At 43.5% G+C, this 57,671-nt stretch carries 47 protein-coding genes, 2 tRNA genes and 3 rRNA genes (2 of these 52 cut by a window edge); 15 read left to right on the forward strand and 37 right to left on the reverse strand.

All coding sequences use genetic code 11. The features are described from left to right. Positions 1 to 430: the 5' portion of an ATP-dependent Clp endopeptidase proteolytic subunit ClpP gene (gene clpP, locus BVU_RS02275; protein WP_005840217.1), read on the reverse strand. 242 nt of this gene lie to the left of the window's left edge; only the first 430 of its 672 coding nucleotides appear in the window; it begins with the start codon at positions 428 to 430; the stop codon falls past the left edge of the window. Between the two features lie 180 nt (positions 431 to 610). Further along, positions 611 to 1,966: a trigger factor gene (gene tig / locus BVU_RS02280; RefSeq protein ID WP_005840219.1), complete on the reverse strand. Its 1,356-nt coding sequence runs from the start codon at positions 1,964 to 1,966 to the stop codon at positions 611 to 613. A gap of 381 nt (positions 1,967 to 2,347) precedes the next feature. Between tig and BVU_RS02285 the strand changes: the two genes are divergently transcribed. After that, entirely contained in the window at positions 2,348 to 2,593 is a 246-nt protein-coding gene (locus BVU_RS02285) for an RNA recognition motif domain-containing protein (protein WP_005840220.1), read from the forward strand. A 76-nt stretch (positions 2,594 to 2,669) separates the two neighbouring features. Here BVU_RS02285 and lptB read toward each other — a convergent pair whose 3' ends face one another. Next, positions 2,670 to 3,491 (reverse strand): LPS export ABC transporter ATP-binding protein, encoded by an 822-nt coding sequence (lptB, locus tag BVU_RS02290; RefSeq protein ID WP_005852797.1) that lies wholly within the window; start codon positions 3,489 to 3,491, stop codon positions 2,670 to 2,672. 128 nt (positions 3,492 to 3,619) lie between these two features. On the opposite strand from lptB, the gene BVU_RS02295 reads away from it, so the two are divergent. After that, positions 3,620 to 4,363, forward strand: a complete 744-nt coding sequence (locus BVU_RS02295; RefSeq protein ID WP_032935144.1) for an MlaE family ABC transporter permease — start codon at positions 3,620 to 3,622, stop codon at positions 4,361 to 4,363. Beyond that, entirely contained in the window at positions 4,360 to 5,124 is a 765-nt protein-coding gene (locus tag BVU_RS02300; protein ID WP_005840227.1) for an ABC transporter ATP-binding protein, read from the forward strand. Before BVU_RS02295 ends, BVU_RS02300 begins: the two co-directional genes overlap by 4 nt. A 78-nt stretch (positions 5,125 to 5,202) precedes the next feature. On the opposite strand, the gene der is transcribed toward BVU_RS02300, so the two are convergent. The 10 genes from der to BVU_RS02350 form a co-directional block, all read right to left on the reverse strand. Beyond that, positions 5,203 to 6,516 carry a ribosome biogenesis GTPase Der gene (gene der / locus BVU_RS02305; RefSeq protein WP_005840228.1) on the reverse strand — a complete coding sequence of 438 codons (1,314 nt, stop codon included), beginning with the start codon at positions 6,514 to 6,516 and terminating at the stop codon, positions 5,203 to 5,205. A 33-nt stretch (positions 6,517 to 6,549) separates the two neighbouring features. Continuing rightward, the gene (gene era / locus BVU_RS02310) at positions 6,550 to 7,431 is read right to left on the reverse strand and encodes a GTPase Era (protein ID WP_005840230.1); all 882 of its coding nucleotides are present in this window, start codon (positions 7,429 to 7,431) and stop codon (positions 6,550 to 6,552) included. A gap of 82 nt (positions 7,432 to 7,513) precedes the next feature. Then, a complete protein-coding gene (locus BVU_RS02315) occupies positions 7,514 to 8,518 on the reverse strand; it encodes a beta-ketoacyl-ACP synthase III (RefSeq protein ID WP_008655190.1) in 1,005 nt (334 codons plus the stop codon). A gap of 104 nt (positions 8,519 to 8,622) precedes the next feature. Continuing rightward, positions 8,623 to 8,808 carry a 50S ribosomal protein L32 gene (gene rpmF / locus BVU_RS21200; RefSeq protein ID WP_002562387.1) on the reverse strand — a complete coding sequence of 62 codons (186 nt, stop codon included), beginning with the start codon at positions 8,806 to 8,808 and terminating at the stop codon, positions 8,623 to 8,625. An 11-nt stretch (positions 8,809 to 8,819) separates the two neighbouring features. Next, positions 8,820 to 9,353, reverse strand: coding sequence for a YceD family protein (locus BVU_RS02320; protein ID WP_080510721.1), 534 nt, complete (start codon positions 9,351 to 9,353; stop codon positions 8,820 to 8,822). A 575-nt stretch (positions 9,354 to 9,928) separates the two neighbouring features. Then, positions 9,929 to 10,039: ribosomal RNA gene (gene rrf / locus BVU_RS02330) — 5S ribosomal RNA — on the reverse strand. A gap of 78 nt (positions 10,040 to 10,117) precedes the next feature. Continuing rightward, positions 10,118 to 13,006: ribosomal RNA gene (locus BVU_RS02335) — 23S ribosomal RNA — on the reverse strand. A 129-nt stretch (positions 13,007 to 13,135) separates the two neighbouring features. Next, a tRNA-Ala gene (locus BVU_RS02340) sits at positions 13,136 to 13,209 on the reverse strand. 17 nt (positions 13,210 to 13,226) lie between these two features. Next, positions 13,227 to 13,300, reverse strand: a tRNA-Ile gene (locus BVU_RS02345). A 134-nt stretch (positions 13,301 to 13,434) separates the two neighbouring features. Continuing rightward, positions 13,435 to 14,962, reverse strand: a 16S ribosomal RNA gene (locus BVU_RS02350). The 16S, 23S and 5S rRNA genes sit together here with 2 tRNA genes alongside, the layout of an rRNA operon. Positions 14,963 to 16,170: 1,208 nt before the next feature. On the opposite strand from BVU_RS02350, the gene BVU_RS02355 reads away from it, so the two are divergent. From BVU_RS02355 to dnaG, 5 genes are all read left to right on the forward strand, one after another. Beyond that, the gene (locus BVU_RS02355; protein WP_005840821.1) at positions 16,171 to 16,419 is read left to right on the forward strand and encodes a 2TM domain-containing protein; all 249 of its coding nucleotides are present in this window, start codon (positions 16,171 to 16,173) and stop codon (positions 16,417 to 16,419) included. A 29-nt stretch (positions 16,420 to 16,448) separates the two neighbouring features. Next, complete coding sequence (locus tag BVU_RS02360; protein WP_005840819.1) at positions 16,449 to 17,036, forward strand: hypothetical protein; 588 nt, start codon at positions 16,449 to 16,451, stop codon at positions 17,034 to 17,036. A 10-nt stretch (positions 17,037 to 17,046) separates the two neighbouring features. Beyond that, a complete protein-coding gene (locus BVU_RS02365) occupies positions 17,047 to 17,337 on the forward strand; it encodes a winged helix-turn-helix domain-containing protein (RefSeq protein ID WP_005840816.1) in 291 nt (96 codons plus the stop codon). A 243-nt stretch (positions 17,338 to 17,580) separates the two neighbouring features. Continuing rightward, positions 17,581 to 18,582 (forward strand): malate dehydrogenase, encoded by a 1,002-nt coding sequence (locus BVU_RS02370; RefSeq protein WP_005840814.1) that lies wholly within the window; start codon positions 17,581 to 17,583, stop codon positions 18,580 to 18,582. Positions 18,583 to 18,659: 77 nt separating this feature from the next. Beyond that, positions 18,660 to 20,735 carry a DNA primase gene (gene dnaG / locus BVU_RS02375; RefSeq protein ID WP_005840811.1) on the forward strand — a complete coding sequence of 692 codons (2,076 nt, stop codon included), beginning with the start codon at positions 18,660 to 18,662 and terminating at the stop codon, positions 20,733 to 20,735. A 12-nt stretch (positions 20,736 to 20,747) separates the two neighbouring features. Here dnaG and folE read toward each other — a convergent pair whose 3' ends face one another. The 14 genes from folE to BVU_RS02445 form a co-directional block, all read right to left on the reverse strand. Then, positions 20,748 to 21,341: a GTP cyclohydrolase I FolE gene (gene folE, locus BVU_RS02380; RefSeq protein WP_005840808.1), complete on the reverse strand. Its 594-nt coding sequence runs from the start codon at positions 21,339 to 21,341 to the stop codon at positions 20,748 to 20,750. Between the two features lie 4 nt (positions 21,342 to 21,345). Next, complete coding sequence (locus tag BVU_RS02385) at positions 21,346 to 21,804, reverse strand: SPOR domain-containing protein (protein WP_005840806.1); 459 nt, start codon at positions 21,802 to 21,804, stop codon at positions 21,346 to 21,348. Between the two features lie 105 nt (positions 21,805 to 21,909). Further along, entirely contained in the window at positions 21,910 to 22,665 is a 756-nt protein-coding gene (gene tpiA, locus BVU_RS22640; protein ID WP_005840803.1) for a triose-phosphate isomerase, read from the reverse strand. Between the two features lie 30 nt (positions 22,666 to 22,695). Beyond that, entirely contained in the window at positions 22,696 to 23,997 is a 1,302-nt protein-coding gene (locus BVU_RS22645; protein WP_011964759.1) for a BT_3928 family protein, read from the reverse strand. Further along, positions 23,987 to 24,529 (reverse strand): DUF1599 domain-containing protein, encoded by a 543-nt coding sequence (locus tag BVU_RS02400; RefSeq protein ID WP_005840798.1) that lies wholly within the window; start codon positions 24,527 to 24,529, stop codon positions 23,987 to 23,989. The genes BVU_RS22645 and BVU_RS02400 overlap by 11 nt, the downstream gene beginning before the upstream one ends. A gap of 113 nt (positions 24,530 to 24,642) precedes the next feature. Continuing rightward, entirely contained in the window at positions 24,643 to 25,533 is an 891-nt protein-coding gene (locus BVU_RS02405) for a M23 family metallopeptidase (protein ID WP_005840796.1), read from the reverse strand. 22 nt (positions 25,534 to 25,555) lie between these two features. Beyond that, complete coding sequence (gene ndk / locus BVU_RS02410) at positions 25,556 to 26,020, reverse strand: nucleoside-diphosphate kinase (RefSeq protein ID WP_005840793.1); 465 nt, start codon at positions 26,018 to 26,020, stop codon at positions 25,556 to 25,558. Positions 26,021 to 26,240: 220 nt separating this feature from the next. After that, a complete protein-coding gene (gene recG, locus BVU_RS02415; protein WP_005840791.1) occupies positions 26,241 to 28,337 on the reverse strand; it encodes an ATP-dependent DNA helicase RecG in 2,097 nt (698 codons plus the stop codon). A 1-nt stretch (position 28,338) separates the two neighbouring features. Continuing rightward, positions 28,339 to 28,998: a 2-C-methyl-D-erythritol 4-phosphate cytidylyltransferase gene (locus tag BVU_RS02420; RefSeq protein ID WP_005840789.1), complete on the reverse strand. Its 660-nt coding sequence runs from the start codon at positions 28,996 to 28,998 to the stop codon at positions 28,339 to 28,341. Next, a complete protein-coding gene (locus tag BVU_RS02425) occupies positions 28,995 to 29,546 on the reverse strand; it encodes a DJ-1 family glyoxalase III (RefSeq protein ID WP_005840787.1) in 552 nt (183 codons plus the stop codon). The genes BVU_RS02420 and BVU_RS02425 overlap by 4 nt, the downstream gene beginning before the upstream one ends. Before the next feature lie 3 nt (positions 29,547 to 29,549). Continuing rightward, on the reverse strand, positions 29,550 to 30,443 hold the full coding sequence (locus BVU_RS02430; RefSeq protein WP_005840785.1) for a TonB family protein: 894 nt from the start codon (positions 30,441 to 30,443) through the stop codon (positions 29,550 to 29,552). A 9-nt stretch (positions 30,444 to 30,452) separates the two neighbouring features. Beyond that, positions 30,453 to 30,872, reverse strand: a complete 420-nt coding sequence (locus BVU_RS02435) for an ExbD/TolR family protein (RefSeq protein ID WP_008781468.1) — start codon at positions 30,870 to 30,872, stop codon at positions 30,453 to 30,455. Between the two features lie 6 nt (positions 30,873 to 30,878). After that, positions 30,879 to 31,595, reverse strand: a complete 717-nt coding sequence (locus BVU_RS02440; protein ID WP_005840779.1) for a MotA/TolQ/ExbB proton channel family protein — start codon at positions 31,593 to 31,595, stop codon at positions 30,879 to 30,881. Further along, positions 31,592 to 32,308, reverse strand: a complete 717-nt coding sequence (locus BVU_RS02445; protein ID WP_005840777.1) for a pyridoxine 5'-phosphate synthase — start codon at positions 32,306 to 32,308, stop codon at positions 31,592 to 31,594. The genes BVU_RS02440 and BVU_RS02445 overlap by 4 nt, the downstream gene beginning before the upstream one ends. A gap of 118 nt (positions 32,309 to 32,426) precedes the next feature. Here BVU_RS02445 and BVU_RS02450 point away from each other — a divergent pair, with 118 nt between their 5' ends. Together BVU_RS02450 and BVU_RS02455 are read left to right on the forward strand one after the other, a co-directional pair. After that, the gene (locus BVU_RS02450; protein ID WP_005840775.1) at positions 32,427 to 33,299 is read left to right on the forward strand and encodes an NAD kinase; all 873 of its coding nucleotides are present in this window, start codon (positions 32,427 to 32,429) and stop codon (positions 33,297 to 33,299) included. A gap of 171 nt (positions 33,300 to 33,470) precedes the next feature. Next, positions 33,471 to 34,781: an acyloxyacyl hydrolase gene (locus BVU_RS02455; protein ID WP_005840773.1), complete on the forward strand. Its 1,311-nt coding sequence runs from the start codon at positions 33,471 to 33,473 to the stop codon at positions 34,779 to 34,781. 255 nt (positions 34,782 to 35,036) lie between these two features. On the opposite strand, the gene BVU_RS22350 is transcribed toward BVU_RS02455, so the two are convergent. After that, on the reverse strand, positions 35,037 to 35,387 hold the full coding sequence (locus tag BVU_RS22350) for a hypothetical protein (RefSeq protein ID WP_011964761.1): 351 nt from the start codon (positions 35,385 to 35,387) through the stop codon (positions 35,037 to 35,039). 35 nt (positions 35,388 to 35,422) lie between these two features. Here BVU_RS22350 and BVU_RS02465 point away from each other — a divergent pair, with 35 nt between their 5' ends. The 3 genes from BVU_RS02465 to tnpC all read left to right on the forward strand — a co-directional run bounded on the left by BVU_RS02465 (position 35,423) and on the right by tnpC (position 37,817). Further along, complete coding sequence (locus BVU_RS02465) at positions 35,423 to 35,827, forward strand: hypothetical protein (RefSeq protein WP_011964762.1); 405 nt, start codon at positions 35,423 to 35,425, stop codon at positions 35,825 to 35,827. Continuing rightward, positions 35,815 to 36,165 (forward strand): IS66 family insertion sequence element accessory protein TnpB, encoded by a 351-nt coding sequence (tnpB, locus tag BVU_RS02470; RefSeq protein WP_011964763.1) that lies wholly within the window; start codon positions 35,815 to 35,817, stop codon positions 36,163 to 36,165. Before BVU_RS02465 ends, tnpB begins: the two co-directional genes overlap by 13 nt. 86 nt (positions 36,166 to 36,251) lie before the next feature. Continuing rightward, a complete protein-coding gene (tnpC, locus tag BVU_RS02475; RefSeq protein ID WP_011964764.1) occupies positions 36,252 to 37,817 on the forward strand; it encodes an IS66 family transposase in 1,566 nt (521 codons plus the stop codon). Between the two features lie 464 nt (positions 37,818 to 38,281). Here the strand turns inward: tnpC and BVU_RS02485 are convergent, their stop codons facing one another. From BVU_RS02485 to BVU_RS02495, 3 genes are read right to left on the reverse strand one after another with little or no spacing between them, the layout of a single operon-like run. After that, positions 38,282 to 38,734: a hypothetical protein gene (locus tag BVU_RS02485; RefSeq protein ID WP_005840770.1), complete on the reverse strand. Its 453-nt coding sequence runs from the start codon at positions 38,732 to 38,734 to the stop codon at positions 38,282 to 38,284. Between the two features lie 48 nt (positions 38,735 to 38,782). Continuing rightward, positions 38,783 to 41,866, reverse strand: coding sequence for an AAA family ATPase (locus BVU_RS02490; protein ID WP_011964766.1), 3,084 nt, complete (start codon positions 41,864 to 41,866; stop codon positions 38,783 to 38,785). After that, positions 41,863 to 43,065 carry an exonuclease SbcCD subunit D gene (locus tag BVU_RS02495; RefSeq protein ID WP_011964767.1) on the reverse strand — a complete coding sequence of 401 codons (1,203 nt, stop codon included), beginning with the start codon at positions 43,063 to 43,065 and terminating at the stop codon, positions 41,863 to 41,865. Before BVU_RS02495 ends, BVU_RS02490 begins: the two co-directional genes overlap by 4 nt. Positions 43,066 to 43,236: 171 nt before the next feature. On the opposite strand from BVU_RS02495, the gene BVU_RS02500 reads away from it, so the two are divergent. Next, positions 43,237 to 43,512, forward strand: a complete 276-nt coding sequence (locus BVU_RS02500; protein ID WP_005850911.1) for a hypothetical protein — start codon at positions 43,237 to 43,239, stop codon at positions 43,510 to 43,512. Continuing rightward, positions 43,502 to 43,843, forward strand: a complete 342-nt coding sequence (locus BVU_RS02505) for a type II toxin-antitoxin system RelE/ParE family toxin (protein ID WP_005840761.1) — start codon at positions 43,502 to 43,504, stop codon at positions 43,841 to 43,843. The genes BVU_RS02500 and BVU_RS02505 overlap by 11 nt, the downstream gene beginning before the upstream one ends. Before the next feature lie 52 nt (positions 43,844 to 43,895). On the opposite strand, the gene BVU_RS02510 is transcribed toward BVU_RS02505, so the two are convergent. The 6 genes from BVU_RS02510 to BVU_RS02535 all read right to left on the reverse strand — a co-directional run. Beyond that, entirely contained in the window at positions 43,896 to 46,247 is a 2,352-nt protein-coding gene (locus BVU_RS02510; protein ID WP_011964768.1) for a glycoside hydrolase family 127 protein, read from the reverse strand. Between the two features lie 53 nt (positions 46,248 to 46,300). Continuing rightward, on the reverse strand, positions 46,301 to 48,760 hold the full coding sequence (locus tag BVU_RS02515; protein ID WP_011964769.1) for a glycoside hydrolase family 31 protein: 2,460 nt from the start codon (positions 48,758 to 48,760) through the stop codon (positions 46,301 to 46,303). A gap of 69 nt (positions 48,761 to 48,829) precedes the next feature. Next, entirely contained in the window at positions 48,830 to 50,464 is a 1,635-nt protein-coding gene (locus BVU_RS02520; RefSeq protein ID WP_005850903.1) for a RagB/SusD family nutrient uptake outer membrane protein, read from the reverse strand. Positions 50,465 to 50,485: 21 nt separating this feature from the next. After that, positions 50,486 to 53,434, reverse strand: coding sequence for a SusC/RagA family TonB-linked outer membrane protein (locus BVU_RS02525; protein ID WP_005850901.1), 2,949 nt, complete (start codon positions 53,432 to 53,434; stop codon positions 50,486 to 50,488). 210 nt (positions 53,435 to 53,644) lie between these two features. Then, entirely contained in the window at positions 53,645 to 56,485 is a 2,841-nt protein-coding gene (locus BVU_RS02530) for a helix-turn-helix domain-containing protein (RefSeq protein ID WP_041174393.1), read from the reverse strand. A 187-nt stretch (positions 56,486 to 56,672) separates the two neighbouring features. Continuing rightward, positions 56,673 to 57,671 carry the end of a beta-galactosidase gene (locus BVU_RS02535; RefSeq protein WP_011964771.1) on the reverse strand. The gene runs 1,350 nt beyond the window's last position, so the window shows 999 of its 2,349 coding nt (coding positions 1,351–2,349); the start codon falls outside the window, past its right edge; its stop codon occupies positions 56,673 to 56,675.

The following is a 57,671-nucleotide window of genomic DNA, read 5'->3' on the forward strand; positions in this document are numbered from 1 at the left end:
AATGAGTCAACGCAGAACGTTTACCTTCTGTTCCCGCAACCAACAGCACGGCTGCCATCGAAGCGGCCATACCTGTACAGATCGTGGCAACATCACTATTAATGAACTGCATGGTATCATAAATACCTAATCCGGCGTAAACAGATCCTCCGGGAGAATTGATATAAATAGATATATCTTTACCAGACTCTACTGAGTCCAAATATAAAAGCTGCGCCTGGAGTGTATTGGCTGTATAATCATCAATCTGTGTACCCAGAAAAATAATTCTGTCCATCATCAGTCGGGAAAACACATCCAACTGAGTCACATTCAACTGACGCTCCTCCAAAATGTAAGGATTCAGATATCCTTGCGACTTGATGACATCATCCAGCACCATACTGTTCATCCCCAAATGCTTGGTAGCAAATTTTCTAAAATCATCCATAATCTAATGGTTTAGTTATTAGTAACAAAAAAGGGTTTTCAACCTCTATTTTTCAAACAAACAAAAGTACAAAAAAATACGGTTAACGTATCCAATACTCTTATCTATAACGAAAATTTATGGTCAAAAACCCCTTTTTTAGAAAGTTTTAGCAATCACTTACTTCGACTTACTAAGTTATTATTCAAACATTTTGTTGAATTCTTCCATAGAAACCGTTTTGTGGTTTAAAGTAGCCTTAGCTTTCAATGCGGCAGAAAGTTTGCTTTCAGCTGCACGGTTTACCAAACCTTCTACAGATTCCTGCTTCTTCAACATTTCTTTTGCATAGTTCTCTAGAACTTCTTCAGGGATATTCAACATTCCGTATTGAGCAAACTGAATGCGAGTTGCTTCCTTGGCCATATTCATCACATCGGCTTGTTCCACTTTAATCTCATTATTCTTGAGCAATTGCTCTTTAATCAGATGCCAAGTCAGTTCTTCAATACTCTTGTCATAGTTTTCAGCGACAAAAGCTTCACCCTTCTCTTCATTATTCAGCAACATGATACGCTTCAGTAATGCATCGGGGAATTCCAACTTACCAATCTTATTAACCAAATATTCACGAACATCGATCAAGAATTTATAATCGCTATCTGATTCGAACTGCTTTGCAATTCCTTCTTTGATCTTAGCGCGGAATTCTTCCTCACTGCTTACAGTGCCTTCGCCAAATACATTGTCGAACAATTCCTGGTTCAACTCAGCGGGAACCATACGGGTGATCTCTTCCACCTGGAAGCTGAAGTTACCTTTCACACCGGCAACTTCCTCTTTCTTTATCTTCAATAAAGAAGAAAGTTCAGCTTCATTATTATCAAATGCTACAGCAGGATTAAATACCAGCACATCATTTACTTTAGCACCGTTAAATATAGCCTTTTGCTCATCATTCTTCATATAAGCCGGCATCATTACCGCACCTTCTACCTGAATACCGCCTTCTTTAGTATTTCCATTTTCATCCAATTCAGCCAACAGACCTTTAATCATGTCTTTGTCTTCATACTGCTCTACCTTATCATATTTTGCAGCACGCTGAGTATACATTTTAACCTGCTGTTCTATCAGTTCGTCTGAAACTTCGATAGTATAGTAATCCACTGTATCCGCAGCTGAGATTTCAGCTGTAAATTCAGGAGCCAAAGCGATGTCGAACACAAATTCAAAATCTTCTTGCGTATCGAAATCGATAGGTTTCATCTTTTCTTCATTAGGCAACGGCATACCCAACATATTCACTTTGTTGTCGCGGATATATTCGTTTACCTTTTCCTGCATCATTTTATCAACCTCTTCTACAAGGACAGACTTGCCAAATTGTTTTTTAATCAAACTCATAGGCACCATACCCGGACGGAATCCCGGAATATTAGCTTTCTGACGGTAAGTCTTCAGTGTCTTTTCTACTCTTGCCTGATAATCAGCTTTTTCCAGTTTTAAAGTAAGCAATGCACTCACTTTGTCAACGTTTTGCAATGAAATATTCATTCTGAACTTTATTTATTTAATTATTACTTCTTTCTGTTTTTCACCAAAGAGGTTGCAAAATTAGTGTTTAATCTTTCAATAACCAAATACACAGACTAAAAAATACTAATTGACAGCAGAAAGTATCCATTTAAAATGACTGACTAAGAAACCGATTCAAAAAAAAGAAAAAAAAGTTGTTTTTCTTCTTGCAAATTCAAAATTTATGCGTTCCTTTGTGCCCGACTGGTGATACTAATTATAGCTAGTGATTTTTATTACAAGGTTTTACTTTTGTACGAATAGCACTTACGTAAACTCTCTGTCGTTCGAATCCCCTACTTCATTAATAATCACCACTCAGAGAGTATTTTTTATTTTAATTATTTTTATTTTTTCACTATGAACATGTATGTTGGAAACCTTAACTACCGTGTTAAGGAAGGAGATTTGGAACAAGCAATGGCGGCTTATGGAGTTGTTACTTCTGTAAAAGTTATCAAAGACCGCGAAACAGGTAAATCTAAAGGATTTGCATTTGTTGAAATGGAAAATGACGCAGAAGCAGCCCAGGCCATGAATGAACTGAACGGTTCGGAATTCATGGGACGCCAATTGGTAATCAAGGAAGCAAGACCTAGAGACTAATTACTTATCTGATACAATCAATCAAAAAAAGCTCTGAGCAAATTCAGAGCTTTTTTTATATCCCACATCTCCGGTTTTATACATTTTTTCCCTGCCTGTCCTTTTCCGCCAATTGAAAATCCTTACGGCGAAGCACAAAATTAGTGCCTAGATATTTCTCACGGACAACAGGATTTTCCGCTAGTTCTTCAGGGGTTCCCTGAAACAGAATTTTTCCTTCAAACAACAGATACGCACGGTCGGTCAAGCGCAACGTTTCCAATGCATTATGGTCGGTAATTAAAATACCGATATTTTTATCTTTCAATTTCCATACAATATGCTGGATATCCTCTACGGCAATAGGATCTACTCCTGCAAACGGTTCATCCAACATAATGAACTTAGGGTCGATAGCCAGACAACGCGCAATCTCCGTACGACGACGCTCGCCTCCTGAAAGCTGGTCTCCCAAATTCTTACGTACTTTCTGCAAACGGAACTCGGCAATCAAGCTTTCCAGTTTGTCCTTTTGATATTCCGGAGTAGTATTAGTCAACTCCAGCACAGAGGCAATATTATCCTCCACGCTCATCTTACGAAAAACTGAAGCCTCCTGTGCTAAATATCCAATGCCATTCTGAGCACGCTTATATACAGGATAACTGGTAATATCCAAGTCATTTAGGAATATATGCCCCTCATTCGGCACGATAAGTCCCGTAGTCATATAAAACGAAGTAGTCTTACCGGCACCATTCGGTCCCAACAACCCTACAATCTCTCCCTGCTTCACATCAAAAGAAACATGACTTACTACCGTACGCTTGCCGTATTTCTTCACCAGATTTTCTGTACGAAGTATCATACGGTTGTCATCGGTCACTGTATTTTGTTGTTCTATTTCCTGCTCTGACATATCCATGTATTTTGCGACAAAAATACTAAAAAAGTTTAGGAAACGCATAACAGAACAGAAAATCAGAACTTCTTTTGCATTTATATAGACAAAAAAGGCTACTTTTGCAGGAAATTGTGAAAACTATGATGATAAGACCCATAACAACCGTAGGGAAATATATCATGCTGATGGGGCGTACTTTTGCTCGTCCGGAACGTATGCATATGTTTTTCAAGCAATATCTCAATGAGATGGTACAGTTGGGAGTAAATTCCATCGGTATTGTACTGCTTATTTCTTTTTTCATTGGTGCCGTAATTACCATTCAAATCAAATTAAACATCGAAAGCCCGTGGATGCCCCGTTTTGTGGTAGGCTACACCACCCGCGAAATCATGTTGCTGGAATTCTCCTCCTCCATCATGTGCTTGATCCTGTCAGGAAAGGTAGGTTCTAATATTGCCTCCGAAATAGGAACCATGCGTGTAACCCAACAAATTGATGCATTGGAAATCATGGGGGTCAATTCCGCCGGATACCTTATTCTTCCTAAAATTATAGCTTTGATGACAATGATTCCTTTTTTGGTTATTTTCAGCATATCCTCGGGGATTATTGGTGCCTTTTGCACCTGTTGGTTCGGAGGAGTCATGAATGCCGAGGATCTGGCCTATGGTCTGCAATATAGTTTTCAGGAATGGTTTGTATGGTGCAGTTTTATTAAATCTATCTTTTTCGCTTTCATCATTTCCAGTGTATCTGCTTATTTCGGTTACACGGTAGAAGGAGGTTCTATTGCAGTAGGTAAAGCCAGTACAGATTCTGTAGTAATGAGCAGTGTACTCATTCTATTTTCCGATTTAGTATTAACACAACTTTTAATGGGATGATACAAGTTAAATCATTATATAAATCATTCGAGGGAAAAGACGTATTGGTGGATATCAATGCTACTTTTAACAATGGTAAGACCAATCTGATTATCGGTCAGAGCGGTTCCGGGAAGACGGTATTAATGAAGTGTATCGTCGGTTTGCTGACTCCCGAAAAAGGCGAGATTCTGTATGACGGACGCAACTTCCTCAACATGAATAAAAAAGAAAAAAAGACATTGCGCCGCGAAATGGGAATGATTTTCCAAAGTGCCGCCTTGTTCGACTCTCTTACCGTACTAGAGAATGTAATGTTTCCATTGGATATGTTCTCAAACGATACGTATCGTGACCGCGTAAAACGCGCCCAATTCTGCCTGGACCGTGTGAACCTGATTGAGGCACAAAGCAAATATCCGGGAGAAATCAGTGGTGGTATGCAAAAGCGTGTAGCAATTGCACGTGCCATAGCTTTAAATCCCCAGTATTTGTTTTGTGATGAACCTAATTCCGGCCTGGACCCTAAAACCTCCCTGGTAATTGATGAACTGATTCATGACATAACTACAGAGTATAATATGACCACTATTATCAATACTCACGATATGAATTCCGTTATGGGAATCGGCGACAGTATTCTCTATATTTATCAAGGACATAAGGAATGGGAAGGAACAAAAGATGATGTGTTCACTGCTACCAATGAACGGCTGAATAATTTTATCTTTGCATCTGATCTGCTCCGCAAGGTGAGAGAAGTGGAAGAACATAGAAAATAATGATAAAATGATTAGTGGTTAATAACCAGCGGATATCACGGTGAAACCCATTAACCCACTAATCATTAACCACTATTCTTATTTCTGTCTGATAAAGATATTTATCGGCGTTCCTGACAAATTCCATTTCTCACGTATCTTGTTTTCAAGGAAACGCTTATAAGGCTCTTTCACGTATTGCGGCAAATTAGCAAAGAACACAAAAGAAGGAACCTGTGTGTTTGGCAACTGCGTACAATATTTAATCTTGATATACTTACCTTTATTTGAAGGAGGCGGATAAGCCTCGATCAACGGAAGCATTTCTTCATTCAGACGAGCTGTCGGAATACGGGTAGTACGTGCCTGATATACTTCTTTTGCAGTTTCCAGCACCTTGAAAATACGTTGTTTTGTCAAAGCGGAAGCAAAGATGATAGGAAAATCAACAAACGGTGCCAGACGGGAACGAATGGCTTCCTCATAAGTTTTCATCACTTTGGCATTCTTGTTCTCTACCAAGTCCCATTTGTTCACCACTACCACCAAACCTTTCTGATTACGTTGAATGAGAGAGAAGATATTCAAATCCTGTCCTTCAATGCCGCGGGTGGCATCCAGCATAAGAATACACACATCCGAATTCTCAATAGAACGGATAGAGCGAATGACAGAATAATATTCCAAATCCTCGCTTACCTTATTCTTCTTACGGATACCCGCAGTATCTACCAGATAAAAGTCAAAACCAAACTTTTCATAACGGGTATAAATAGAATCGCGGGTAGTACCTGCAATCTCTGTTACAATATTACGGTCCTCCCCGATAAAGGCATTGATGATAGAAGATTTTCCGGCATTCGGACGTCCTACTACTGCAAAACGAGGGATATCCTCATCCAGCAGTTCTTCACCCTCTTTACTGAATTTACCTACCACCAGATCCAACAATTCCCCTGTACCGCTTCCGCTTAATGCAGAAATACAATAGGGATCACCCAGCCCCAATTTATAAAATTCGGCAGCATTATATTGCAGTTCATTATTATCAGTCTTGTTAGCTACCATAATAACAGGTTTCTTTGTACGCCGCAAAATAGAGGCTACAGCCATATCCAAATCGGTAACCCCGTTCACTACATCCACAACAAACAAGATTACATCCGCTTCATCTATGGCAAGACTTACCTGTTTACGGATCTCTTCCTCAAAAACATCATCCGAGTTTACTACCCATCCACCGGTATCAACGACAGAAAACTCATGTCCCACCCATTCCGACTTGCCATACTGACGGTCGCGGGTAGTTCCTGCCTGCTCGTTTACAATTGCCTGACGAGTTTTGGTCAGACGATTAAAAAGTGTAGACTTTCCCACATTGGGGCGTCCTACGATTGCTACTAAATTTCCCATTTTCTTTCTTGTTTACGGCTATCACAGTCGATTTTAATCCATTTGATACCCAAAGTTCTTTAATTCTTTGTCCGAGCTTCTCCAATCCTTATCAACTTTCACAAAGGTTTCCAGATAAATAGACTTTTGGAAAAAATGTTCCAACGTTTTACGAGCCTCTGTAGCCACCTTCTTCAATGCCCTGCCCTGCTTACCTATAATAATACCTTTTTGCGATTCACGTTCCACATAAATCACAGCATTGATATGGATACTCTTAGCATCTTCCTTAAATTGCTCCACTACCACTTCTACAGAATAAGGAATCTCCTTATCATAATAAAGCAAAATCTTCTCGCGGATAATCTCGGTGACAAAGAAACGCGCCGGTTTGTCTGTCCACTGATCCTTACCGAAATAGGGGGGTGAATCGGGCAGCAATTCCTTGATACGCTTCATTACCGTATCCACATTGAATTTAGAAGTAGCGGAAATCGGAATAATTTCAGCTTGAGGAAGCTGTTCGTGCCACGCTTCCACCAACTTGACCAAGTCTTCCTGATTGGTCAAATCTATTTTATTAATTAACAATAAGACAGGAACCTTGACATTACGGACTTTTTCTATAAAGTCCGCATTTTTATCCGTTTTCTCCACCACATCTGTCACATACAGCAATATATCCGCGTCCACCAATGCCGACTCTGAGAAGTTCAACATAGATTCCTGTAACTTGTAGTTTGGCTTCACTACTCCCGGAGTGTCCGAGAATACAATCTGCATATCGTCCGTATTCAAGATTCCCATGATACGATGACGAGTTGTCTGCGACTTGAACGTTGCAATAGAAATACGTTCCCCCACCAGCAAATTCATCAGTGTCGACTTGCCTACGTTGGGGTTTCCTACTATGTTTACAAATCCTGCCTTATGCATAATTCTTTCATTTTATTGGTTACAGACAAAAAAACGCATCGGAATACGGATGCGTTCATTTGTATTTGTAGTTTAATGATTATTATCTCTTACTACCATCGTAACCCCATTTCACATAAACGGCTCCATAGGTAAAACCTGCGCCGAAAGCTGTAAATATCAGGTTATCTCCTTTCTTCAGCTGCTTTTCGTAATCCCAAAGACACAACGGAAGTGTAGCACCACTGGTATTACCATATCGCTGAATATTAATCATTACCTTTTCCAAGGGAACTTCCAAGCGAGAGGCTACCGCATCAATAATACGCAGATTAGCCTGATGAGGAATTACCCAGTCGATATTATCTTTATTCAAACCATTCTTTTCGGCAATAGTCGCTGTAATATCCGACATATTGGAAACAGCATATTTAAATACTGTTCTTCCTTCCTGATAAAGATAATGCATCTTATGATCAACAGTGAAATAAGAAGGAGGACATACAGAACCACCGGCTTTCATGTGAAGAAAAGGAAGTCCCTTACCATCTGTACGAAGAATAGAATCCATAATACCATAATCTTCTGTAGTAGCTTCCACCATACATGCTGCTGCACCATCACCAAAGATAGGGCAAGTTGCACGATCCTGGTAGTTTACCATAGATGACATCTTATCTGCACCGACAATAATAATCTTTTTATGTCTTCCCGATGCGATAAGTGAAGCAGCAGTTTCCATTAAATACAAAAAGCCGCAGCAGGCAGCCTGCAAATCAAATGCAAATGCATTTTTCAATCCCAGCTTATCACACAGGATAGAAGCAGTGGAAGGGAAATGATAGTCAGGAGTAGTAGTTGCTACGATTACTGCATCAATGTCATCCGGATTAGAAGCTGTTTTCTGCATCAGTTGTTTGGCAGCCTTACGCGCCATATACGATGTACCTAATCCTTCTTCATTCAGAATACGTCTTTCTTTAACTCCGATTCGAGTCATAATCCATTCATCATTGGTATCTACCATTCTTGAAATCTCTTCGTTAGTCAAGACATAATCTGGTACATATCCACCGACTCCTGTTATTACTGCATTTATTTTTTCCATCATTCCAATTTAATTAGTTTATACCCTTACAAAAAAGTAGCCGACAGAGCCGAAGCTCGCCGGCTTTATTTTATAAAACGTACAAACGTGTTTAAAGCTACTGATTAGACAGCAGCTTCTTTTTCGATTGCTAACTTACCTCTATAATAACCGCAAGCTCCACATACAGTGTGGTAAACATGCCATTCGCCGCAGTTAGGACAGATAGCTAAAGTAGGAGCAACTGCTTTATCATGAGTTCTTCTCTTTGCAGTTCTCGTTTTTGATTGTCTTCTTTTAGGATGTGCCATTTTTCTAAACTTTAATTATTATCTAATATTTTCTTTAATTCATTCCATCTCGGATCTATTTCCTGGGGCCCTTCGCTGATATCTCCTTCGGGTAACTCCACCGCTATGTCATCATCATCTTCATCATCCGCCGAAATGCGCAAATGCTTACTCAGCTTGCCAACCATGCCTTTGTTGCATTTCCCAGGCGCATGTACATGCTTCATGGGAATATTTAAGGCTATAAACTCATACAAAAACCATGCGATGTTAATATACCCATCTTCTTCAGGTACTACAACTATATCGCCCTCTTCCGCAAATGAAGAACCTAACTTTACTTTCAGTTTATCTGAAGTTGAAACAGGTAATTCCATTTCATCCAAGCAACGGTCACACGGTACAATGACAAAGCCTTCAGTTTGAAAATCCAACAGAAAAACACCGGATGTCTTTTTCACATTCAGTTCTACTGCCAGTTTCCCTTTCTGTACTTCCGGTCCATCCAGATCTACAAAGAATTGATTATCCAGCGTAAACTCATACTTAGCAGAGTCCGCTTTCATATTCTTCAATTCAATCTTATATTTATCAAACTTTCCCAAAGCAATACTATATAAATCGGGCGACAAAGATACGAATAATATTCCAATATGTATAATATAAGTGCGTATTTTTCAAATATAAATTAGACATATATTATTTTTAGCGCATAATTTAGCGTTTTTTTGAAGTGTGTTTGCCTTTCATATCTCATATCAGTGATTTTCATTGTACACTTCTTCCCTTTATACTCCACTATCCTTTTTCGGCTCATGCAGCTTGCATAAAGGCTCTATTATCATCTCCCGGTTCTCTATCAGGGCAAGCCTTCAGACCTGCCTGTTCTATTTCCAGTCCCTATTCCAAGGCATAAGTACCCGGTGAGGGTTTCCGGACCTGCCCCTGCCGGAGAAAAGACATGGCGGAGCCTTCCGGACAGTTCCGTGGGAAAGGTATCCACACCCACGGGAAAGATAAGGTTTTTAACTAATTCCCCCAAGTTTTCAAACTGAGCCGAAAAAACGGTAGAGGCCACATTTCACACGTGCGTATACAAAAAAAGCCTCCGGAACTTCTTCAAGTCCGGAGGCTTCAATCAAAACGGCGGCTACCTACTCTCCCACTGTGACGCAGTACCATCGGCGTGACAAGGCTTAACTTCTCTGTTCGGAATGGGAAGAGGTGGAACCCTTGTGCTATAGCCACCTGAATAAGGTTGACATATTGTTGAGCTGTTATCGTAATTTCATTCTGTAGTAAAAACCAAAGGTATACACCATCCGACATATAAGGAAAGTGGACGGGCAATTAGTAATGCTCGGCTTTGGTATCTCTACCTTTACACCTGCATCCTATCAACGTCGTAGTCTACAACGACCCTGAGAAATCTAATCTTGTGGCCGGCTTCGTACTTAGATGCTTTCAGCACTTATCCGATCCAGACTTAGATACCCGGCAATGCACCTGGCGGCACAACCGGCAAACCAGAGGTCTGTCCAACACGGTCCTCTCGTACTAGTGTCAGAGCCACGCAAATTTCATACGCCCACGATAGATAGAGACCGAACTGTCTCACGACGTTCTGAACCCAGCTCGCGTGCCACTTTAATGGGCGAACAGCCCAACCCTTGGGACCTTCTCCAGCCCCAGGATGTGACGAGCCGACATCGAGGTGCCAAACCACTCCGTCGATATGAGCTCTTGGGAGGGATCAGCCTGTTATCCCCGGAGTACCTTTTATCCTTTGAGCGATGTCCCTTCCATACGGAAACACCGGATCACTATGCTCTAGTTTCCTACCTGATCGACTTGTCAGTCTCCCAGTCAAGCGCCCTTATGCCATTACACTCTAAGGCCGGTTACCAATCGGCCGGAGGGCACCTTTAGAAGCCTCCGTTACGCTTTTGGAGGCGACCACCCCAGTCAAACTACCCACCAATCAATGTCCCCGTATCCACGGGTTAGAATCCAAACAAATAAAGGGTCGTATTTCAACAGCGGCTCCACAAATACTGGCGTACCTGCTTCAAAGCCTCCGACCTATCCTACACATCACGTGCCCAGATTCAATGATAAGCTATAGTAAAGGTTCACGGGGTCTTTTCGTCCCATCGCGGGTAATCGGCATCTTCACCGATACTACAATTTCACTGAGCTCACGGTTGAGACAGCGTCCAGATCATTACACCATTCGTGCAGGTCGGAACTTACCCGACAAGGAATTTCGCTACCTTAGGACCGTTATAGTTACGGCCGCCGTTTACTGGGGCTTCAATTCAACGCTTCTCTTATTGATGACATCTCCTCTTAACCTTCCAGCACCGGGCAGGTGTCAGGCTGTATACTGGATCTTTCGATTTGGCACAGCCCTGTGTTTTTGTTAAACAGTTGCCTGGACCGATTCTCTGCGCCCTCCCATAAAAGGGTAGGGACCCTTTATCCCGAAGTTACAGGGTCAGTTTGCCTAGTTCCTTAACCGTGAATCACTCAAGCGCCTTAGAATATTCATCCCGACTACGTGTGTCCGTTTGCGGTACGGGTACCTCCAGGATTAAGTTTAGCGGATTTTCTCGGCAGCATGCTTACGCGCACTATTGCCTTGTCCCGAAGGACGCGGCATACTATCAGGTTCGGATCTCATGGTGGATTTGCCTGCCATGATCGACTCCTACACCCTTCAACCATCTATTCCGTCAGATGGCGGCACTGTCACTACTGCGTCTCCACGTCACTCCTGAAGGTAGTAACGGAATATTAACCGTTTCTGCCATCGGCATCGCCGTTCGGCTGAGCCTTAGGACCCGACTGACCCTGATCCGATTAGCGTTGATCAGGAAACCTTAGTCTTTCGGCGAGGGGGTTTCCCGCCCCCTTTATCGTTACTTATACCTACATTTGCTTTTCCAGACGCTCCAGAATACCTCACGGTACGCCTTCGACGCCGACTGGAATGCTCCCCTACCGATCATATAAATGATCCCACTGCTTCGGTAGACAACTTCATACCCGATTATTATCCACGCCCGACTCCTCGACTAGTGAGCTGTTACGCACTCTTTAAATGAATGGCTGCTTCCAAGCCAACATCCTAGCTGTCTTAGCAGTCAGACTTCGTTAGTTTAACTTAGCTGTCATTTCGGGACCTTAGCAGGTGGTCCGGATTCTTCTCCTCTCGGGCACGGACCTTAGCACCCATGCCCTCACTCCTGCGGTAGAACTGATGCGCATTCGGAGTTTGTCAAGACTTGATAGGCGGTGAAGCCCTCGCATCTTATCAGTCGCTCTACCTCACATCAGTAACCCGCAAGGCTGCACCTAAATGCATTTCGGGGAGTACGAGCTATCTCCAAGTTTGATTAGCCTTTCACCCCTACCCTCAGCTCATCCAGAAGCTTTTCAACGCTTATTGGTGCGGTCCTCCAGCTGGTGTTACCCAGCCTTCAACCTGGCCAAGGGTAGATCACTTGGTTTCGCGTCTGCCACTGCCGACTATACGCCCTGTTCAGACTCGCTTTCGCTTCGGATACGTGTGTCGTCACACTTAACCTTGCCGGCAAAGGCAACTCGTAGGTTCATTATGCAAAAGGCACGCCGTCACTCATCAACGAGCTCCGACCGCTTGTAGGCGCACGGTTTCAGGAACTATTTCACTCTTCTGTTCGAAGTGCTTTTCACCTTTCCCTCACGGTACTGGTTCACTATCGGTCTCTCGGGAGTATTTAGCCTTACCGGATGGTCCCGGCAGATTCACGCAGAATTCCTCGTGCTCCGCGCTACTCAGGATACTACTATGCTTCGACAACATTCGAATACGCAACTGTCATGCTCTATGGTCTTTCTTTCCAGAAAGTTCTTCTCTGATGTCTTCATGCAACGGCGTAGTCCTACAACCCCACCCATGCCGTAACATGGATGGTTTGGGCTGTTCCCCGTTCGCTCGCCACTACTGAGGGAATCATTGTTTATTTTCTTTTCCTGCAGGTACTAAGATGTTTCAGTTCCCTGCGTTAGCCTCCAACAACGTTGGATAATACCTCTTCAAGATATTGGGTTGTCCCATTCGGAAATCTCTGGATCAAAGGTCATTTGCACCTCCCCAAAGCTTATCGCAGCTTATCACGTCCTTCATCGCCTCCGAGAGCCAAGGCATCCGCCATGCGCCCTTTTTTACTTTCTTTATTCATTCGCCCACACTTGCGTGCCAGCGGGATGATATATACTTTCAGCTCTTTACTACTAAAATTACTGTTTGCTTGTACAATATGTCATAGATCGTTCATCTTCGTTTCTTACGTTTCCGATGGAGTGGAGAATAACGGATTCGAACCGTTGACCCTCTGCGTGCAAGGCAGATGCTCTAGCCAGCTGAGCTAATCCCCCGAACTTGATTCCGTTCGTAGTCCCAGGCAGAGTTGAACTGCCGACCTCTACATTATCAGTGTAGCGCTCTAACCAACTGAGCTATAGGACTAAGTTCAACCTAGTCTGTTTAATTAGACCCGGCTTCTTACTTTCTCTCTTCCGTATCATTACGGAATCATATCTTGAATAAACAACACCAGCAGTACAAGAACAAAAACCTTATCGATCTTTCGTCCTCTCCAGAAAGGAGGTGTTCCAGCCGCACCTTCCGGTACGGCTACCTTGTTACGACTTAGCCCCAGTCACCAGTTTTACCCTAGGGCGCTCCTCGCGGTTACGCACTTCAGGTACCCCCGGCTCCCATGGCTTGACGGGCGGTGTGTACAAGGCCCGGGAACGTATTCACCGCGCCGTGGCTGATGCGCGATTACTAGCGAATCCAGCTTCGTGGAGTCGGGTTGCAGACTCCAGTCCGAACTGAGAGAGGTTTTGGGGATTGGCATCCACTCGCGTGGTAGCGGCCCTCTGTACCCCCCATTGTAACACGTGTGTAGCCCCGGACGTAAGGGCCGTGCTGATTTGACGTCATCCCCACCTTCCTCACATCTTACGATGGCAGTCTTGTCAGAGTCCTCAGCGGAACCTGTTAGTAACTGACAACAAGGGTTGCGCTCGTTATGGCACTTAAGCCGACACCTCACGGCACGAGCTGACGACAACCATGCAGCACCTTCACAGATGCCTTGCGGCTTACGGCTTTCACCGTAATTCATCTGCAATTTAAGCCCGGGTAAGGTTCCTCGCGTATCATCGAATTAAACCACATGTTCCTCCGCTTGTGCGGGCCCCCGTCAATTCCTTTGAGTTTCACCGTTGCCGGCGTACTCCCCAGGTGGAATACTTAACGCTTTCGCTTGGCCGCTTGCAGTATATCGCAAACAGCGAGTATTCATCGTTTACCGTGTGGACTACCAGGGTATCTAATCCTGTTTGATACCCACACTTTCGAGCCTCAATGTCAGTTGCAGCTTAGCAGGCTGCCTTCGCAATCGGAGTTCTTCGTGATATCTAAGCATTTCACCGCTACACCACGAATTCCGCCTGCCTCAACTGCACTCAAGATATCCAGTATCAACTGCAATTTTACGGTTGAGCCGCAAACTTTCACAACTGACTTAAACATCCATCTACGCTCCCTTTAAACCCAATAAATCCGGATAACGCTCGGATCCTCCGTATTACCGCGGCTGCTGGCACGGAGTTAGCCGATCCTTATTCATAAAGTACATGCAAACGGGTATCCATACCCGACTTTATTCCTTTATAAAAGAAGTTTACAACCCATAGGGCAGTCATCCTTCACGCTACTTGGCTGGTTCAGGCTCTCGCCCATTGACCAATATTCCTCACTGCTGCCTCCCGTAGGAGTTTGGACCGTGTCTCAGTTCCAATGTGGGGGACCTTCCTCTCAGAACCCCTATCCATCGAAGACTAGGTGGGCCGTTACCCCGCCTACTATCTAATGGAACGCATCCCCATCGTCTACCGGAATACCTTTAATCATGTGAACATGCGGACTCATGATGCCATCTTGTATTAATCTTCCTTTCAGAAGGCTGTCCAAGAGTAGACGGCAGGTTGGATACGTGTTACTCACCCGTGCGCCGGTCGCCATCGGCCTTAGCAAGCTAAGACCATGCTGCCCCTCGACTTGCATGTGTTAAGCCTGTAGCTAGCGTTCATCCTGAGCCAGGATCAAACTCTTCATTGTAATAATATCTTTTTCCAACTATTCAGTTGATAATCTGCTCAAGGATTCCAAATCTATCAATATCAATATTGACGGTTCTTGTTTTTTCCGTACACCATATATATATATCACATACGGTGCACCGGCTTGTACTACTTGTTTGTTTATCTTAAATCTTTCAAAGAACTCTCATTTATGTTTTGCCATCGTTTCCGAAAGCGGATGCAAAGGTAAGAGATTTTATCGTAACCGCCAAATGTTTTCGAAAGTTTTTTTTGAAAAAGTTTTTTTTCGAAACTTCCATAAAAGGCGGGACGTCCATCCTCCCCACGTCTTATCCGTTCTCGCTCCCTTAGCCCCGCTAAGGTAAGATACTGGGTGCAGACACTGTCAAGGAAAACTCTCCTACGTTTGTTTCACCAAGTCAGTCACACACTGTCTGAAGTGCCGCATCTCTCTCGATTGCGGATGCAAAGGTAGACCTTTTAACGATTACCAGCAAACATACGAAGGAAAAATTATACGGATTTCCTGAAACTTTTTTGTAATACTCTGAATAACAGATGTGTTACAAAGCATGTTTTTATAACGGAGGACACCGGAGGAAAAAGACACACACATTATAATATTCGCACGCGCGTATAAGGACGGAAAAAAGGAAGGGGCCCATACGAAAACAGCAGACGGAAAACAAGAAAAGACGGAAAAGAAGCAAATCCGAAGGACAACCGGACACCGCAAGCTAGGGCAGGGCAAGGAATGGACAGGAAAACAGCTACGAAAAACGCAGTACGATATACACAACACACACAAGTGAGTTTTCAAAAGCTATTGCCACTGCTGAAAAACTCCAGGAAAGAAAAAGCAGAGAAGAATGTCCTTATTCAAGTACGTGCCAACCAGAGTCTGAATGTAAAATTCATAAAGAAGACTACATATTTTGCACCTCCCCCTCTACCGCACATACACACTTGATAATTATTATTTGAAAAAAGTTCTATAATAATTTGGTTTATATTATAAACTATATTACATTTGTAAAGTATTTAAGTAAAATAAACTTTTGTCATTCAACCTATAAAGCATCATAACAATGAAAACAAACACAATATTTTACAAGAAGCGTGCCACTATCCTAGCATGTGCCACACTAGCTATTCCGAGATTTGCTACTGAAAGTATAGCACAGACCACTAACTTTATATCACCATAAGTAAGAAATAAAGCCTATGAAAACAAACCAAAACAACGAAAAGACAGTTCCAACCCAGGAACAAATCGAAGCAGCATGCCGGCAAAGTGCCCGTCATTTTTGGAATTGGCTCACTTGGTCATTAGTCTATTATGTGGTAATAAACCTGTTTCTTATAGCTATAAACTGGTTTACCAGTCCACACTACTGGTGGGTACTATGGGTGATAGCAGGCTGGGGAATCAGCTTGCTGATGACAGCCATAGAAAAAAGCATCAAATATTAATCAATCACAAACTAAAAAGAAAAAACAGTATGGAAGAAAGAAAATTGAATGAGAAAGAGAGTTTGGAACTCATCGCTCAAATGATTCAGAATACAAAAAACAGGCTAGAAACCAATTGTGGCATGCCATTCCTCTTTTGGGGATATACCACCCTCTTTGTCAGCCTGCTGATCTGGTTTCTGGTAGTAACTACCGGAAATTATTATTGGCAATACCTATGGTTCTTACTCCCTATCATCGCAGGAACAGGAACTTACCTCTCTACACGTAATCAGCAGCCGGGTATCAAGACTCATTTGGACAAAGTAATCAATTATATTTGGTTGGTATTCGGCATAACCGGCTTTCTGATATCCATGCTCGCCATGTTTTTCTGGCAACTTCCCATCCTGTTCATAATCCTTCTGCTGATGGGCATGGGGACTACACTAACAGGACTGGTGGTAGGTTATAAAACTGTCACTATTTGCGGCACACTGGGAGCGTTAAGCTCCATCGGATGCCTTTTTTATCCAGGTCCAAACCAGATATTAATCTTCGCTCCTGTCTTTATTTTCATGATGGTTATTCCGGGACATGTATTGAATCATGCTGCCCGTAAACAAAAAAAATCGTAACTTTGCGCCTATGTTCAAAGAATTGAATCCATTACTACATTCCGAACTGAGACTTGCCGTGATGTCCATACTGGTTTCAGTGGAAGAGGCCGAGTTCAGCTATCTGAAACAACAGACAGGAGCGACGGCAGGTAATCTGAGTGTGCAAATAGACAAGCTGAACAAGGCTGGCTATGTAGAAGTCATCAAGACTTTCAAGGGAAAAATGCCTTGTACCATTTGTAAGATTACACTAAAAGGGCTTGAAGCCTTTGAAGAATATGTAGACGCATTAAAAAGCTATATAAACATCAATACATAACAAATCATATCATTATTTGTCACATCCACAAACCTGTTTGAATAAATACTGTTTAACATCTTGATTGACAAGTATTCTGGAACTTACCATCCCAAGATGATTATATGGGATAACTTTCTATTATCCCATATAATTTTTTAGAATAAACACCATAATAAAAGGTTTTGTAAATTTGTACCCGGAAGAGAGAACATCCTCTCCCACAAAAGTGTTTATATTATACAAACTTTAAATAATAGAATTATGGAATTTGTAACGAATGAAAAGCTGACAATCGTAGGCGCTGCCGGAATGATTGGATCGAACATGGCTCAAACTGCTATCATGATGGGTCTTACTCCCAATATTTGTTTGTATGACCCATACGCTCCCGGTCTGGAAGGTGTGGCAGAAGAACTATACCATTGCGGTTTCGAAGGCATGAACATCACATTCACTTCCGATATCAAGGAAGCTTTGACCGATGCTAAATATATTGTAAACTCAGGTGGTGCGGCACGTAAAGCCGGCATGACCCGTGAAGACTTGCTGAAAGGAAACGCAGCCATCGCTGAAGAATTCGGAAAAAATGTAAAGGCCTACTGTCCGGACGTAAAACATATCGTGGTTATTTTCAATCCGGCTGATATCACCGGTCTGATCACCTTATTATATTCAGGTTTGAAACCATCACAAGTTACAACCCTTGCCGCTCTTGACTCTACACGCTTGCGCAGCGAATTGTCCAAGCATTTCGGCATCGCTATGGATAACGTAGAAAACTGCCGCACGTATGGCGGTCATGGTGAGCAGATGGCTGTTTATGCTTCTACCGCTAAAGTAAACGGAAAAGCATTACTTGATATCATCGGCACTGATGCTTTGACAAAAGAACAATGGACCGAAATACAACAAAAAGTAACTAAAGGCGGTGCAAACATCATCAACCTGCGCGGCCGCTCTTCTTTCCAAAGCCCGTCCTATGTTTCTATCGAAATGATTGCCGCCGCTATGGGAGGAAAACCATTCCGCTGGCCTGCAGGAACTTACGTATCCAATGGTAAGTTCGACCATATCATGATGGCCTGGGAAACTTCCATCACCAAGGATGGCTGCCACTTAAAAGAAGTGAAAGGCACGCCCGAAGAAGAAGCCGCATTAGAAAAAAGTTATGCACACCTTTGTGCTTTGCGTGATGAAGTGATTGCTATGGGAGTACTTCCTCCAGTTTCCGAATGGAACAAACTGAATCCTTATATTAAATAATTCTGATTACAATATTCCGTTAAAAACATCGCCGGGTTCACCCTTGGCGATGTTTTTTTTGTATCTTCGCACTCGCAATGATAGACCAACCCACCATAGACCGGATACTGGATGCCGCACAAATTGTAGATGTGGTATCCGAGTTTGTCACTCTGCGGAAACGCGGTGTGAATTTTGTCGGACTTTGTCCATTCCATGATGACAAAACCCCTTCATTCTATGTATCACCGGCCAAAGGATTATGCAAATGCTTCGCCTGTGGCAAAGGTGGAAATGCTGTCCATTTCGTTATGGAACACGAGCAGATGACCTATCCCGAAGCACTACGCTGGCTGGCAAAGAAATACAATATAGAAATAAAGGAACGCGAATTGACCGATGAGGAGAAACAAGTACAAAATATACGGGAAAGTCTCTTTGTTGTCAATGAGTTTGCCCGCGATTATTTTCAAAATATCCTCTACAATCACGCTGACGGAAAAGCCATTGCCATGTCTTATTTCCGCCAACGGGGCATCCGTGACGATATTGTCAAGAAATTCCAATTGGGATACAGCACTACCGCTCCTGACGCATTGGCACAAGAAGCCATGCGAAAAGGATATAAAAAAGAATTTTTGCTCAAGACCGGACTATGCTACGAAAAAGAAGATGGCAGTTTACGCGACCGTTTTTGGGGACGTGTGATATTTCCATGGTTTAACATCAGCGGAAAAGTGCTTGGCTTCGGCGGACGTGTACTGGACAGCCGTACCAAGGGAGTAAACCAAAAATACGTCAATTCGCCCGAATCCGAAATCTTCAGTAAACGAAAAGAACTATATGGCATTTATCAGGCTAAAGCTGCCATTGTAAAAGCCGACTGTGTTTACATGGTAGAAGGATACACCGATGTAATTGCCATGCACCAGTGCGGGCTGGAGAATGTGGTGGCCAACTCGGGTACAGCATTGAGCGAACAACAAATCCGGTTGCTACACCGCTTCACCTCCAATATCACCTTATTATATGATGGTGACGAAGCCGGTATAAAAGCAAGTATCCGAGGCATCGATATGTTACTTGCAGAAGGCATGAATATCAAAGTGCTGCTTCTGCCTGACGGAGATGATCCCGATAGTTTTTCCAGAAAACACAATGCCACGGAATTCAGAAAATACATTGATGATCACGAAGAGAACTTTATCCGTTTCAAGACCAACCTTTTACTAAAAGACGCACAAAGGGACCCCATCAAACGGGCCGGATTGATATCGGACATGGCACGAAGTATCGGACTGATTCCGGATAAAGTAATTCGATATACCTGCTTGACAGAATGTGCTACCCTCTTGAACGTAAACGAGCAAATTATTTTAGACGAGATCAAAAAGCATCTGCTTCAACGGGATGATAACTATCTGGAACAAATCAAGAAAGAAAAAGACGCATCCGCCACTACCGGCTCTCTGCCTCCAGCGGATACTCCTTTTCCTGCCGGCAGCATACCTCCTGCCGATATGCCCCCCCTAGGGGTGGATGATAATGTTCCCCCTCCGTTTCCTCCTGCAGAAGCAGAAGCGGGATATCAATCGTATATTCCCCAAGAAGGACGGGAAAAGTACGTTTTTTATGTAAAAGAGCAGTTACTGCTTCAAACTTTGATACGCCACGGAGAGAAAGTCATGTGCTATGTAGAAACGGAAGAAAATACGGAAACTCCTCTTACTGTGATAGAATATATTTCTATGGATTTGAAACAGGATGAATTACAGTTCCATAATCCGTTGCACCGGAAAATACTGGCAGAAGCAGAAGCTCATCTGCATGACCCCAACTTCACGGCAGAGCGTTATTTTCTGGCTCATCCCGATCCTACAATCAGCAAACTGGCGGCAGATATGATAAATGATCGTTACCAACTGAGTAAAAGCAATTCACAAGCGATGGTTAAAGATGAAGAACGCTTACACGAATTGGTACCGCACCAACTTATCGACTTCAAACTTGCCATATTAGAAGAGGATATGAAATATACGCTACAAGCATTGAACAAACCTGAAGTAGTAGCCAATGCCGATAAATGCCTTGAAGTTATGGCCCACTTTAAAGAATTAAGTGAATTACAAAAAATTATGGCCAAGCGTGCCGGCGACCGGGTAGTACTAAAATAAAGGCATAACTCCTTATCGGTTATGCCGTATCAAATTCATAAATTCCTCACGTGTTTTAGCCTGGTTAAACGCACCAGTGAAATCAGAAGTAGTAGTAATGGCATTTTGTTTCTCCACCCCGCGCATCTGCATGCACATGTGCTTGGCTTCGACCACTACCATCACTCCCAGCGGATTCAAGGTTTCCTGAATACATTCTTTTATTTGCAGTGTCATACGTTCCTGTACCTGCAACCGATGAGAAAACACATCCACTACCCGGGCAATCTTACTCAAACCGGTGATATAACCATTGGGAATATAAGCAACATGTGCCTTTCCATAAAACGGAAGCATATGGTGTTCGCACAAAGAGAAGAAATCAATATCTTTCACGATAACCATCTGACTATACTCTTCTTTGAATTTAGCTCCCAACAAAATGGCATGCGGATCTTGTTCATAACCGCGTGTCAATGTCAGCATAGCTTTGGCTACGCGCTCAGGAGTTTTCAGCAATCCTTCTCTTTCTACATCTTCACCCAATAGGGATAAAATACTCTGATAATGGCCTTTCAACTGTTCAATTTTCTCTGCTGACCATTCGGGATGCAATAGTTCTTCCATGTTATTAGTCCAGGGGAATATTAATTTGTTCACGAACAATAGATACTTCTTTAAAAACACCGGTAGCCTTCAGACGGCGCATGGCGGCATCCGCTTCCTCAATACTGCGGAAATCACCTACACGACACAGCCAACGAGGAGGCTGGAAATAGGCATAGACAGGCATATCGGGAAACTCCTCTTTCACCTTGGCAGCCACATTATTAGCTTCATTACGAGCCACCCGCGAATTATTTCCTGCATAGACCTGAACCCGATACCCTCTGGCTTTCAACATTTTCTGCTCACCTCCCGTAACATTTCCTGTATAGATACTACCAATCAAGCCTGTTATTTTAGGATCTTGACGGATGGTTACAGTACCTTCTCCGGCACGGTTACGCTGCAAGCTTTCTACTATGTTCTGCTGTGCCAAAGCGGAAAGTCCGAGACTCAAAAAGAGTAGGATAAAAATGTATCTCATGTCGTTTTATGAATTTAAGTAAATCATCACAGATTACTCAGATTTCCACAGACGATTTTATGATTCTTTATCTGTGTAAGCTTGAGTAATCTGTGATGAAATTAATTATTTGAATGCATCGATAATGCCTTTGAAGTCAACAACTTTCAAAGCAGCACCACCAATCAAGCCACCGTCTACGTCAGGGTTAGCAAACAATTCTTTAGCATTAGAAGGCTTGCAGCTTCCACCATAAAGGATTGAAGTATTATCAGCAACTTCTTTACCATACTTGTCGGCAATCAAAGAACGGATAAACGCGTGGATTTCCTGAGCCTGTTCAGCAGTAGCAGTCTTACCTGTACCAATAGCCCAAACCGGTTCGTAAGCCAAGATAATCTTACTAAAATCTTCGGCAGACAAAGAGAATACCGATGCCAACTGAGCAGCAACCACTTCATTTTGTTTGTTAGCTTCACGCTCTTCCAATACCTCACCGATGCAGAAGATAGGCTTCAAGTTATTAGCCAAAGCCAATTTAACTTTTTCTTCCAGGATTTCCACAGTTTCGTGATAGTAAGCACGACGTTCCGAGTGACCCAGAATTACATATTCAGCACCTGTAGAAGCTACCATTTCAGCAGAAACCTCACCGGTATATGCACCTGATACTTTATCTGCACAGTTTTCTGCACCTACACCAATTACAGCCTTGTCAACAATAGGAGTAACAGAAGCCAAGTGAATAAACGGAGTACAGATTACCACATCACAATTAGGTTTGTCAGCAGCCAAAGCTTCATTCAATTCTTTTGCCAGAGCAATACCTTCCTGAAGGTTCTTGTTCATTTTCCAGTTTCCTGCAACAATGTTTTTTCTCATTTTGTTTGTTTTATTAAAGGGTTAATGAAATTATTTTGTTCGATTCTCTTTCAATTTCTTTTTCCTATGAAAATGCTCCCAAATGACATCCACCATGCTGAAAAACAACAACGGAAAGACAAACCATGCCAATACCAGCACCACTTTATGACTGAAAGTCTTTTCATTGATTTGTGCCAAAGGCAGTTTTTCCAGCCTGTCGGTCAGCACATATTCATCGGGCAGACTATTCACACTCCACTTGTTTATAACCACTCCGTTCTTCAGCAACATCAGTCCGGGATTAGAGCGTATCATGGTTTTCAGTGTAATGTCATCCATCAGGCAGAAAGGATACTCGGCTCCCGTACGCTCCTGCCAGTCTTCAATATCACTATCGGGTGATGAGGTAAGACAATAGAATTGATATCCATGCTCCACACTATAATCATACAGTTCATTTATCAGGTCAATGGTACTATCATCCGCCTGGCTCAGCTGATGCGCCACCAACAGAAAGGTATAATTATCATCATCCAGTACTTCATCGGTTATATCTTCCCCGTCTTCTTGACGAATAATGGAAAAGTCATGAACAGGCGGTTCGTATCCTTGTTCCTTCACCATCGTTTTGGAATCCACAAAAGTCCATGTGCTATCGGGATAATTTTCTAATGTAAACTCTTTCTCCACTCCATCTTTTTGAAGAATAAAACGGGTCTCATAAACAGTAGGCTTCTCTCCTTCCGGAATTTCCATCCCTTTACGTATATCTGCCCCGATATGATAAGGGCGGAAATCAAAGACAGGCAACTCACGGTAACAATACAAAGTCATCCCCGAAATATAGAGAAACGTATACATAGCCACCAACCAATCGAAACGCTTGGTCACCAAAGGAGTTATACGGTTTCCCCATTTAAAAACGGACACCGCCGCTATCAACAAAAGTACATTCTTCCCAAAAGTTTCCCAATTAGTCAAAGTCACAGCATCACCGAAACATCCACAATCCGATATCGGATTGGAAAGAGCCAACCATAAGGTGAGCGGAGTCATCACCCCCATGATAAGCACAACAAACAAGGTGGTCATTCTCCTGCGGATACCAAACAAAAGATATACTCCTAAACAAAACTCGACCATTGCCTGCAATACAGACGCCAGAAACGGAAGAAAGGCAGGCACCGAAGCAGCCCAACCGAAAACCTCCAAATAATCCTGAATTTTATATTGAGTACCCAGCGGATCTACCGCTTTGACAAAACCGGAAAATATAAATACTGCCGCCAGCAAAAAACGGCAGGCGTTTGTCCAGATTCCAATGATACTATGTAACTGTTTACTCTCCAAATTCCAACTTGATCAATCCGAATACAGAATAATTAATCATATCCATATAGTTGGCATCAATGCCCTCTGATACCAATGTAGCTCCATCGTGACCTTCAATCTGCTTGGTACGATAGATTTTCATCAAAATCAAATCAGTATACGAACTGACACGCATGCTGCGCCACGCTTCGTCATAATCATGATTTTTGGCCAACATCAGTTCCAAAGCCTGTTTGGCATACCGGTCATACAATTCCAAAGCACGCTCTTCAGTCATGTCATCCGTTTCAGCATATCCCAGTTCCAATTGAACCAAGCCGATTATTCCATAATTTACAATAGCGATAAACTCCGAACGGATACCTTCATCCACCATCGCCACCCCTTTGGTTTCAATGCTACGAATACGGTTTGCCTTGATAAATATCTGATCGGTAACAGATGAAGGGCGCATGATACGCCATGCTGCACCGTAATCGTGCAGTTTTTTCGCAAACAAATCACGGCAAATAGCTATCACATGTTCAAATTGTTGTTTCGTATCTTTCATCACACTCTATGATTAGGCGGCAAAGTTACGCATTTTTCTGCTTAAGCGTAAACAAAAAGGCGGAAAAGAATACTCTTTCCCGCCCTATTTTATATTTCTTAATTAACTAAAGCTTAAGAACATCTTAACACTTGTCCCGGACGAAGAATAGTTCTGCGGGTAATGTGGTTCAACTTGCATAAAGCATCAATAGATGTACCTGTTTTCTGTGCAATGCGGCTCAATGTATCCCCACTTCTTACCTTATGGTAACGGATAGTACCATCTGATGAAGCAAGCAAATTCACATTCTTACTATTAGTCCTGTTACGCTGGTATCTGTTATTACCTTTTCTGAACAAATAAGAATCGGCTACAATATCCTGTTTCTCAAAATCAAATAACAATGCCGGATTAATGGCCTGTCCCAAGAAACGCGTTTCAAAATGAAGATGTGACCCGGTGGAACGTCCGGTGTTTCCACCCAATCCGATAGGTTCTCCTGCTTCTACGTACTGGTTCTCATCCACAATCTGCTTTGACAAGTGACCATATACTGTTTCCAATCCATTCTCGTGACGAATCACCACATATTTTCCATATCCGCGGCGTTCATACTTCACCATACGCACCTTTCCACTGAAAGCTGCACGGATCGTATCACCTATATATACTTTTATATCCAATCCATTGTGCATACGACGACGACGGGGACCAAATTTAGAAGTTATTTTTGTGTGTTCTGTCGGCATACGGAAACCGGTCATATCAATACGGAATGTATCAGGAATAGTAACAGTATTACCATAAGCGTGTACACGCTCGTTACTCCAATTAGGGTAGAGACTATATGCAGGATAAGCTGACTTTTCCGCCTTTATCTGACGAATCAATGCAACAGAATCTACTGCTTTCAATTTTCGGTCGATAGGTGCCTGGCGTGCCAATAGATCCTGTCCTGACACATTCAGGCTAACCAGGGCGAAGGCTGCCGCTGCGACTACTTTAACACATTTCAAAATCATCCGTTTTTTTAGGTTTTTCTTTTTAATATTCGTCATTAGCATAAAGGGAACCGAACACGGCTTGCTTATACTCGAATATCTCTTCTGGTTTAAAAAATCGTTTAAGTTCCACTTCAGCGGTTTCCGGCGAATCGGAAGCATGAACTATATTCTCCTGAAAGCTCATGCTGTAATCTCCACGGATAGTACCGGGAGCCGCCAGACGTCCGTTAGTAGGACCGGTTAATGTTCTCACTACTTGGACAGCGTCCACACCTTCAAAGCAGCATACAATAACAGGACAAACCATCATTGCATCTTTCACTCGCTGAAAGAACGGCTTTGAACTCAAATGAGCGTAATGTTCGCTAAGCACTTCATCCGTCAACTGAACCATTTTCATTCCGGCTAAACGCAGGCCTTTTCTTTCAAATCTATTAATAATCTCACCCACCAAGCCCCTCTGCAGAGTGCAAGGTTTCAAAATAACCAGCGTTTTTTCCATCATAATATTGGGTTCATTTAAGGTTTATACTGTGCTTTTTCCAAAAATTCTTCCAAAGATAAAGATTTTCCTTGAGAAAGAAGGAACTTCTTTAACTCTTTTTGTATGTAAGTTATATACAATGCTTCGATAAAATGTTCAGAAACCTCTATAAATAAAGGGGAAACGCTACAAACATGTTATGCAACATATATCCTTGCTTTTAACAATGCAGTAACATAAACTAAGAGATAGCCGCCCAATTTATATTTGTTTTACGCAATGCTTGCAATTGCTGCCAAAGAATAGCATTTTCCGGACGAGTTCCTGCAGGGTCTTCATCTACAATACGATTTGCCACATCACGGACATATTGCAATAATTGACCGTCACGGGCAATATCGGCTATCTTCAAGTCAAAAGCGACACCACTCTGCTGGGTTCCCTCCAAGTCACCGGGACCGCGCAACTTCAAATCGGCTTCCGCTATCTCGAAACCATCATTGGTCTGTACCATTATTTCAAGCCGCTTGCGAGTTTCTTCGGTCAGTTTGTAAGTGGTGACCAAAATACAATAAGACTGATCAGCGCCACGTCCCACACGCCCACGCAACTGATGCAATTGTGAAAGTCCGAAACGTTCGGCGTTTTCAATGACCATCACCGAGGCATTCGGGACATTCACCCCGACCTCAATCACTGTAGTGGCCACCATAATCTGGGTTTCACCACTGACAAAACGCTGCATCTCAGCATCCTTCTCCGCCGGTTTCATCTTACCATGCACCTTGCTGACCTGGCAATCGGGAAATTCCGCACAAATCAGTTCATACCCCTCTTCCAGATTCTTGATATCCATTTTCTCACTCTCCTTTATCAAAGGATAAACAATATAGATTTGCCGCCCTTCTTCTATCTGTTTGCGAATGGAAGCATAAAGACTGGCACGGCGATTGTCAAACTGATGGATAGTCTGGATGGGTTTACGGCCCGGCGGCAATTCGTCAATAACTGATACATCAAGATCACCATACAGTGTCATAGCCAAGGTACGGGGAATAGGGGTAGCCGTCATGACCAGCACATGAGGCGGACAAACATTCTTGCTCCATAACTTGGCACGCTGAGCCACTCCGAAACGATGTTGCTCGTCTATAATCACCATTCCTAAAGAAGAAAAGCCCACAGTATCTTCCAAAACGGCATGCGTGCCTATAAGAATCTGAACATCCCCCGTCAGCAAATCCTTCAATATCTTCTCACGCTTCTTTCCTTTGACAGATCCCATTAAAAGTTCCACGCGCACATCCATGCCAAACAGGAATTTCCGAATGGTTTCATAATGTTGGGCGGCAAGAATCTCTGTAGGAGCCATCATACATGCCTGATAGCCATTATCCAGTGCGATAAGCATGGACATCAAGGCCACCAATGTTTTCCCACTTCCCACGTCACCTTGCAGCAAACGGTTCATCTGCCGTCCGCTTCCCATATCTTTTCTTATCTCCTTTATCACCCGTTTTTGCGCTCCGGTCAGTTCAAAAGGAAGATTCTGTGAATAAAAAGTATTAAAGATCTCACCCACCCGTTCAAAACGCAGGCCCCGATATTTACGCTGCCTGTCTTTACTGTAACGTAGAATATTGAGCTGCACATAGAACAGCTCTTCAAACTTCAAACGATATTGGGCCTTCCGCAGCAATTCGGGATTCTTGGGGAAATGAATATTACGGATGGCCTCATCCAAAGACATTAAATGATGCTCCTCCACTAACCGAGGGGGCAATGTTTCAGCAAGAGGTTCCTGTAGCAGGGCAAGCGCATTCTTCATCAACTTCTCCAGCCCATGAGAGTTCAAGAAACCGCGCTTCATCCTTTCCGTTGTGTTATAATAAGGCTGCAACCCCATCGTAGATAAGGTAAGTTCGCCTGAAGGGTCCATATCGGGATGAGCCACATTGATACGGCCATTGAATACGGTCGGTTTACCAAAGACAATATACTCTGTCCTGGTCTTATAATGCTCTAGCAGATATTTAATTCCTTGAAACCAGACTAAATCAATGATGCCCGTACCATCAGAAAAATGACCGACAAGTCTGCGCTGTCTTCCCTCACCCAAAGTCTCAAAACTGAGGATTTCGCCTTTCAACTGGATATAAGGCATATTTCCGTCTATTTCATGGATATAATAAAGGCGGCTGCGGTCTACATATTTATATGGAAAATAGTACAACAAATCATGCAAGGAAAAAAGATTCAATTCCTTGTTCAAGACGGTTGCACGCTGCGGGCCTACTCCTTGCAAATATTTTATGTCACGCGTAGTGATATCGAACATTTCAAATTAAGACTTCCGCTATTTTCAAATCAAAAGGGGTGGTTAATTTAATATTTTCTCTATTTCCCTGCACCAGACAGACCTCCCTGCCCATCGCCTCCACTACAGAAGCATCATCAGTAAAGGCATCCGTATATTCCTGTTGATATGCCTCTTTCAACAACTGCACTTCAAAGACCTGAGGAGTCTGAACCAGTTTATAGTCATTACGCGGAACCGTTTCACTTCCCGGCTTCGTAAGATGACGCACGGTTTCCACCACATCAATTACAGGAATAACCGCTTGCTTAGTCTGCGCTGCCTCATAACATCCGGCTATCACTTCCCGGGAAACAAAAGGACGCACGCCATCATGAACACCTACCAAGCCTTCTCCCTTCACGTATGCCAACCCATTCTTTACAGAATGGAAACGAGTTTCGCCCCCATCGGCAATATCATGACGCAAAGCAAAATGATACGTTTCACAAAGATCTTTCCAGTAAGCCTGCTGGCTCACCGGAAGAACTAATATAATATGCATAGAAGAATCAAAAGCGTAAAAAGCCTCTATGGTACGCATCAACACAGGTTTACCCCCTACAGGCAAAAACTGTTTGGGAATATCCCCTCCCATACGCAACCCTTTGCCTCCTGCAACTATAATGACATGCCTGTTCATTCTGCAATCATCATCCCTTGCTTCAATTCTGTCACCTTTTCCGCACCGACATATTTCTCGGCAATGGCAAATGAGAATGCCATAGCGGCACCGGGGCCTTTACCGGTAATAAAATTACCGTCTTTCTCTACCAAAGCGGCCGTATACTCAGCACCTTCCAGATACTTTTCGAATCCCGGATAGCAAGTTACTTTCTTACCTTTCAACAAACCACGCTTTCCATATACCAACGGAGCGGCACAGATGGCAGACAACGGACGTCCGGCTTCAGCAAATGTCATAATCAACTTGCCCAAACCTTCGTGAGCATCCAGATTTGTCGCTCCGGGCAGACCACCAGGCAATACAATCATCTCCGCATCCCCTTCTTTTACTTCTTCAAACACCATATCGGCTACTACCGGAACACCATGCGCACCGTTTACGGTCAGCACACCTGTTACGGAAACAGTCTTCACAGGCAAACCTGCACGTCTCAACACATCTACCGGGGTCAGCGCCTCCACTTCCTCGAAGCCTTCTGCCAAAAATACATAAATTGTTTTCATAAGCTACTTCAGTTTAAAGTAATATGTAATAGTACCTGTCTGGTTATTCACTCCGTCCACTTGGTTAAAGCGTGCTTTACGGGCGGCCTCTTCCGCCGCCTTCCGCAACGAAGCGTTTACTGTATTGGTACGTTTGTTGATACTGGTACTTATCACCTGTCCTGCGGGATTTACGGTAATAGTCACTACCACCCGTCCCTCATCCTGCACATTATAGACAGGCATCGGCAAACCGCCACTACCCAAAGAACGTCCGTTGAGGTCAAATGTTCCGTAACCGCCCACTCCGCCGGACTTCCCTTCCGAAGAGTTTCCCGTCGGACTACCCTCCAGACCGGAGCCTGTGGTACCGGTTCCTTTATTTCCCATTTGAGTTCCCTTGCCAAAAGCACCGGCTATCTTCTTCGCCGCCGCTTCCGCTGCCGCCCTTTCGGCAGCCGCTTTCTTCTCAGCCGCCGCTTTTTCTGCTTCAGCGCGTTTCTCGGCCTCAGTCTTCTCTTTCGGCTTCACCGCCTCCTTTTTCGGTACGTCCTTTTTAGGAGTTTCCTTCTTGGGTTTTTCTTTTTTAGGGGTTTCTTTTTTAGGTTCCTTTTTAGGGACTGCCACCGTTTCCTCTTCTGTCTGCGTGATGATTTCCTCTTTCGTTTCAACGGGAGGAACCGTTTCCGGTTCAGATACATCGGGAGCCGGAGCCTCAGGCTCATTCATTATATCTATATCCGTCAGCGTATAAGGGTCGGCATTCCCTTGAGAAAGCTCTGTATTTCCCAGCATAACAGGAACACCCCCCTCTTCCTGAACCTGCGGACGGCGGATAGCAATCACCAGCAGCAGGATAAGGAGAAGTATATGCAGTACAGCCGTACCAATCAGTCCTGTTATCTTATTTTTCTTCATGCTTACAGCTTAACGTTTCTTCTCAGGCGGACGTGTAGCCAACACCATCTTGAAGTGATTTTCATTAGCAATATTCAGTACCCTTACTATTTCGCGGTAAGGCACAGCCTCATCCGCATAAAGAGCCACATACATATCGGGTTCCTTCTCGGCACACCTTTGCAGGAATGCGGGCAGTTCTTCCAAGTCTATCGGCATTTCATCCTCATTGCCGAAAGCAGTATAGAAGTTCAGGTTCTTGTCAATGATTACCCTCGTAAGCGGCTTTGCCGAAGTCTGCTGCCTGCCTTGCGGAAGCAATACCTTGATGGCATTGGGCGACACCATGGTAGAGGTAATCATGAAGAATATCAGCAACAGGAATATGATGTCTGTCATAGACGCCATACTGAAGTTAGGTGATATTTTATGTCTTCTTTTCAGTGCCATACGCTATTACTTTTGAACGGGTTCGTTCAGTAAATCCATGAAGTCCATGGTACGCGCTTCCATTTGACTTACCACCTTGTCCACACGGGTTACCAGATAATTATAGGCAAACATAGCCGCAATACCCACAACCAGACCACCCACAGTAGTAATCATCGCTTCATAAATACCTCCTGAAAGCAACGTGATATCAATGTTGTTCCCGGCATTGGACATTTCCCAAAAAGCCTGCACCATACCGGTTACAGTACCAAGGAAACCAATCATCGGAGCACCGCCGGCAATAGTCGCCACAACAGGCAGTCCGTTCTCCAGTTTTGCCACTTCTATATTGCCGGAATTTTCGATAGCAGCCTGCACATCGGCAACAGGACGTCCCATACGGGTAATACCTTTCTCAATCATACGGGCAGAAGGAGTATTGGTGATGCGGCAATAGTTTATAGCCGACTTTATCTCACCCGTGCGGATATAATCACGAATACGTTCCATAAACAAAGGATCATCCTTCCCCGCCTTGCGGATAACCGCCATGCGTTCAAAGAAAATATAAAAACAGACGACAGACAACAATGCCAGCACAAGCATGATCCATCCACCTTTCATCGCCATATCCCAAAGATTCATCCGAGCCTCCTCTGAAACGGGAGTCAATACGGGATTACCCCCGGCAAGGGTATCCGCCAAAGCCGCCTGTGCAGCCAGTAAAGTGATATTCATCATGAACGAAGACAATTTTTATATTCTTCAATAGTTTGTTTTAATCCCATATAAAGCGCATCGCTTATCAATGCATGACCGATAGACACCTCGTCCAGCCAAGGAATATGCGTATGCATATATTTCAGATTCACCAGACTAAGGTCATGACCTGCATTCAGCCCCATTCCCAGGCTACGTGTCACCTTCGCCGCTTCTATAAAAGGAGCAATGGCCGCTTCGGGATTCCGAGGGTACATCGTAGCGTATGGTTCCGTATAAAGTTCCACCCGGTCGGCTCCCGCTTTGGCGGCATATTCTATCATCTCCTTGTCCGTACCGACAAAGATAGAGGTGCGGATACCTGCCTGGCCGAACGTATCCATCAGTTCGGTAAGGAAAGAAAGATTGGTCTTGGTATCCCATCCGGCATTAGACGTAATCTGATCGGGCGCATCGGGCACCAACGTTACTTGATGAGGTTTCACTTTCAGCACCAGATCAACGAACTCCGGTGAGGGATACCCTTCAATGTTAAACTCTGTGGTAAGCAGCGGACGAAGTTCGTACACATCGCTGCGGCGAATATGCCGTTCATCGGGACGGGGATGTACAGTGATACCTTCCGCACCAAACGCCTCACAGTCCAAGGCTACTTTCACCACGTCCGGATTGTTGCCTCCCCGGGCATTACGCAAGGTGGCTACCTTGTTTATATTTACACTTAACTTTGTCATCTTGGCAATATATTATTATCTTTGCAGTTCTGATGTGCAAAGTTAGCAGGTTTTATTAAAACCTGGTCCATTTTGACAAACAAAAGATTTATAAAATTAACTAATGAATATACGCCCAATGAAATTCGCCCTTTTCGGAAACACTTATCAAGCCAAGAAATCGGCTCATGTGGAACGTTTGCTATCCATTCTATCACAACATAACGCTGAAGTCCACATCTGCCGGGAGTTCTACGAGTTTCTGACGGACGACCTCAAGATAAGCATCCGTCACGCCGGTGTTTTCGATGGAAATAATTTTGAAGCCGACATGATACTAAGTATCGGAGGCGACGGCACTTTCCTGAAAGCCGCCAGCCGTGTGGGTTCACGCAACATTCCCATACTAGGTATCAACACCGGACGATTAGGTTTTCTGGCTGATGTCTCTCCTGAAGAGATGGAAGACACATTCAATGACATCTACAATGGAAACTACCGGATAGAAGACCGCAGCGTATTGCAAGTATCCTGCAAAGAACAGGAACTGAAAGGTTACCCTTTCGGTCTGAATGAGATAGCGGTACTGAAGCGTGACAGTTCTTCCATGATTTCCATCCACACAGCCATCAATGGAGCCTATCTCACCACCTACCAGGCGGACGGGCTGGTCATCGCCACTCCTACCGGTTCTACAGCCTATTCGCTGAGCATCGGGGGACCTGTCATCGTGCCACACAGCAACACCATCGCCATCACTCCGGTAGCACCGCATAGCCTGAATGTACGCCCCATTGTCATCAACGACGACTGGGAAATCACATTGGATATAGAGAGCCGCAGCCACAATTTCCTGATTGCCATCGACGGACGTAGCGAAACTTGCCGTGAAGGAAGCCGGCTCACTATCCGCAAAGCCGACTATAAAATAAATGTAGTAAAACGAAACAGCCATATCTTTTTCAACACACTCCGCAATAAAATGATGTGGGGAGCCGATGGTAGAGGATGACATTACAATCCATCCTCAAAATAGTTTAAATAGTGGTTATCAAGGTTATACAAAACCTTTTTATATCTAACAAATTTCTTTTTTCAAATACTATGATTATATTTGTGCCACAAATAAAAAAATCAGACCATACGATAGATCGGTAAAACGCACAAAAACATTACACGGCATATGAAAGGCACAATACAAAAATGGAAACTCGTGATACTTCTGGATGCATTACTGTTCTTAAGTAACATGACCTTTGCTAAAGACACAATCAATCAATATACAGAGGGAAACCCTATAGACACAACAGCGGTTTCCATTTCAGACAAAACCAACTTCCCCGACCGGCTTTATGTAGATTCCCTGTCATTGAAACGTCATTTTATCCACCGTATCGGCATTGAGGCACGTCCCGGATATATTTTCCCCACCAGTTCCTTTTTCAGAGGAGAAAATCTGAATTGGAAACCCATAGAGAATTCCCTGTCGCTTCACTTGAAGTACTCATTCCAGTTTCATCCGAACACCTATAACGACCGTATTTACAGAGGGGCCTACCAAGGTATTGGCGTGGGCTACTACAATATGTATGAGAAGCCGCAATTGGGCAACCCGCTTACTGTCTATTTATTTCAAGGAGCGCGTATCGCCCGTTTCAACCAACGATTGTCATTAAACTATGAATGGAATTTCGGCGCTTCATTTGGCTGGAAACCATACCACAGCGATTTGAATCCATATAATAAAGTGATAGGTTCGAAAGTAAACGCCTATCTGAATACAAACTTCTATTTCAACTGGATGCTTTCTCCCAAATTTGATTTCACAACAGGTGTGGCAGTAACGCATTTCTCTAACGGTAATACCAAATTCCCGAATGCGGGACTCAATTCCATCGGACTAAAGGTAGGATTGGTTTACAATATCAATAGAAAAGAAGAATGTTTTGCAAAGCCCTTGTATCAATCACCCGTACCTAAATTTCCCCGTCATATCAGTTATGACCTGGTATTGTTCGGTTCATGGCGCAGAAAAGGAGTAACGATTGGAGAGGGGCAAATGGTTGCTTCTCCTGAAACTTATCCGGTACTGGGATTTAATTTCGCGCCAATGTATAATTTCGGGTATAAATTCCGTGCGGGTATTTCATTAGACGGGGTTTATGACGGCAGTGCGAATGTGTATAGCCCGGACGGATACGGCGATGAGCTCCTCAAGCCGTCTGCCGGCAAACAACTGGCACTGGGAGTTTCGGGACGTGCCGAGTACGTGATGCCTTACTTCACAGTAGGAATAGGATTGGGTACAAATGTGATTCATGCAGGCGGAGATTTAAAATCTTTCTACCAGATATTGGCACTGAAGATAGAAGTTACGCGCAACTCATTCCTTCATATCGGATATAATTTACAGGATTTCCATGATCCCAACTATCTGATGCTGGGCTTCGGATTCAGGTTCAATAATAAGTATCCTACTTTTCACAGACGGTAAATGCTACGTCTAATTTACACAGACACATTCTACAAAATATACTAAAATTATCGGAATATATATCGCAAACAAGTTACATGTTTGTGGAATGAATGATACAATCATATTTGTTTACCATTAAAACCGAATCTGTTTATCCCAAAGCTAGACCTTTTTGGGGGAACTTCGGCATTTTTACCGGACAGCTATAAAATCAAACAAGATATTCCTATACCAAGAATCTGCAAATCCTGCTACAAGATTCCGAAAAACTTGCTACAAGAATTGCGACATCTTGCGACAAGTTTTCAAAGTCTTTCCACCTTCTTTTTGATATGCGTATCCATCTTTTGAAGAGAAATACCCCTCTCTTGAAGAATGCCCCCAAAAATCCTTCAGAAGTTTCAGCCTCTCCGCAAACGTCCTGTTCATCGGCATTCCGGCTGACAGATTGATGCACCGAGATCCTTCAACCGCGTAGTTCTTTCTTTCAGCCGTAGTCAATAAATGTATAAAGGTAAATCCGAATACCGATAGAAAACCAACCAATACGACATCGCTTACCCTGTCACGCTGAAAGATCTTTGTAAGCGTCTCCGCGATTCTATCTTGTCGCCCTTTTTTCATTCTTATATTTTTGCCATATATAAAAATGAGGCATTATGGATTTAGCAGAAAATCGATTTGGAAAAACCTGGAAACATTTCCTTGAAGTATTGAAAGTAGACTACAATTGTTCTTTAGCCGATGTTTGCCGTGATCAGCATACCACTCTTGGAGGTATGAGTTCCTGGATGTCCAGACGGGGTTATAGCGTTAAACAAGCCAAGGCGGATGTGGTCCGTGATTATTATGGCGGCGTTGAACCCTCCCGACCGACAACTTCCTCTCCTTCGTTCACTCAAATAGCCCCCGTCATGTTGTCGGAAGAAGAGTTTAGTCTTTCCGGGATCACAATCACCTTTAACAGCGGAACGACCATTTCGGTCAAACGGGCCACTCCCGGGGGTATTATTAAAATGTTACGCGATTACGAAAGAAAGGAGGGGGATCCATGTATTCTCTAACATCAGCCAATCGCTACTATCTGTACCAGGGCTTTGTCCGTATGAACCTTGGCATTGACGGTTTATTCAAAATCATACGCTCTCAAATGAAGGAGCTGTCCCCCATTTCCGGAGATATATTTTTATTCTTTGGCAAAAACCGGCAGAGTGTAAAAATACTGCGTTGGGATGGTGATGGCTTTCTCCTGTACTACAAGCGTCTGGAAGGTGGAAGTTTTGAGTTGCCGACATTTAACCCCCATACAGGCAATTATGAGATCTCTTATCAGGTTTTGTCTTTTATCTTAAATGGAGTGTCATTGAAGTCTGTACGGTTGCGAAAACGTTTTAGGATTTAATGTAATATACTGTATATTAACTGTTTGATTTTAAATTACCATCCGATTATTTTGGCCGACTCATTGATTTTTTGTATCTTTACGCCATGAAAAAGGATGAGGTCATAGAGTTATTGAAGGAGCAAATCAAGGAGTTGCGGGATGATAACAACAGACTCCTGGACCAGATAGATGATTTGATAAAGGAGGTTTCTTCCCTTAAAGAGGCACTCCTTCAAAAAGGCGAATCTCTTGGCAAGCAACAGCGTCTTACCAAGGGGATCGCCAAACTTGTATCAAACACATCCGAACAGCAACAACCCCCTCAACCTGCATTGCCGGAGGAAGAGCGGCAGAAGAGAGAAGCAGAAAAAGCAGATAAGCGTAAAGCCAGAAAGAACAATGGGGCCAAACGTGACATGCATTATGAGATGGAGCAGGAGGAACATGACGTTTATCCCGACGATCCTGATTTTGACATCAATAAAGCCCGGCTGGTTACCACCGCTCCCAGAATATGTGTCCGCTATGAATGTGTACCCATGCGCTTCATCAAGCACGTCTACAAGATACACACCTACGCGCAAGACGGTTGTCTCTTTGAGGGAAAAACACCGGTCTCGGCTTTCTTGAATTCCAGCTATGACGGCTCATTCATTGCCGGGCTGATGGAATTGCGTTATATACAATCGCTACCGGTTGAAAGAATCATCAACTACTTCGAAAGTCATGGCTTTACGCTGAAGAAACCTACGGCTCATAAGTTGATGGAAAAAGCCTCAAGCCTCTTTGAAAATCTTTATAAGTGTATCCGGCAGACAGCTTTGAGTGATCCTTATAAGGCAGCCGACGAAACCTATTACAAAATACTCGTCCCGGAAAAGAACAGCAAGGGAAAAGGAGTCCGCAAGGGATACCTCTGGGTGGTTGTGGGCATAAACACCAGGATGATATACCTGCTCTATGATGACGGCTCCCGCTCTGAAAAAGTTATTCTTAACGAATTAGGCGGTTGCAAAGGTATCATACAAAGCGACGGATACTCACCTTACCGGAAACTCGAAAGCGATGCTTATCCCCATATCACACGCATTCCGTGCCTGCAACATATAAAACGGAAATTTATAGATTGCGGTGAGGATGACCCGGATGCAAAAAGAATCGTGGAGATGATAAACACACTTTATCAAAATGAACATAAGCATAAGATCGGGGTTGACGGATGGACGGTAGAACAGAATCTTGTCCATCGGAAAAAGTATGCGCCGGACATACTCGGAGAAATAAAAGATGTGCTTGATGATATAGAAGAACGGGGAGATTTGTTGCCTAAGAGCGAACTGAAGGAAGCTATCACCTATCTTCGCAATGAGTGGAATGCCGTGGTGGACATCTTTAATTATGGTGACACTTACCTGGACAACAATATAGTTGAACGGATGAACCGCTACATATCCTTATCAAGAAAAAACTCATTGTTCTTCGGCAGCCATAAGGGAGCCGAACGGGGCGCCATACTCTACACGATAGCACTTACTTGTAGGATGAATAAAGTGAATCTGTTTGAGTATCTCACGGATATCATAAACAGAACTGCCGAATGGCAACCGAATACACCACTGGAAAAATACAGGCAACTGCTTCCCGACAGATGGGAAAAGGCTAATGACTAAAAAGGGATCATTAGACTTTTTACTTTTAATATACTATATAGAATCGCGGAGACGCTTACAGATCTTTTTCGGCTGAAGGATTTTATCGTGTATATCCTTCAGCCGAAAAGCCGATGAACAGGACGTTTGCGGAGAAGCTGAAACTTCTGAAAGAAAAACAAGGTATTTTGCCATGTTATGCAATACGAGTAGAAAAGCATCAAAAACATCCTGTTGTTTTTGAAAAAGCTCCTGTTCTTTTTTAAAAAGCTCTTGATCTTTTAAAAAAACGTCCTTGTCTTTGATATGGAATTTCCGGTGTAATCGTACAGTTATAACATTAATACAAAATCCCATCAAAAACACCGGTCCGATTCTCATAAGCAATAAGTAAAAACAGTATTCAATATGGAGACAAAAATCATATTTTTCCCTCACTTATGCCTGTAACGCCTCTGTCCCTAAAACACATCAGACATAGCGCATCAGTCATTCCCCAACGGGACAGCCGAGAAACTCTTATATTCCCTGGTCTGCCCCATCACAACCACAGGATTCTCAAAGGTTTCATATATGCTCAATACTGAAGAACTGATCCTGTCAATCTGCCAGTAGCAGTAATCCAGAAGAAGATATCTGTTATTGGGAGTGATAAAATCATATCGGAAATAATGTACATGCTCTTCCACTTCCTCGCCATCACACGTCGTCCGTGATTTACAGGAAGCCTTACCATTCAGCCCGAACTCATAATGTTCACAGACTTCCGCATCCCTGCCATCCTCAGTACGTATCTGAAATGTTCTCTCCCATGCATAACCGGTCAGATTGGTAACAATGGTATTGCTATCCTCCCCGTAATGTTCATCAATACAACCTGCAAGAAACAGTACACATATAACTGTCGAGCCCAATAATCCAATTAATGTTTTTTTCATAGTCCGTCACTTTTTTATTTTATTGTCATCTGTAATGGAGTACAATCCTTATATTGGTCCCATCACCTGCACCTTGCTCCTTCCGCTTCCGGTCTTCACCACCTGCACCTGCGCAGGGATACGTTCCATCATCTCCGCCACATGGGAAATCACCCCTATCTTACGCCCTTGCATCTGCAACCGCTCCAAAGCATCCATCGCAATGCGCAGAGTGTCCATATCCAGCGATCCGAAACCTTCGTCAATAAACAACGACTCCACATTCATCCGGTTGGAGGACAAGGAAGACAAGCCCAATGCCAAAGCGAGAGATACCAAGAAAGATTCCCCGCCCGAAAGGGAATGGACACTACGCACCTCACCCATCATATCAAGATCCACAATCTGCAAGGCCAGCGTGTCAGGAATGCGTTGCAGTTCGTAACGGGGGGCAAGGTCTTGCAAATGCCTGTTGGCATAAAGCAAAAGGACATCAAGCGTATAACCTTGGGCTATTTCCTTAAACTTGGCGCCAGTCTGGGAACCGAACAGTTCGTTCAGTTTCGCCCAATTCTCGTAGATAGAGTTTTTTTCCTCCAACTCTTTCTCGATGCCGGCTATGCGCTCCTTACCTTTTATATGGTTCTGTATCGTCACCTCTATTTGGGCCAAACGTCCGGTTTCCATTTCTTTGGCAGCAGTGCAGGCAGTCAATGTTTCAATCAGCGACTCCTTGTTTTCCATGGTATCCGGTTTCAGAGGAGCTTGCTGATGCTCCTCCCTTTTCTGCCTTCGCTCCGCAAGGATCGCCTGAAGAGTGGTTTCCTTCTCTTTCAGTGTGCCCAACGCTTGTTTCTCAGCCAGTATCCAGCTTTTGTCTTTGGAAAGCAATTGTTCCAACTCGGCATACGTTTCCTTTTGAAGCGTGAGCCACTCGTTTATTTTCAGTTCGTCTTGTTGCAAGACAGCAGTCAGACGGACTAATTCCTTTTCCAACTGTGCGGTCTGCCCTTTGTAAGATTCCGCCTGCACAGTTAAAGAATGATGCAAGTTCATGGCTTTTTCCAGTTGTTGTTCCAGTTCCTTTTGCCGTCTTGCATGGGTTGCAACCACTGTTTCGGTGGATTCACCATTCAGCAGGGAAGACCGCAGACGAGCACGTTCGTTCAATTCTGCCTGCTGTCTTTCTTCTTTTTGTTTCTTTTCTTCGTACAAACCAATGGCATTGGCTTCTTCTTTTTTCAAACTATCTCTTTGGGCTGATTTTGAGGTAAGAGCCTCTTTTATTTCGGTCTGCTCTTGCAAACGGGCATTCCATTGCCTGCCAAATTGCTGGACATAATGTTTCAATGTGCCCTGCTCCAACAAATCTTTCCAATTGGGAATAATGGATACGTATGTTTCTACTTTTTTCAGCGTATCATCAACTTGCGCCACATAATTTTCAATCAATGCGGAAAGACGGGCCATCTCCAGTTGGCGGGCATTCAGCGTGTTTTTCAGTTGTTCCGTTTCTTTAGCAACCTGTTCTTTCGCACGGTTCAGTTCCTCTTCCTGCAAGGATTGGACATTGGTCTGTTCCCTCATCGGATGATGGAAACTCCCGCAGACCGGGCATGGCTTTCCTTCCTCCAACTGCTCACGAAGCAACAGCACCTCTGCCGGCAACAGTCGGTTCAGACGCTCGGCTTCCTGTTGTACCGATTTTAACCGCTGTTCCTCCGCTTCACTCGCTTTCTTTACTTTATCCAGCAGTTGACGGTTCGATACGCTTTGCGCCCTTGCCATTTCCAGATTAGTAAGCAAGCTGGTAATCAGTTCAACGGCAGGAATCAATTGGGAATAAGCGGTATATCGTTCAAACCAGGTTTGCAAGGCGGTTTGCTTCTCCATCAACAAACTTATATCCTTCTCTGTCTTACAAACGGATTGACGCAGATTATCTTTAGCCTGCAATGCCAAAGCCGCTTCTTTCTGACTTTCCGCTAATTGCTTTCTATTTTCCACCAACTGCACATCCAATGCTCTGGCTTTATCCAATTGCGGTTCTTGCTGCGACAAATAGGTCTTAAATTCCGCCAGTTCTTTCTGAGCGGCTTCCCACTGCACGTTCGCGGAAGTCTGTAAAGCCGCATTCTGCCGGATGGCAACCTCTATTTCGCCTAACCGGGAACGACCGGCATCTATCTGCTTCCGGGCGTTACGCTGTTCCATATACACATCGCGGATATCCTGAGCCTGCTCTATACGGGCCAACAGTTCATAACGCGGACGGGCGACTTCTATTTCTTTTCTGATGCCGGAAAGTGATTCTTCCGCCTGTATGCATCCTGTATTCAAGCGTCCTTCTTCTTCCAGCCATTTCAACTTGCCGGACAACGCCTCCTCTTTCTTCTTCGAAACGGACAAGCGGACTTGTAATTCTTCCTTTTCAGCCGAAAGTTGCTGTAATTGCTCATCTGTCAGCAACTCAATGCCTTTGATACGTTCCTGCAATAATTTATATTCACTTTCCGCCCGCTTGGTGCGTTCATAAATAGAAGCAGAGATACGCGAGTAAATTTCCGTTCCGGTCAGTTTTTCCAAGATTTCGGCTTTATCAGGCTGACGAGCCTTCAGGAAGGTAGCAAAATCTCCTTGAGCCAGCAACACAGAGCGGTTGAACTGTTCGAAAGAGAGTCCGATCAGTTCACTGATGCGGGATAATAATTCGGTCTTCGTCCCTTGCTGTTCCACTCCGGAAGTAAGGTTGGTCAACGTCATTTCCACTTTTTGCAAGGAACCGCTAACCTTCCCACGCGAACGTCGCACCGTCCAGCGTGAACGGAACACCTCTCCTGTCAAAGCGACGAAATCCACTTCCGAATACCCCTCGGCAGTACCCCGGCGAAGGATGGAACGGCTATCGTTCTGTGCAATTCCTCTGTCGGCAACATCCATGACAGAGACGTTATTCTCTTTCGCCTTGTTCATACGTGGCGTACAGTCAAACAAAGCCAGACACAAAGCATCCAGCAAGGTTGATTTTCCGGCTCCGGTACTGCCCGTAATGGCGAATATACCTGCCGAACACAAAGGTTCGACGGTAAAGTCTATCATAAATTCACCTTCCAATGAAGCCAGATTCTTTCCTCTTATCGCTACTATTTTCATACTCCCGCCTCCTTGATTACACTTTCCAGCAATTGTTTCATGGTATCGGGCATCTCCGTCCCTCCATATTTCCGTTTAAAGACATCCAGTGCCATATCCAGCGGACGGATGGTTTGCAACTCCTCGTAGGAAGTGGCGACAATGCCGCTTGCCTTTTTTTGTGGAAGCATAGCGGCGATGCGTGCCAGGCGGACCGCTTTTCCTTTCAACGCTTCCTCTATCTTATACTTATAAGAAGGTTCCGGCTCGGTCATCAAAATCTTTATTTCCAGATAGGGTGACCGCAACGTGACATCCCCATCGGGCAAATCGCCGATGGCTTGCAGCACTTCTTCCAGCGGACGGGCCTGACGAGGAATACTCATCACGCCGGCTAGCGGTTCAAATGCCAATCTCTCTATGCCGGTACCCTCAGCACTTATCGTTATCATGACCACTCCCGAAGCATTGTTCCTCTCAGCAAAAGACATGGGCATAGGAGTTCCGGAATAACGCACATTCTCCCGATGGGACACACGCTGGGAGCGATGCAGATGCCCCAATGCAGTATAGGCGATAGCCTCATCAAAAGCATCGGGGGATACACATTCCAAGCCTCCGATAACGGTACGTTCCGAACGGTCGTCCTCCGAGATTTCCGAGCCGGTGGCTTGCAGATGTCCCATGGCGATAACGGGAAGTCCTTTCTCCTTCACTTCATTGAAAAGCTGCTCATAAAGCAGTTGGACTCCTTTTGAGTAATTTTCAGCCGAAGGATAATCCCCCTGACGCAGATAGGGAACGGCAAGGCAATAGGCGGTCACTTCCCCTTCTGTGTAAAGGGGGACAATGAGGTGTTGCAAGTCTATATCACCTTCCGCATTGCGGCGCACGACACCGCGAACGGTGACATTCATATTCTCCAACAGGGGATTGGGAGCCTCCAGACGGGCTGCCGAGTCATGATTTCCGGCAATGATGATAATTTGCAAAGAAGGGTTCTCGGACGTAACTTCTCTTAGAAAACGATAATACATTCGTTGTGATTCCGCCGAAGGATTCGGGCTATCGAATACATCACCTGCTATCAACAATACATCTATTTCATGCTGTCTTATCTGCTGTTTCAGCCATTCCAAAAAATGGAGATGCTCTTCCCGCCGGTCGTATTCATAAAAAGTCTGGCCCAGATGCCAGTCTGCTGTATGGAGAATTTTCATTAGCTGTTCGGTTTGTTTCCTGCAAAAATAGGAAAACTAAATGAAAAAAGGTATTTCTTTTAGGTACAACCTCTAAATGAAAACTATTTTTCATGCAGAAAACAAGCAGACATGCCACCTTTTCGCTATCTTTGCCATACGAGATAAATAATAAGAAGAAAGGAGAACGTCATGAGTACAATCACATTGGAATCAATACAAAACGAACTGATTCGGGAAATCCTGGACATCAAGAATGTAAAGGTGTTGGAGTCTGTAAGGAAGACTCTTGTTCATGCTAAAAAGGAAATGGAATCTGTTTCTACCATGGTGGCAGAGGATGAAGAACCCTACATGACCAAAAGTGAAATAATGGACGGGCTGTCCGAGGCTTGCAAAGACATCAAACTGATGCGTGAAGGAAAGCTGAAAGGCCGTCCCATAGAAGAATTGCTCAATGAACTATAAAATCAAAGTATATCGCCACTTCGAAAAAGAAGTTAAGAAACTTTCCAAGCGATATAAATCATTGAAGCAAGACTTGACAATTTTAGCCGCAGAACTCATGCAGAACCCTGACATGGGTACTGATTTAGGCAATGGCCTACACAAAGTACGCATGAGTATAGCATCAAAAGGAAAAGGGAAAAGAGGTGGAGCAAGAGTGATCACTCTCATCGCCACTCTATCCAAAGAAGAAAAAGAGATTGGCTTACATTTCATTTATGATAAATCAGAGCGTGAGAATATCACTGATAAAGAGTTACAAGCGGTCTTGAAAGACAACGGAATTATCTGAAAAGACGAACCGGTCATGCCAACTGAGGCATGGCCGGTTCGTATATCTATCATCATTCAGCCACCAGCCGCACCTCATAAATATGCGGAGTCACTTTCTCATTTCCTTTACCGATCTTTATCTCCAGTTGCTCATTGGATTGCATAGATGCAGGTACATCAAATATCCCAACCGATACATCCGAAACCGGTTTACCAGCCAATCGTCCTACTTCCTGCCCGTTTATCCATACTTTTGCATCCTTACGAATCTCGGGACGGAACCGGATACGCACTTTATTGACCTGCTTTCCGTTCGTCTTCATACGATAACTGAACCAACCGGCCGCCTCACGCCAGTGAATCCCTTCATCATCCCCCGTACGGGAATTCTCCATCCGGATGAAATGGTCGCTTTCCGGTTGTTGTTCCCCACAAATCACTTTATCGGCGGTCATACCATCCAATGCGGCACGCTCCTTTTCCTCTTTTGCCAACTGTTCCTGCCTTGCCTGCAACTCCTGTACGGACAGCACAGGCCAATAGACCATATACCGGCACTCGTATAAACGGAAAAACGGTTCCACAGTCATACCCTCATAGCGTTCGGGATAAACTCCGGACAATGTAAATGTCAACGGCTTACCTTCCACTTTTTTCAGATGAGAAAGAAGATTGTTCTTATCCCCCACAATGACAGGCATCGTTTGTAAAGGCAGGCGCGGTCCGGCAGCAATGTGTCCGCCACGACTGTCATCGGCAAACATGCCATCCTGATTTTGCTTGCCCAACCGGGCGGCCAGCACAATCGGTCCGTATAAGATGGAATAGTTGGCAGAACCATCCGGCAGTGCAATGGCACGCAAATGCATCGGCAGTTCCAGCCTTACTTTGTCACCTTTTGACCAAGTACGGTTCAGGCTAACATATCCCTCTTTGACCGTTACGTTCTGCCGTTTACCATTAACAGACAAGCGTAATGCTTCCGGCTTCGTCCATTCGGGAATACGGAAAAGAAGGGTAAATTCTTTCTTTCCCTTTTCCGGAGAAATAACAAGAGTACTCCCCTCCTCATCGGGAAAAGCCGTCTGTTGCTCAATTTGGGTATCTCCCCAGCGCAAGGTAGACGGAATGAAAAGATTGACATACAGATTATTATCCTTGTGTCCATAAATCATTTCACCATAACGGGCATGATTTTCCATCCCCGATCCCACACAACACCAGAAACTGGTCTGAGGCTGCGAATAGACCCTGTAATGACCGGCACGCATCGGGGTAAAATAAACAAATCCGCCTTGCACAGGATCTTGCGTGGAAAGGATATGGTTATAAAGCGCCCGTTCGTAATAATCCATAAAATGAACGTCCGCACTCGTTTCATACAGCATTTTTGTAAGGCGGAGCATATTGTAGGTGTTACAAGTCTCAGGCCCCTGCTCGCTGGTGAGCATACTGCTGAAATCATCAGCCGGATGAAAATGCTCACGCACACTGTTACCTCCGATGGTGATGCTTCGATGGTTTACCACTGTTTCCCAGAAATAGCGGGCGGCCTCGCTCCAATCTCGGTTGCCTTCCAAATCGGCAATACGTTTGAAACCTATCACTTTCGGTATTTGGGTATTGGCGTGCATACCAGTCAGTTTATCCTCCTGTCTCAACAAAGGCTGCAACACGGTGTGATGAGAAAATTGATGAGCCAGTTTCAAATAGCGTTTGTCGCCGGTGATAGCGGCCACATCGGCAAATGTTTCGTTCAGCCCTCCATGTTCGCTGCGCAACATTTCCTGTATCTGTTCATCGCTCAACTTGGATACCAGACGAATCATCCAGTCCGTGAGTTTCACCAACATTTCCTTTGCCTCCCGGCTATCGGTCTGAAGAGTTGCATCACGAAGGCCGGCATATATTTTATGAATATTGTAAAGAGGAACCCAGCGGTCGTTCAATCCGAAACCGGACGCGCGAATGTTTCCTTCCTCTATTTCTTTCCACATTTTGCGCCCGTTTGGGACTCCACACAGATAACCGTCACCGGCGGCATCCTGGCAGCGTTTCAGTTCACTTATCATATAATCCAGACGCGCCTTGATCTCCTTATTTCCCGTAGCGGCATACATATAGGAAAGGGCCGATAAATAATGTCCGCCAATATGACCGTCCAGCCCTGTATTTTCCCAATTGGTATAATTTTCAGCTTTAGGAGAAAGACCAGCTTCCTTCAAATAAGGAGCTAACAGACGGTCGGGGTCTATTCCCAGCAGATAACGGATATCCATATCCTCTGCGTGTTTGAAAGGGCTGGCGGTGAGCCGCACATCCCTGACTGGAAAACTTTCTACTTTTGCAGGTAGCTGAGCATGCAAAGCTACAGAAGCTATAGCAAAAACGGAAGTGGATAAAATGGTTTTAAGTAAATTCATAATGTATTTTATCGTTTCTTTATTTATTCTGCTGGATATTCAATATGAACATTCTAAAGTTTCACCTCAATTGCCGTACCGGTATAATTCACCATCTTTCCTCCCTTCAATGGTTTATCGCCTTCTCCTGATCTATGATTTACGAGAACTACTTTGAACTTCCTCTTTTCCAACATTCCGGGATATCTTCCTTCACGGTCGCTGATGTGCAAAGTACGGTTACTATCATCCCAACGGAAAGTGATAGTAGAATAAACTCCCTTTTCATAATTGTAATTATCGTTCTCATCCTCATAAAGAATAAAAGTTGCATTAGCACCCGGATAAACACGAATCTCCAGGTCATCCCAACTTTTTTCTGTGGCATACTGCACCGCAGGCCCCCAAGGAATTATAGAACCGGCACGGATATAAACAGGCATGATATCAATAGGTACTTCACGCTGTATGGTTTGGCCACCAGCCAACTTTGCCCCAGTCCAGAAATCAAACCAGTTACTTCCCTCAGGCAAATATACATCCGTTTTCTCTATTTTCCGCATATTTTTCTGATAACCATTCTGTTTTTTATCCTGCCATGTATAGAGAGAATCAGTTACCGGACGTACTAAAAAACTACGTCCGAACATATACTCCGTATCCATATCAAGTACTTTCTTGTCTTTCGGAAAATCCATCACCAAAGGACGAATAATACTGCCTGCCTTATTTGTTACTTCCCAAGTAGTACTATATAAATAAGGTAATAAGCGATAACGCAAATGGGTATATTTCTCCAATGCATCATAAGCCCAATCACCTTTATCGCCGAACTGATAGATCTCTACAGCAACAGGACTGGAATTATGAGAACGCATGATAGGTTGGAAAGCTCCCCACTGATACCAACGGACGTGTAACTCATGATAAGCAATATTATTAACATCATTATTATATTTCCAAGCAAAAAATCCTCCCAAGTCAGTGTTCCAGTAAGGAATACCACACAAAGAATAATTCAGGCCAGCTGCCAGTTGCTTGCGCATCACTTCCCAAGTAGAAACGACATCTCCACTCCATGAATGTGAAGCATAACGCTGCTGTCCCAAGAATGAAGAACGGGTAAGTAAGAATACCCGCTTGTCGGAAGTAGTAGCACGCTGGTGCTCATAAACACCTTTATTGGACATCAAAGGAAAAGCATTGTGAACTCTTCGGAAAGAACCTAAATAAGTTTTTGTATCAAAATCTTTATCTTGAATCTCCAGATGATCGGGTTCGGTAGAATCCAACCACCAGCCGTCCATACCTAGATCAAAGATATTCTTTTTCATTTCATTCCAATAAATACTTCTTGCTACAGGATTGAACGGATCGTAAGGTTTCACTCCGGCTTTAGGCGGCCAAGTCTCAAAATGAAGCAAAGCATTCAGACTGTCCATCTTATGATACATCTCTGTCCACGGACCAAAAGAGGCCCATACAGAAATCATGATATGCGCATTCCGCTTGTGTATATAGTCAATCATTTCTTGAGGGCTTTTTATTCTTGGAGTACCATAACGTGCATCCGGATTCTCACCATTCGGAAGATATTTCATGTATTCTTTGTCGCCCATCTTATTAATATAGCGAGGATTCTGGAACTTCATGGAGTTCCAGTTAGAATCACATCCCCAATACTGCCAATCCTGAATGATTCCATCCAAAGGAACTTTCCGATCACGGTATTCATCAACCACTTCGCACAGTTCATCCGGACTCTTATAACGCTCGCGGCACTGCCAGAATCCAAGTGTCCACAGCGGATAAAGAGGAGCCTGCCCGGTCAAATCACGGACTCCGGCTATCACGCCGTCCGCATTGCTACCATAAATGAAATAATAGTCGGCACAATCGCCCACTTCAGAATCGAATGACATTTCTTGCGGATTATCCGTAAACATAGTTGGGGAATAATTGTCCCAATAAAGTCCGTAACCTTTCACTGAATGAATAAAAGGAATACAGATACTCATATTCTTGTTACGAAGAAAAAGTTTTTGATTGCGCTGATTCACTTTTCCAGTCTGTTGTTGCCCCAATCCATAAATCACTTCATCCTTATCTAATAAAAAAGCCTGCCGGACATTGTAAGAAAAAGTACCCGCATCATCAAACGGGGTGAACTGTGTTCCATAATCCTTGTCTTTTAACAACACCCTTCCGGTTGCATCATAGAAATTGATTCCACCTGTAGATGAATTTACCTCTACTTGTAATGCATCCGACTTTAAACGAATATACTCTTTATTCATTGCAAACTCCACAAAGGTCTCCTCAGGCTCTTTCATTACTACAAGGCTCTTCTTGTCATACGAACTTCCCTCCGGTGTCTTATAAACCCGGACAATGGATGGAGAATAAAATGCCACTTCAACATCCATACCTTGTACAGTAGTCTTAACTCCTTGCGATATTTTCTGATAGCTCTGTGCCTGGGAAAATAATCCCAGACAGAGGAGCAACAAAATTATTGAAATCTTTTTACTCATAATTCTTTCTAATTTAATGTAGAAAAGAAAAAACAACCTTTTCATCCTTAAAAAAACATCCAATAAATACTATTTAGAATATCCCGGATTCTGTTTCAGATTACTATTGGTCAACAATACTTTATTTGGAATAGGATACAGATTTTTGGTTTCATCACTCTTATCATGAGAGAACCAAGCTTTTGTAGTGAAGATGCCAAAACGAATCATGTCCTGACGGCGGCGTCCTTCCTGACAAAACTCCCAACCAAGCTCATCAAGGAAACGACCATATTTAATATCCGTTCCTCCATCATGTTCTGTCTTATAACTATCTCTCCGACCATAATCATATACACTTCCTCCCATCAGTTCCGCGTCTGTAACTTGCGCTTTTTCAGGTTCATTCTTGAAGGCGCGTTCACGTACCTGAGTCACCAAAGCACCTGCTCCCGATTTGCCCAAACGCATCAATGACTCCGCTTTCATCATCAATACATCCGCATATCGTAACAACGGCCAGTCATTGCTCAAACGGTTGGTTATACCGGTGGCATATTCAAATTTACCCCAACGGAACCCATCATCCACATCCGACTGATCAATAGAGGGGACATCTACCGTATAAATCAATGGTTTTCCATCAATACTACGCTTCAAGATTTCACCGGAATAGGTATATTGCTGACCTTGAATATAGTTATCCTCTAAACGTGCATCATCCTCATCAAAAGAATTAATAAACTGAGGCACTGCGCACACGCCTCCCCAAGGACGTGCAGTCAATTGGTAAGTATCTTGATTCTCAGGTGCTAAAGTGTACATATGAAAATCAAAATCATTCCATCCTGTCACATAAATTTCATCAAACGGCAATGCAAAGATAATTTCTTTAGAATTCTCATTATGCGTTACAAAAACATCCTTCTGATTATTCTCCAATGCATATTCTCCGGACTTCTCGGCATAATTAATCACGATATCACACTCGTCAATACATTTCTGCCATTGAGCAGTACCCGACCAAACTTCAGCATTCAAATACATTTTGGCCAGCAATGTATGAGCCGCCCACTTATTGAAACGTCCATAATAATAACCTCTCGGCGTTTCGGACAACAAATCCATATTCTCCGTTATTTCTTTCACAATAAAGTCAAAGACCTCTTTACGAGTAGACTGTTGCGGCAAAGAAGTATCTTTAAAATCTGTCACAATGGGCACATTACCATACAAATCAATCAAAATATAATAATATGAAGCCCTCAGTACTTTCAATTCGGCAATCAACTTTTCTTTCGTTTCTCCATCCACACTGATCACACCTTCTTCTATCTGAGATAAAATACGGTTACAGGTATTCACACCATTGTACGTACGTTCCCATCCTTGAAGCACACCGTCATCCTCGGTAGTCCAAGTATGCTGATGCCATCTTTTATAGATATAACCGTCTACCCATCCAATACCATCACGGGCAGGAAGAACATCTTGATCCGCACACAATTCCTGTGCACGAACCACTCCGTTCCATTGCAGCAACGTTTCACGCCAAGGTATATAAGCGGCATTTACCAGATAACTGACATCTTCCTCCGTTTTCGGTACGTAATCCTCAGACACTACCTGTCCATAGCTCTCATGCAGTAAATCAGTACAAGCTGTATTTCCCAACAATGCGGCTGTCATCAGTCCCATTGTCCATAATTTTATATTTGTTTTCATCTTCAATTCCTTTTTAGTTCATTAAAATTTCACATTAACGCCGAAAGTAAATGAGCGCACACTCGGATATCTGTCACGTGTATCATACCCCGGAGTCAAACCATCTGTTGATACTTCCGGATCAATACCTTTATATCCGGTTATAGTCAAAGCATTCAATACCGAACCATAAATACGGAGTGACTTTATATATTTACCTACCTGACCGAAGCTATATCCCAAAGTGATATTGTCAATCTTCCAGTAGTCACCATCTTCTACATAATAGCTATTGAATTCCGGTTCCACTTCCGGACTCAACGTATGCTTGCCAAATACCAAGTCATTCACAGACTTCAAACGATTTTCAAAACGGCTGTTTTTTACATTCTCATAATTCATACGTCCACCATTGATTATCTGGAAACCAAACGCGCCACGCATCGTCACATTCAAGTCGAAGTTTTTATAACGAAGAGTATTGTTCCATCCCGCATACCATTTAGGAAGACCGTTACCAATAACATGCTTATCTTCGGGAGCATGAGTAAAATCTTTATAGTTCACCAACTCACCATTCCTGTCTTCGTAGATCCAACGACCTTCACTGTCCACATCTACTACTTTAAAGCCATAAAAATTACCGATGCTTTCACCTACCTGTACTCTGTGAGAATCGGCTACCTGACCGGAGTATTCCACTGTACCCGTATTAAAATAGTCATAATCCGACTTAAAGATGCTGCCAGACAAACTGATTAGCTTATTAGAGTTCAAAGAGAATGTTCCGGTAGTGCTCCATTCAAAATCTTTATTCTGAACAGGAACCACAGTTACCAACACTTCCACACCACGGTTTCTCATTGTACCCCCATTGGCCATCGTCTTATTATACAAGTTCGGAGGAGTCGGTACTCCATATTCGTATATCAAGCCATCCACATCACGGTTATAATAATCAATAGAACCGGACAAACGGCCACCCCATGAAACGAAGTCCAAACCAATATTGGTTTCTTTCTTTTCCTCCCATTTCAAATCAGGATTCGGATTGGATGCCGGAACAATGGTCTGTACCCAATTCCCATTTACAAAAGCATACGAGCCGTATTTCAACATAGCCACCCCCAGGAAAGGATCTTTAGGCTGTGAACCCGTCACACCATATCCCACACGAAGTTTCAAATCATCAAATATCTTCTGATTCTTCATAAATGCTTCTTCGGTAATTCTCCATCCTACAGATATAGATGGGAAAAGCCCCCATGCATTATCAGTACCCCATAACTGGCTGGCTCCTTCATAACGAAGAGCTCCCATCAACAAATAACGATTCTTGAACGAATAGGTAGCCCGCCCAAAAAAACCGATCAAATTTGTAGGAGTTTTCTTTGAGCCGATATTCGCTTTACCGTCTTTCAAAGCAGAACCAATGCCAATATTATGCCATCCGCCAAAATAATCATCCTGAAAACCATAGTTATCAATCCAAAGCTCTTCAAAGTCTGTTTCATTGTAGCTATAACCACCCAAGACACTAAATTTATGCGCACCGATTTCTTTGTTATATTGTGCAGTAAGTTCCATCAACTTCTCCATCTTGGTATAAGCACCTACCGAAGACCAACCAGCCAATCCATCACGCAAAGCAGAAATATGGTTCAAAGTTTCACCGTAGCCACGGTTCATATTGTCACGAATATAAGAGAATACGGCAGAAAGAGTCAAATCTTTGATAGGATTATAAACAATATTTCCATTGTAACGCAACTGCGTCTTTTTTACATTTCCTTCAGCCTCATACAACAAAGCCAACGGATTCTCGTATTCGAATTTGCTCACATTCTCATTCCATGTACCATCCTCATTTCTTACCGGATCAGTCGGGTTTCTACGAGTTGCCTGGCCATATACCCAACCTCTGAAACTACCCCCACTAGTTGTAGATTCCATCTGGTTTTTCTTACCAAACAAACCGAATTTCAACTTCAACTTATCATCAAACATACGGTGGGTTACCTCAATACGTCCTTGAAAACTTTCGAAATCCGATTTTTTCATGATCCCTTGACGAGAGGCATAGTTCAAGTTGGCAATATAATTAGTCTTTGAATTGCCACCCATCAATGACAAGTTATGAACATGGCTAACCGGTGTACGGCTAATCTCATCAATCCAATCCGTATCAGCCCCATGGTCCTGGTCAGGATAAAGGGTACGGAACTCATCTGCATTCAGCATATCCAACTTTTTGGCTATAAGAGAAGTACTGACGTAGCCATTATACTCCACCTGGTTAATATCCACTCCTTTAGCCTGTTTGGTAGTAATTAAAATCACACCATTCGTACCGCGCGTACCATAAATAGCGGCAGCAGAACCATCCTTCAGCACGTCCACGCTCTCCACATCTTCGGGAGCCACTGTACCGAGTTCTCCCGGAATTCCGTCAATCAATACCAAAGGAGCTGTATTAGCTCCACCAATGGTATTTGTACCACGAAGACGTATCTGAGTACTTCCCGTCGGGTCACCGTTAGGATTGGTAATGGCCAGACCGGCTACTTTTCCTTGAATCAGCTGTCCCACATCTTTCACGGCTCCTTTTACAAAGTTGTCGGCTTTCACACTAGCTACAGAACTGGTCACATCACCTTTACGCTGTGTACCGTAACCAATCACCACCACTTCATCCAAGGTTTTGGTATCCTCCTTTAAAACAATCTCTAATGAATTCTTTCCTGCTGTCGGGACTTCCTGAGTGACATAGCCAATATAAGAAATAACCAACACACTCTTTGCCGGAACATCCAACATAAAGTTTCCATCAAAATCGGTAATGGTTCCCATGGTATTATTGCCTTTTACAACAACACTGGCTCCTATGACAGGCTCGCCGGAAGAATCTTTCACCTTACCCGTCACTTTTTGCTGGGCTAAGGCCGTTAATGAAAAGCTTAACAGAGTAAGCAACAAAAACAAATGTTTCATTCTATTTAAATTTAAAGTTATACATACCTTTACTGCGGGAATGAATGAAGAAGATGTGTTTTTCTCCCCGTAAAAGGTTGTGGCAAAAGAATGAAATAGGAAATAGAAATACAGGTGAAGAACCATGCTAACAGGGGATACAAATAGCTCTAGCTATAACTTGACGCATTTGTACCCCCTATTTGCAACAATTAAAGGACAGGAAGATGTTTATTCTTCGTGTTGTGATTTCTGGAACTCACTGGGAGTCATTCCAAATTCCTCCTTAAAGCAAGTGGTGAAATACTTCCGATTAAAATACCCCAACGTAGCGGCAACCTCTGTTACACTTTTGTCTTTATCTTCCAACATGTGTCTGGCATGCTTCATCTTGATGTTCCGGATAAAATCCAATGGAGTTCGGCCTGTTATGGCTTTCAATTTACGGGTCAAAGTAGAACGGGACATATTCATGGCATCAGCTAGAGCTGTCACATCAAAATCAGGCTCAGTAAGGTTATCTTCCACGGCTTTTACCGCTTTCTCCAATAGAAGTTTGTCCAGTTGTACAAACTCAGGTTCAGGCAAATTCACCTTACTATCCAAATAAATACGCATTTTAATCATCTCCTTGCTGTCCGCCCACATTTCATTATTCTTACGGTCCACGCGTTTCAGATAAAGATACAGACTATAACCGGATACACCCATCACTATCAATACATAGAACAAATACGCCCACCAAGTTTCATAAAAAGCAGGAAGGCGTCGGATAGTCAGTTCAGTTACCTCTTTACTCCAAAGACCATTTTCATCCGTCGCTTTCACCTGAAAAGTATAAGTGCCCTTACTCAGATGATTATAAAAAGCCGAGTTTTTTCCACCTTCCACATATACCCACGCTTTGTCCACTCCTATCAACCGATAAGCATAGCGTATTTTTGAAGCATAACGGTGGTTAAGAGAAGAAAAACTAATTTCCAAATTCTGATCATCGGGATGCAATTCTATCCGGTTAATGGAATTGCTACTCTTTCTATCTCCGAATATCAATGATTCTCCTTGCAACTTTATATCAGTTATCTTGGTCTTCACTGCACTAGCCTTTCTTTCCAACCCGTTTGATGGAGTAACCATGCAAATACCCGGAATGCCGCCCCAATAAATATTGCCATCTTTTGCTTGACAAACAGCAGTGGGAAGAAAGCGATGCAACAAGATAGAACCATCCGTGGTAAGATAGGTGCGGAACGAACCGTTACGAGGATTAAATTCTATCAGTTTCTGGTTTGTATCAATCCAAATATGATTATATGCATCAGCCACTATTTGATTCACCTGATTACCGTTCATACCGCAAGCCTCATTATAACTGACCAACTTATTCTCTGAAGGATCATAAGAATAGACTCCTCCGTCACAAGTTCCCAACCACAAAATCCAATCGGGAGCAATAGACAGACAAGAGAAATTCTTGTCCAATTTGAAAGAACGAAGTTTTTCATCCGCCGTTGTCTGAAACAAACCGTTGTCTTGAGTACAAATCCATATCAACCCTTCCTTATTCTCCACGATTCCCATCACATGCCCCACATCGGGATAAACCTGTTTAATTCTTTTCTGACGGACATCATAACTGCAAAGTCCTTTGTTCAAGCCTATCCACAAGATTCCGTGCGAGTCTTCATACAATTTGGTCACCGTAGCGTTCGATTCCACCTGCCCGTTCAAATCAATAAGATCCACCAGATACATCTCCATACCCTTACGGATCATACCATAAACCAATCTATTCAAATCTTTTGCCACCCAAATACCGTTATTAATACGTGCTCGAGTCATCTCTCGTCCGTTATCCAAAGACAACGAAACAAGCTCGGGAAAATCCGAATAGATTTTCACTTTATCCTGCTTCAAGTCATATAACACCAACCCGGTTCTTTCTTGCATCATCCACATCATACCGTCTCCGTCATCACACAAAGCCATTACAGCCGGACTGCGGTTTACTCTGTCCGCCAAAGCGGGCAAGGCATAATCCTTGGTCATATTATCCATCAGATGTACAATGAAACTAGGACGGTCAAAGGCCGACACCCATAGACATCCCCTCCCTTTCAGAACTTCTACCAACATATGATTAACAGGCAGAAGCCCTGTCTGGAATTTCAATTGTTTTAACGTCTTATCCGGTTGTATTTGTAAGGACATGAAATCGTGCCCGGTGGTTAACCAGATATACCCCAGTTTATCATCCTGTACCAGACTAAGGATGACCCCATCCTCCTCACCGGCAGCATTGACCGGTATTTCAGAATATACAAACATAGAATCTTCAGGAGCCGAAGGGTCAAAACGCACCACACCATCCCCCCAGGTTGCCAACCAGAAGTATTCCTGTTCATTATCCTGAACCATCACCGTAGGATTTTGTCTTCTCATCTTATCAGGATAAGGAACGAACTCGTCTTTTTCTTTGTCCCAATGATATACCCGGCCATTCCACACAGAAATAATAATCTCATGGTTGCGGCTCTCACAAAATCCGGAAATAGTAGTTCTTCCGTACTTATTCCGGAGGGGATACTCTTTGACCAACTGTCCGTTGATGTCATATTTGGCCAATATAGAACGATAGCTCAGCCACATATAGCCGTCACTGGTAGCATATAGATACATCACCGGAATATTCTTCAAACGCTCCCGGTCCATAGGATGTACACTGTAGTCCGATTTATCAAGAATATACACCCCTTTGTCTGTACCGAACCATATATTCCCCTTCTTATCCTCAGCGATACACTCCACCAAATTGTCCTCTAATAATCCCGGAGTTTCAATGTCCGAACGAAACACTTTCACATGATAACCGTCATCACGACATAATCCGTTCACCGTGCCATACCACATATATCCTTCGCTGTCTCTGAATACGCGATGAATGGCATTTACCGGCAGCTGGTCAATGGTAGGGATATCTGTAATAGTTATGTTCTGAGAACACACCAAGAAGGAGAGAAAAGATAGTATAAAGGTCAATATATATTTCATTGTGCTTTCGGTTAGAATCATAGACTGCCACAAAGTTATAAAAAAGAAACCGGATACTCTAGCAAATTTTAAAATTTGCTAAAGTATCCGATAATTGCTCCACTCGCAGGTTTCCTTCTTTTGAAGCTTCCTCCTTACATCTGTGTCTTTAATTCTTTTCGGTAGCTTCTTCAGCAGTCTGTGTTTCCACCCCTACGGGAAAAGTATATCAATAACCGAAACCGGTTGCTTTTACATACACCTTATAATCTTTAATCATGCCGGGAGCTCCCTGTTCCGCACGTGGCAGAATACGGAAACCGGTCACGTTATATTCTTTGCCGAGATCTATCACCACCTGATGAGGATAAGCCGTATTATCTACCGTCTGCCAGAAAGTACTTTCTTGCAGGTCATAAATCTTGTCGGCTGTGCGGTTACCGCTACGGGTTTCCTCGCTGTCGGCATAAACAATCTTCCAGTTTTCACGAGAGATTTTCTGTCCTTTCTCATCCAACACATCAAACTCCGCAATGGCGGCAATGTTGGTATTATCAAAAGAAGACAGCCCTTCCAGACAGAAGTAACGTCCTTTCGTAACAGGAACTTTCACTTCTTGCCAACCGTTACCTGGTTTGAAAGTACCGGCAGATACCGGTGTTTCCTTCTCCAGTTTGATGGTCTGCCCCTGTTTACGATGCGTTTCAGGAACAGCCACACGAAGCATATCCAGGATAGGTTTGTTCAATCCGACAATGGTTGCCTCTTTCGGGCCTTTCAAGTCAAGAACGATGATTTCATTCACTCCTTTTTTCAGCCAACAACCCGGCATGAACAGGGTTTGTTGAGGACCGATTTCCCAGAAACGTCCCATGGCATGACCGTTCACCCATACCATACCTTTTCCCCAAGACTCCATGTTCAGGAATGTATCAGCCACCTTATCCAAGGTAAAAGTAGCGCGATAGTAGGCCGGAACACTTTCATCATTTTTCTCTATGCCACAGGCGGCAGACGAGTTCATATCCTGAAAGTTCCGGGAAGATACAAATTCATAATCTACGGGAAGATTATAAACAGTCCAGCCTTTCAACGTTTCAGCATTCTTACCGTTCACCAGTTCCACTTTCTCGGTAATTCCCTTGCGGTCGTGAATGGACTTGTCAAAGTTCACACGCCCCATGGCTTCCACCAATAAATCAAGCTGTGTACCGGCTTTTAATGCAGG

Source organism: Phocaeicola vulgatus ATCC 8482 (assembly GCF_000012825.1).
Lineage (GTDB): Bacteria > Bacteroidota > Bacteroidia > Bacteroidales > Bacteroidaceae > Phocaeicola > Phocaeicola vulgatus.

Excerpts from the sequence above, each read along its gene's own strand:
- BVU_RS02365 (WP_005840816.1), top strand. The coding sequence starts at position 17,047 with ATGTTCAAAGAATTGAATCCATTACTACATTCCGAACTGAGACTTGCC.
- BVU_RS02300 (WP_005840227.1), top strand. The coding sequence starts at position 4,360 with ATGATACAAGTTAAATCATTATATAAATCATTCGAGGGAAAAGACGTA.
- BVU_RS02405 (WP_005840796.1), bottom strand. The coding sequence starts at position 25,533 with ATGATTTTGAAATGTGTTAAAGTAGTCGCAGCGGCAGCCTTCGCCCTG.
- recG (WP_005840791.1), bottom strand. The coding sequence starts at position 28,337 with ATGTTCGATATCACTACGCGTGACATAAAATATTTGCAAGGAGTAGGC.
- rpmF (WP_002562387.1), bottom strand. The coding sequence starts at position 8,808 with ATGGCACATCCTAAAAGAAGACAATCAAAAACGAGAACTGCAAAGAGA.
- BVU_RS02485 (WP_005840770.1), bottom strand. The coding sequence starts at position 38,734 with ATGAAAAAAACATTAATTGGATTATTGGGCTCGACAGTTATATGTGTA.
- era (WP_005840230.1), bottom strand. The coding sequence starts at position 7,431 with ATGCATAAGGCAGGATTTGTAAACATAGTAGGAAACCCCAACGTAGGC.
- BVU_RS02435 (WP_008781468.1), bottom strand. The coding sequence starts at position 30,872 with ATGGCACTGAAAAGAAGACATAAAATATCACCTAACTTCAGTATGGCG.
- BVU_RS02525 (WP_005850901.1), bottom strand. The coding sequence starts at position 53,434 with ATGAAACATTTGTTTTTGTTGCTTACTCTGTTAAGCTTTTCATTAACG.
- BVU_RS02530 (WP_041174393.1), bottom strand. The coding sequence starts at position 56,485 with ATGATTCTAACCGAAAGCACAATGAAATATATATTGACCTTTATACTA.
- tnpB (WP_011964763.1), top strand. The coding sequence starts at position 35,815 with ATGTATTCTCTAACATCAGCCAATCGCTACTATCTGTACCAGGGCTTT.
- folE (WP_005840808.1), bottom strand. The coding sequence starts at position 21,341 with ATGGAAGAACTATTGCATCCCGAATGGTCAGCAGAGAAAATTGAACAG.
- ndk (WP_005840793.1), bottom strand. The coding sequence starts at position 26,020 with ATGATGGAAAAAACGCTGGTTATTTTGAAACCTTGCACTCTGCAGAGG.
- BVU_RS02450 (WP_005840775.1), top strand. The coding sequence starts at position 32,427 with ATGAAATTCGCCCTTTTCGGAAACACTTATCAAGCCAAGAAATCGGCT.
- BVU_RS02360 (WP_005840819.1), top strand. The coding sequence starts at position 16,449 with ATGGAAGAAAGAAAATTGAATGAGAAAGAGAGTTTGGAACTCATCGCT.
- BVU_RS02440 (WP_005840779.1), bottom strand. The coding sequence starts at position 31,595 with ATGATGAATATCACTTTACTGGCTGCACAGGCGGCTTTGGCGGATACC.
- BVU_RS02515 (WP_011964769.1), bottom strand. The coding sequence starts at position 48,760 with ATGAGTAAAAAGATTTCAATAATTTTGTTGCTCCTCTGTCTGGGATTA.
- tig (WP_005840219.1), bottom strand. The coding sequence starts at position 1,966 with ATGAATATTTCATTGCAAAACGTTGACAAAGTGAGTGCATTGCTTACT.
- BVU_RS02520 (WP_005850903.1), bottom strand. The coding sequence starts at position 50,464 with ATGAAAACAAATATAAAATTATGGACAATGGGACTGATGACAGCCGCA.
- der (WP_005840228.1), bottom strand. The coding sequence starts at position 6,516 with ATGGGAAATTTAGTAGCAATCGTAGGACGCCCCAATGTGGGAAAGTCT.
- dnaG (WP_005840811.1), top strand. The coding sequence starts at position 18,660 with ATGATAGACCAACCCACCATAGACCGGATACTGGATGCCGCACAAATT.
- BVU_RS02510 (WP_011964768.1), bottom strand. The coding sequence starts at position 46,247 with ATGAATTTACTTAAAACCATTTTATCCACTTCCGTTTTTGCTATAGCT.
- BVU_RS02400 (WP_005840798.1), bottom strand. The coding sequence starts at position 24,529 with ATGAAAGATACGAAACAACAATTTGAACATGTGATAGCTATTTGCCGT.
- BVU_RS02320 (WP_080510721.1), bottom strand. The coding sequence starts at position 9,353 with ATGAAAGCGGACTCTGCTAAGTATGAGTTTACGCTGGATAATCAATTC.
- BVU_RS02445 (WP_005840777.1), bottom strand. The coding sequence starts at position 32,308 with ATGACAAAGTTAAGTGTAAATATAAACAAGGTAGCCACCTTGCGTAAT.
- BVU_RS02495 (WP_011964767.1), bottom strand. The coding sequence starts at position 43,065 with ATGAAAATTCTCCATACAGCAGACTGGCATCTGGGCCAGACTTTTTAT.
- lptB (WP_005852797.1), bottom strand. The coding sequence starts at position 3,491 with ATGTCAGAGCAGGAAATAGAACAACAAAATACAGTGACCGATGACAAC.
- BVU_RS02505 (WP_005840761.1), top strand. The coding sequence starts at position 43,502 with ATGAACTATAAAATCAAAGTATATCGCCACTTCGAAAAAGAAGTTAAG.
- BVU_RS02430 (WP_005840785.1), bottom strand. The coding sequence starts at position 30,443 with ATGAAGAAAAATAAGATAACAGGACTGATTGGTACGGCTGTACTGCAT.
- BVU_RS02465 (WP_011964762.1), top strand. The coding sequence starts at position 35,423 with ATGGATTTAGCAGAAAATCGATTTGGAAAAACCTGGAAACATTTCCTT.
- BVU_RS02420 (WP_005840789.1), bottom strand. The coding sequence starts at position 28,998 with ATGAACAGGCATGTCATTATAGTTGCAGGAGGCAAAGGGTTGCGTATG.
- BVU_RS02425 (WP_005840787.1), bottom strand. The coding sequence starts at position 29,546 with ATGAAAACAATTTATGTATTTTTGGCAGAAGGCTTCGAGGAAGTGGAG.
- BVU_RS02490 (WP_011964766.1), bottom strand. The coding sequence starts at position 41,866 with ATGAAAATAGTAGCGATAAGAGGAAAGAATCTGGCTTCATTGGAAGGT.
- BVU_RS02370 (WP_005840814.1), top strand. The coding sequence starts at position 17,581 with ATGGAATTTGTAACGAATGAAAAGCTGACAATCGTAGGCGCTGCCGGA.
- BVU_RS02315 (WP_008655190.1), bottom strand. The coding sequence starts at position 8,518 with ATGGAAAAAATAAATGCAGTAATAACAGGAGTCGGTGGATATGTACCA.
- BVU_RS22350 (WP_011964761.1), bottom strand. The coding sequence starts at position 35,387 with ATGAAAAAAGGGCGACAAGATAGAATCGCGGAGACGCTTACAAAGATC.
- BVU_RS02285 (WP_005840220.1), top strand. The coding sequence starts at position 2,348 with ATGAACATGTATGTTGGAAACCTTAACTACCGTGTTAAGGAAGGAGAT.
- BVU_RS02385 (WP_005840806.1), bottom strand. The coding sequence starts at position 21,804 with ATGAGATACATTTTTATCCTACTCTTTTTGAGTCTCGGACTTTCCGCT.
- tpiA (WP_005840803.1), bottom strand. The coding sequence starts at position 22,665 with ATGAGAAAAAACATTGTTGCAGGAAACTGGAAAATGAACAAGAACCTT.
- tnpC (WP_011964764.1), top strand. The coding sequence starts at position 36,252 with ATGAAAAAGGATGAGGTCATAGAGTTATTGAAGGAGCAAATCAAGGAG.
- BVU_RS02500 (WP_005850911.1), top strand. The coding sequence starts at position 43,237 with ATGAGTACAATCACATTGGAATCAATACAAAACGAACTGATTCGGGAA.
- BVU_RS02455 (WP_005840773.1), top strand. The coding sequence starts at position 33,471 with ATGAAAGGCACAATACAAAAATGGAAACTCGTGATACTTCTGGATGCA.
- BVU_RS02295 (WP_032935144.1), top strand. The coding sequence starts at position 3,620 with ATGATAAGACCCATAACAACCGTAGGGAAATATATCATGCTGATGGGG.
- BVU_RS02355 (WP_005840821.1), top strand. The coding sequence starts at position 16,171 with ATGAAAACAAACCAAAACAACGAAAAGACAGTTCCAACCCAGGAACAA.